The 57,671-nt window shown below is 42.1% G+C and carries 47 protein-coding genes and 1 other annotated feature (2 of these 48 only partly in view); of the genes, 43 read left to right on the top strand and 4 right to left on the bottom strand.

Annotated features, from left to right (window positions below; all coding sequences use genetic code 11):
• The 16 genes from FAY33_RS06525 to FAY33_RS06450 form a co-directional block, all read left to right on the top strand.
• Positions 1 to 148, top strand: the 3' portion of a protein-coding gene (locus tag FAY33_RS06525; RefSeq protein ID WP_143319991.1) for an ATP-dependent RecD-like DNA helicase. It extends 2,084 nt beyond the left edge of the window; the window shows 148 of its 2,232 coding nt (coding positions 2,085–2,232); the start codon falls outside the window, past its left edge; its stop codon occupies positions 146 to 148.
• Positions 149 to 218: 70 nt separating this feature from the next.
• Complete coding sequence (locus FAY33_RS06520) at positions 219 to 941, top strand: ComF family protein (protein ID WP_143319989.1); 723 nt, start codon at positions 219 to 221, stop codon at positions 939 to 941.
• A 42-nt stretch (positions 942 to 983) separates the two neighbouring features.
• Positions 984 to 1,475 carry a GNAT family N-acetyltransferase gene (locus FAY33_RS06515; protein ID WP_143319987.1) on the top strand — a complete coding sequence of 164 codons (492 nt, stop codon included), beginning with the start codon at positions 984 to 986 and terminating at the stop codon, positions 1,473 to 1,475.
• Between the two features lie 16 nt (positions 1,476 to 1,491).
• Positions 1,492 to 2,682, top strand: a complete 1,191-nt coding sequence (locus tag FAY33_RS06510; protein ID WP_143319986.1) for a MerR family transcriptional regulator — start codon at positions 1,492 to 1,494, stop codon at positions 2,680 to 2,682.
• Positions 2,683 to 2,795: 113 nt separating this feature from the next.
• Entirely contained in the window at positions 2,796 to 3,686 is an 891-nt protein-coding gene (rfbA, locus tag FAY33_RS06505) for a glucose-1-phosphate thymidylyltransferase RfbA (protein WP_143319984.1), read from the top strand.
• Positions 3,687 to 3,707: 21 nt separating this feature from the next.
• Positions 3,708 to 4,730, top strand: a complete 1,023-nt coding sequence (gene rfbB, locus FAY33_RS06500) for a dTDP-glucose 4,6-dehydratase (protein WP_143319983.1) — start codon at positions 3,708 to 3,710, stop codon at positions 4,728 to 4,730.
• Between the two features lie 25 nt (positions 4,731 to 4,755).
• Positions 4,756 to 5,601 (top strand): dTDP-4-dehydrorhamnose reductase, encoded by an 846-nt coding sequence (gene rfbD, locus FAY33_RS06495; protein WP_143319982.1) that lies wholly within the window; start codon positions 4,756 to 4,758, stop codon positions 5,599 to 5,601.
• Positions 5,602 to 5,828: 227 nt separating this feature from the next.
• Positions 5,829 to 5,978, top strand: a complete 150-nt coding sequence (gene rpmG, locus FAY33_RS06490; protein WP_013271142.1) for a 50S ribosomal protein L33 — start codon at positions 5,829 to 5,831, stop codon at positions 5,976 to 5,978.
• Between the two features lie 24 nt (positions 5,979 to 6,002).
• Positions 6,003 to 6,206: a preprotein translocase subunit SecE gene (gene secE, locus FAY33_RS06485; RefSeq protein ID WP_143319981.1), complete on the top strand. Its 204-nt coding sequence runs from the start codon at positions 6,003 to 6,005 to the stop codon at positions 6,204 to 6,206.
• Positions 6,207 to 6,229: 23 nt separating this feature from the next.
• Positions 6,230 to 6,745, top strand: a complete 516-nt coding sequence (nusG, locus tag FAY33_RS06480; RefSeq protein WP_143319980.1) for a transcription termination/antitermination protein NusG — start codon at positions 6,230 to 6,232, stop codon at positions 6,743 to 6,745.
• Between the two features lie 84 nt (positions 6,746 to 6,829).
• Positions 6,830 to 7,255: a 50S ribosomal protein L11 gene (rplK, locus tag FAY33_RS06475; RefSeq protein ID WP_143319979.1), complete on the top strand. Its 426-nt coding sequence runs from the start codon at positions 6,830 to 6,832 to the stop codon at positions 7,253 to 7,255.
• A 156-nt stretch (positions 7,256 to 7,411) separates the two neighbouring features.
• Positions 7,412 to 8,107 (top strand): 50S ribosomal protein L1, encoded by a 696-nt coding sequence (gene rplA / locus FAY33_RS06470; RefSeq protein WP_143319978.1) that lies wholly within the window; start codon positions 7,412 to 7,414, stop codon positions 8,105 to 8,107.
• A 40-nt stretch (positions 8,108 to 8,147) separates the two neighbouring features.
• Positions 8,148 to 8,291 (top strand) — a sequence feature (ribosomal protein L10 leader region).
• Between the two features lie 60 nt (positions 8,292 to 8,351).
• Positions 8,352 to 8,846, top strand: coding sequence for a 50S ribosomal protein L10 (gene rplJ, locus FAY33_RS06465; protein ID WP_143319976.1), 495 nt, complete (start codon positions 8,352 to 8,354; stop codon positions 8,844 to 8,846).
• A gap of 138 nt (positions 8,847 to 8,984) precedes the next feature.
• Positions 8,985 to 9,356 (top strand): 50S ribosomal protein L7/L12, encoded by a 372-nt coding sequence (gene rplL / locus FAY33_RS06460; RefSeq protein ID WP_026893227.1) that lies wholly within the window; start codon positions 8,985 to 8,987, stop codon positions 9,354 to 9,356.
• 239 nt (positions 9,357 to 9,595) lie between these two features.
• Positions 9,596 to 9,799 (top strand): cold shock domain-containing protein, encoded by a 204-nt coding sequence (locus FAY33_RS06455; RefSeq protein ID WP_143319975.1) that lies wholly within the window; start codon positions 9,596 to 9,598, stop codon positions 9,797 to 9,799.
• 253 nt (positions 9,800 to 10,052) lie between these two features.
• A complete protein-coding gene (locus FAY33_RS06450; RefSeq protein WP_143319974.1) occupies positions 10,053 to 10,772 on the top strand; it encodes a polysaccharide deacetylase family protein in 720 nt (239 codons plus the stop codon).
• A 102-nt stretch (positions 10,773 to 10,874) separates the two neighbouring features.
• Here FAY33_RS06450 and FAY33_RS19320 read toward each other — a convergent pair whose 3' ends face one another.
• Positions 10,875 to 11,915 (bottom strand): collagen-like protein, encoded by a 1,041-nt coding sequence (locus FAY33_RS19320; protein WP_185967516.1) that lies wholly within the window; start codon positions 11,913 to 11,915, stop codon positions 10,875 to 10,877.
• Positions 11,916 to 12,554: 639 nt separating this feature from the next.
• Between FAY33_RS19320 and FAY33_RS06440 the strand changes: the two genes are divergently transcribed.
• From FAY33_RS06440 to FAY33_RS06400, 9 genes are all read left to right on the top strand, one after another.
• Positions 12,555 to 13,874, top strand: a complete 1,320-nt coding sequence (locus tag FAY33_RS06440; RefSeq protein ID WP_143319972.1) for a replication-associated recombination protein A — start codon at positions 12,555 to 12,557, stop codon at positions 13,872 to 13,874.
• 165 nt (positions 13,875 to 14,039) lie between these two features.
• A complete protein-coding gene (rho, locus tag FAY33_RS06435; protein ID WP_143319971.1) occupies positions 14,040 to 15,629 on the top strand; it encodes a transcription termination factor Rho in 1,590 nt (529 codons plus the stop codon).
• A gap of 131 nt (positions 15,630 to 15,760) precedes the next feature.
• Entirely contained in the window at positions 15,761 to 15,967 is a 207-nt protein-coding gene (rpmE, locus tag FAY33_RS06430; protein ID WP_143319970.1) for a 50S ribosomal protein L31, read from the top strand.
• 110 nt (positions 15,968 to 16,077) lie between these two features.
• Positions 16,078 to 17,022: a DUF1385 domain-containing protein gene (locus FAY33_RS06425; protein ID WP_143319968.1), complete on the top strand. Its 945-nt coding sequence runs from the start codon at positions 16,078 to 16,080 to the stop codon at positions 17,020 to 17,022.
• Entirely contained in the window at positions 17,019 to 17,873 is an 855-nt protein-coding gene (gene prmC, locus FAY33_RS06420) for a peptide chain release factor N(5)-glutamine methyltransferase (protein WP_143319967.1), read from the top strand. The genes FAY33_RS06425 and prmC overlap by 4 nt, the downstream gene beginning before the upstream one ends.
• A 40-nt stretch (positions 17,874 to 17,913) precedes the next feature.
• A complete protein-coding gene (prfA, locus tag FAY33_RS06415; RefSeq protein ID WP_143319965.1) occupies positions 17,914 to 18,987 on the top strand; it encodes a peptide chain release factor 1 in 1,074 nt (357 codons plus the stop codon).
• 780 nt (positions 18,988 to 19,767) lie between these two features.
• Positions 19,768 to 20,727 (top strand): hypothetical protein, encoded by a 960-nt coding sequence (locus tag FAY33_RS06410; RefSeq protein ID WP_143319963.1) that lies wholly within the window; start codon positions 19,768 to 19,770, stop codon positions 20,725 to 20,727.
• Positions 20,728 to 20,733: 6 nt separating this feature from the next.
• A complete protein-coding gene (locus FAY33_RS06405; RefSeq protein WP_143319962.1) occupies positions 20,734 to 22,914 on the top strand; it encodes a DUF6273 domain-containing protein in 2,181 nt (726 codons plus the stop codon).
• Positions 22,915 to 22,970: 56 nt separating this feature from the next.
• On the top strand, positions 22,971 to 26,675 hold the full coding sequence (locus FAY33_RS06400; protein WP_143319960.1) for a hypothetical protein: 3,705 nt from the start codon (positions 22,971 to 22,973) through the stop codon (positions 26,673 to 26,675).
• Positions 26,676 to 26,765: 90 nt separating this feature from the next.
• Here FAY33_RS06400 and FAY33_RS06395 read toward each other — a convergent pair whose 3' ends face one another.
• Complete coding sequence (locus tag FAY33_RS06395) at positions 26,766 to 26,972, bottom strand: helix-turn-helix domain-containing protein (protein WP_143319958.1); 207 nt, start codon at positions 26,970 to 26,972, stop codon at positions 26,766 to 26,768.
• A gap of 159 nt (positions 26,973 to 27,131) precedes the next feature.
• On the opposite strand from FAY33_RS06395, the gene FAY33_RS06390 reads away from it, so the two are divergent.
• The 9 genes from FAY33_RS06390 to FAY33_RS06350 all read left to right on the top strand — a co-directional run bounded on the left by FAY33_RS06390 (position 27,132) and on the right by FAY33_RS06350 (position 45,020).
• Positions 27,132 to 27,491, top strand: a complete 360-nt coding sequence (locus tag FAY33_RS06390; protein ID WP_143319956.1) for a hypothetical protein — start codon at positions 27,132 to 27,134, stop codon at positions 27,489 to 27,491.
• Positions 27,492 to 27,563: 72 nt separating this feature from the next.
• Positions 27,564 to 28,052 (top strand): hypothetical protein, encoded by a 489-nt coding sequence (locus FAY33_RS06385; RefSeq protein ID WP_143319955.1) that lies wholly within the window; start codon positions 27,564 to 27,566, stop codon positions 28,050 to 28,052.
• A 23-nt stretch (positions 28,053 to 28,075) separates the two neighbouring features.
• On the top strand, positions 28,076 to 28,279 hold the full coding sequence (locus FAY33_RS06380; RefSeq protein ID WP_143319953.1) for a hypothetical protein: 204 nt from the start codon (positions 28,076 to 28,078) through the stop codon (positions 28,277 to 28,279).
• A 1-nt stretch (position 28,280) separates the two neighbouring features.
• Entirely contained in the window at positions 28,281 to 28,601 is a 321-nt protein-coding gene (locus FAY33_RS06375; RefSeq protein WP_143319952.1) for a hypothetical protein, read from the top strand.
• A 15-nt stretch (positions 28,602 to 28,616) separates the two neighbouring features.
• The gene (locus tag FAY33_RS06370; protein WP_143319950.1) at positions 28,617 to 28,799 is read left to right on the top strand and encodes a hypothetical protein; all 183 of its coding nucleotides are present in this window, start codon (positions 28,617 to 28,619) and stop codon (positions 28,797 to 28,799) included.
• A gap of 108 nt (positions 28,800 to 28,907) precedes the next feature.
• Positions 28,908 to 29,744, top strand: coding sequence for a hypothetical protein (locus FAY33_RS06365; RefSeq protein ID WP_143319948.1), 837 nt, complete (start codon positions 28,908 to 28,910; stop codon positions 29,742 to 29,744).
• Between the two features lie 100 nt (positions 29,745 to 29,844).
• On the top strand, positions 29,845 to 43,131 hold the full coding sequence (locus tag FAY33_RS06360) for a SpaA isopeptide-forming pilin-related protein (protein WP_185967514.1): 13,287 nt from the start codon (positions 29,845 to 29,847) through the stop codon (positions 43,129 to 43,131).
• Between the two features lie 106 nt (positions 43,132 to 43,237).
• Positions 43,238 to 44,011, top strand: coding sequence for a class B sortase (locus FAY33_RS19315; RefSeq protein ID WP_143319947.1), 774 nt, complete (start codon positions 43,238 to 43,240; stop codon positions 44,009 to 44,011).
• 28 nt (positions 44,012 to 44,039) lie between these two features.
• Positions 44,040 to 45,020, top strand: coding sequence for a Gfo/Idh/MocA family oxidoreductase (locus FAY33_RS06350; protein ID WP_347562662.1), 981 nt, complete (start codon positions 44,040 to 44,042; stop codon positions 45,018 to 45,020).
• Positions 45,021 to 45,167: 147 nt separating this feature from the next.
• Here FAY33_RS06350 and FAY33_RS06345 read toward each other — a convergent pair whose 3' ends face one another.
• The gene (locus FAY33_RS06345) at positions 45,168 to 45,710 is read right to left on the bottom strand and encodes a glucan-binding protein (RefSeq protein WP_243126620.1); all 543 of its coding nucleotides are present in this window, start codon (positions 45,708 to 45,710) and stop codon (positions 45,168 to 45,170) included.
• A gap of 226 nt (positions 45,711 to 45,936) precedes the next feature.
• Here FAY33_RS06345 and clpB point away from each other — a divergent pair, with 226 nt between their 5' ends.
• Positions 45,937 to 48,525 (top strand): ATP-dependent chaperone ClpB, encoded by a 2,589-nt coding sequence (clpB, locus tag FAY33_RS06340; protein WP_143319945.1) that lies wholly within the window; start codon positions 45,937 to 45,939, stop codon positions 48,523 to 48,525.
• A gap of 63 nt (positions 48,526 to 48,588) precedes the next feature.
• Here the strand turns inward: clpB and FAY33_RS06335 are convergent, their stop codons facing one another.
• Positions 48,589 to 49,593 carry an asparaginase gene (locus tag FAY33_RS06335; RefSeq protein ID WP_143319943.1) on the bottom strand — a complete coding sequence of 335 codons (1,005 nt, stop codon included), beginning with the start codon at positions 49,591 to 49,593 and terminating at the stop codon, positions 48,589 to 48,591.
• A 129-nt stretch (positions 49,594 to 49,722) separates the two neighbouring features.
• Between FAY33_RS06335 and FAY33_RS06330 the strand changes: the two genes are divergently transcribed.
• The 8 genes from FAY33_RS06330 to FAY33_RS06295 all read left to right on the top strand — a co-directional run.
• On the top strand, positions 49,723 to 49,902 hold the full coding sequence (locus FAY33_RS06330; protein WP_143319942.1) for a DUF4250 domain-containing protein: 180 nt from the start codon (positions 49,723 to 49,725) through the stop codon (positions 49,900 to 49,902).
• Positions 49,903 to 49,993: 91 nt separating this feature from the next.
• The gene (gene cls / locus FAY33_RS06325; RefSeq protein WP_143319940.1) at positions 49,994 to 51,505 is read left to right on the top strand and encodes a cardiolipin synthase; all 1,512 of its coding nucleotides are present in this window, start codon (positions 49,994 to 49,996) and stop codon (positions 51,503 to 51,505) included.
• Positions 51,506 to 51,596: 91 nt separating this feature from the next.
• On the top strand, positions 51,597 to 52,019 hold the full coding sequence (locus FAY33_RS06320) for a putative ABC transporter permease (protein WP_243126618.1): 423 nt from the start codon (positions 51,597 to 51,599) through the stop codon (positions 52,017 to 52,019).
• Between the two features lie 54 nt (positions 52,020 to 52,073).
• A complete protein-coding gene (locus FAY33_RS06315) occupies positions 52,074 to 52,826 on the top strand; it encodes a lysophospholipid acyltransferase family protein (protein WP_143319937.1) in 753 nt (250 codons plus the stop codon).
• A gap of 31 nt (positions 52,827 to 52,857) precedes the next feature.
• On the top strand, positions 52,858 to 53,994 hold the full coding sequence (gene pheA / locus FAY33_RS06310) for a prephenate dehydratase (protein WP_143319936.1): 1,137 nt from the start codon (positions 52,858 to 52,860) through the stop codon (positions 53,992 to 53,994).
• A 60-nt stretch (positions 53,995 to 54,054) separates the two neighbouring features.
• On the top strand, positions 54,055 to 55,344 hold the full coding sequence (locus FAY33_RS06305; protein ID WP_143319934.1) for an ATP-binding protein: 1,290 nt from the start codon (positions 54,055 to 54,057) through the stop codon (positions 55,342 to 55,344).
• Positions 55,345 to 55,443: 99 nt separating this feature from the next.
• Positions 55,444 to 57,009, top strand: a complete 1,566-nt coding sequence (locus FAY33_RS06300) for an exopolyphosphatase (protein WP_143319933.1) — start codon at positions 55,444 to 55,446, stop codon at positions 57,007 to 57,009.
• Positions 57,009 to 57,671, top strand: the 5' portion of a protein-coding gene (locus FAY33_RS06295) for an RNA degradosome polyphosphate kinase (RefSeq protein WP_143319932.1). Its footprint extends 1,479 nt past the window's final position; 663 of the gene's 2,142 nt are visible here — the first part of the coding sequence; it begins with the start codon at positions 57,009 to 57,011; the stop codon falls past the right edge of the window. Before FAY33_RS06300 ends, FAY33_RS06295 begins: the two co-directional genes overlap by 1 nt.

Here is a 57,671-nt window from a genome sequence, read left to right as displayed (position 1 = left end):
GATCTATACTGCCGTTACCCGTGCAAGAGCCTGCGTCTGTCTCGTAGGAGTCCCTGAGGTCTTTCAGGATATGGTCAATAACGAAACCGAACAACGAAGATATTCCGGGTTAAAAGACCGGATTAGTGAAATAAACCAGCTTTCATAATATTCTTTTGGCAGGGAGGTTTTTCCTTCCTGCTATCTCATCATTCTTATATTCAGGAGACTCCTTTCATATGAATTTTTCTCTTTTTATAAATGCTTTTATTGATTTGTTATTTCCCAGGCGGTGCCCTGTGTGCGACGGAATTGTCATGCCAAAGGGGAGACTGATCTGCCCGGAATGTTTTACCAGACTGTCTTTTGTAAAAAATCCATTCTGCAAAAAATGCGGCAAAGAGGTTCTGAACGAAGAGGCGGAATATTGCTTTGACTGCACAAAACACAAAAGAAGCTTTGAATATGGTCTGGCTTTGCTGAACTATGACAAAAGAGCAAGAAAGTCCATGTCTAAAATTAAATACAGAAACAGAAGAGAGTACATAGAATTTTACGGACAAGCCATTGCATTCCGCTATAAAAAGATGATTGGGCGAATGAAAGCGGAGATTCTGGTACCTGTACCCGTCCACCCATCGAGGAAAAGAAAACGTGGGTTTAACCAGGCGGAACTTCTGGCTGATTGTATTGGGACGTATTTGTCCATTCCCGTTTCTTCCGGAGGACTATTACGCAACAAAAACACCATGCCCCAAAAGGGACTGAATCCTGCAGCAAGACTTAAAAATCTGGAGGAAGCATTTGTGGCGGGAAAAGAGATAAAAGGAATAGAAAGCGTTATCCTGGTTGATGATATTTACACAACCGGAAGTACCATAGAGGCCTGTACCAGAGTGTTGAAAAAAGCTGGGGTAAAGAGAGTTTATTTTCTTGCAATTTGTATTGGACGGGGATATTAGAATGAGGTATGATTAAGAATAATTACATACAGGAGGAGTACCATGATCATTCGGATTGCAGAAGAAAAGGATATGCCCGAGTTATTGGATATTTATAATTATGAAATAAAATATGGAGTTGCGACTTTTGATTTAAATCCTAAAACCATGGAGGAACGGATGATATGGTTTCGGGAGCACAATGTAGAGAATCATCCGCTGATTGTGGCAGAAGAGGAAGGGAAAGTGGCAGGTTATGCCAGTCTTTCTCCTTACCGGTCAAAAGAGGCATATAAAAGTACGGTTGAGTTATCGGTTTATATCCATAAAGATTACCGGCGCAGAGGAATCGCCGGAAGACTAACGAAACATATTATCCAGATAGCAAAGGAGAGGGAGGATATTCATACGGTGATCTCTGTGATTACCGGCGAAAATGAGGCAAGTGTTTCCTTTCACCAACGTCTGGGGTTTACATATTGCGGGACCATGAAAGAGGTGGGTACCAAATTTGGAAGAATGCTTGATATTGTTAATTATCAGTTGATGGTGTAGAAAGGAAGGACAGGATATGAGTCAGACGGAAGGATTTTATACTTCGGGGCAGTTTGCAAAAAAGGCCAATGTTTCTATAAGGACGATCCGCTACTACGATAAACAGGGACTGTTGAAACCAGCGGGAATCAGTGAAAATGGATACCGTCTGTATACAGACTCAGATTTTGCAAAACTCCAGAAGATTCTTTCTCTCAAATATCTGGGGTTTTCCCTTGATGAAATCCGCTCGATTACCATCAACGACGATGATAACGATTATGTGGGAGAGTCCCTTCGGCTTCAGTTGAATCTGATACGGAAGCGGATTGAACATTTAAAGCTGGTGGAGCAGACGCTTCTGGAGACTTCCAGGCTGGTAAAAGACAATCAGACTGCAGACTGGAACAGGATTCTTCATTTAATCCATATTACCAATATGGAAAAGACTCTTGTGGAACAATATAAAGATGCGGCAAATATCAGCATCCGTATAGGACTTCATAAGAAATACAGCAAGAATCCACTTGGCTGGTATCAGTGGCTGTATGATTTTATGGAACCATTGGAAAAAAAGGAGGTTCTGGAACTGGGATGCGGAAATGGAGAGTTATGGATTGCCAATCAGACCCGCATTCCCCTGACTGCAAGAATCTGTCTCTCTGATGTGTCCAAAGGTATGGTGCGTGATGTGGAAGAAAATTTAAAACATGTACCAGGAGATTTTACTTTTGAAATCTTTGACTGCCGCTCCATTCCAAAACCTGAAAACAGCTTTGACCTTGTGGCTGCCAATCATGTATTGTTTTATGTATCCAATCTTGATACTGTGTTTCATCAGGTCAGGCAGATCCTGAAACCAGATGGTGTTTTTTGCTGCAGTACTTATGGACCTTTACATATGAAGGAGATTGCCCAGTTGGTCAAAGAATTTGATTCCAGGATTACACTTTCAGAGGTTAATTTATATGATGTGTTTGGACTTGATAATGGGGAAGAATTGTTGCATGGTCATTTTTCTTCTGTTGAAAAGAAGGTATATGACGATTATCTGGAAGTCACTGATGCAAGAGCTCTTATGGAATATATCTTATCCTGTCATGGCAACCAGCAGGAATATTTAAGCGACAGGTATGAAGAATTCCGCAGTTTTCTGGAAAAGAAAATGGAGAAAAAAGGATACATTCATATTACCAAACAGGCAGGTGTTTTCCTCTGCAAAAAGTAGAATCTGAATAGAAAAGTCAGAATCTTACGAAAAAAGTAATAGAAAAACACTTGACCATTACCTAACGTCACCCTTTATGATAGCAATATGAATGAATATGGAGGAGCAACACAATGAAGGGAATTATTCTTGCCGGAGGTTCTGGCACCAGACTTTACCCGCTTACCATGGTAACTTCCAAGCAGTTACTGCCAATTTATGATAAACCAATGATTTATTATCCATTATCAGTATTGATGAATGCAGGAATCCGGGATATTCTTATTATTTCAACGCCGGATGATACGCCGAGGTTTGAAGCGCTGTTAGGTGATGGTGCCCAGTTTGGAATCCAGTTATCCTATGCAGTCCAGCCATCTCCGGACGGTTTGGCACAGGCATTTATTATTGGAGAAGAGTTTATTGGTGATGACAGCGTTGCAATGATTTTGGGAGATAATATTTTTGCAGGTCATGGACTGACCAAACGGCTGTTAAACGCTGCCAATAAAAAAGATGGAGCTACGGTATTCGGCTATTATGTTGACGATCCGGAGCGGTTTGGTATTGTAGAATTTAATTCGGATGGAAAGGCTGTTTCTATCGAAGAAAAACCAGAGCACCCAAAGAGTAATTATTGTGTGACAGGGCTTTATTTCTATGATAATAAGGTTGTAGAGTATGCAAAGAATTTAAAACCATCTGCAAGGGGAGAACTGGAGATTACGGATTTAAACCGCATTTATCTGGAAAAAGGGAATCTGGATGTGGAACTGTTAGGGCAGGGATTTACCTGGCTTGATACCGGAACTCATGAGTCTTTGGTGGATGCGACAAACTTTGTCCGCACCATGGAGACCCATCAGCACAGAAAGGTTGCCTGTCTGGAGGAGATTGCATATTTGAATCACTGGATCACCAAAGACCAGTTATTAGCCAGCATTGAACCATTGAAAAAGAATCAGTACGGACAGTATTTAATGGATGTTCTTGCTGGAAAATACATTGACAAACTGAACGGTTAAAAATAACAGGAGGAACCAGCCATGAAAATTATTGTTACCGGAGGAGCCGGTTTTATCGGCGGGAATTTCGTACACCATATGGTAAATAAATACCCGGACTATCAGATCATCAATTTAGATCTTTTAACTTATGCAGGAAATTTAGAGACATTAAAGCCTGTAGAAAATAAGCCTAATTACCGCTTTGTAAAGGGTGATATTGCGGACAGAAGTTTTGTGTTTGATTTATTTGAAAAGGAAAAACCGGATGTTGTGGTTAACTTTGCAGCAGAAAGTCATGTAGACCGTTCTATTACAGACCCGGAAAGCTTTGTAAGAACCAATGTGATGGGAACAACAACGCTTCTGGATGCCTGCCGCACTTACGGCATTAAACGCTATCATCAGGTTTCTACCGATGAAGTATACGGCGATCTTCCTTTAGACCGGCCGGACTTATTCTTCACGGAAGAAACTCCTCTTCACACTTCAAGTCCATATTCCTCCTCTAAGGCAAGTGCAGATCTTTTTGTGCTGTCTTATCAGAGAACCTTTGGGCTTCCCGTGACGATTTCCAGATGTTCCAATAACTACGGTCCGTATCATTTCCCGGAAAAGCTGATTCCTCTGATCATCAGCCGTGCTCTTGCAGATGAAGAATTACCTGTTTATGGAACGGGTGAGAACGTAAGGGACTGGCTTCATGTTTCCGACCACTGTGAAGCCATTGATCTGATTATTCATAAAGGAAAAGTGGGAGAGGTTTACAACGTAGGCGGACATAATGAGCGCACCAATCTGGAAGTGGTAAAAACCATTTTAAAGGCACTGGATAAACCGGAGAGCTTAATCAAGTTCGTGACAGACCGTCCAGGTCATGACAGACGATATGCCATTGATCCTGCAAAGCTTGAAAAAGAACTTGGCTGGAAGCCCCAATATAATTTTGATACTGGAATCCGTCAGACGATCCAGTGGTATCTGGATAATGAAGATTGGTGGAAACACATTATCAGCGGAGAATATCAGGGCTATTTTGACAGCATGTACGGAAACCGTTTATAAATTCCATTGGTAAAGTGAGGCAGCGATGAAAATATTTGTTACTGGCGCAAAAGGCCAGCTTGGATTTGATGTGGTAAATGAACTGACAAAACGGGGACATGAGGCAATCGGTGTTGGCATTGAAGAGATGGATATTACCGATGAGACAAGTGTTGAACGTGTAATAAAGTCAGCTTCTCCTGATGCAGTGATCCACTGTGCCGCTTATACTGCGGTTGATGCTGCAGAGGAGAATGAAGAGGTATGCCGCAGGGTCAATGCAGACGGCACCCGTTTTATTGCAAAAGTATGCCGGGAACTGGATATTAAAATGATGTATATCAGTACGGATTATGTATTTAATGGTCAGGGAACACAGCCGTGGGAACCAGATGACAAGAGAGAGCCTTTGAATGTTTACGGTCAGACGAAATATGAAGGAGAGCTTGCAATAGAAGAACTTCTTGAGAAATATTTTACTGTGCGTATCGCATGGGTATTTGGTGTAAATGGAAAGAACTTCATAAAGACCATGTTAAATCTGGGGAAAACCAGGGATAAACTGACGGTGGTTGCAGACCAGATCGGTTCCCCTACTTACACTTATGATCTTGCCCGGCTTCTGGTGGATATGATTGAGACAGATCAATACGGCCGTTACCATGCCACCAATGAGGGCTTGTGCAGCTGGTATGAATTTGCCTGTGAGATTTTTAAACAGGCAGGGCTTCAAGTGGCTGTTGAGCCGGTAACTTCTGATCAGTTCCCCACAAAAGCAAAACGTCCGATGAACAGCCGGATGAGCAAGGACAAATTAAAAGCAAACGGTTTTGCAGAACTTCCTTCCTGGCAGGATGCACTGGCAAGATACTTAAAGGAGATACAGTATTAAAAACATACACGGGAAACTTCCACTTGCTTTTTAGGATTTCCCGTGTTATAATGTCAGAACATTGTAATTATAGAGGTTATTGTAAAAAAAGATTGACGAATCCTGCACCATATGTTATAGTAATTGGGCGAATGGAAGAGCTTAGGTCTTTTTTTTATGCTCAAAAATGTTTACAGCGGAAAAAGGACTGAAACACAACAACGAAAATTTAAGTGGAGGTGGAAGTCGTGCGCACAAAAATCACACTGGCATGTACTGAATGCAAACAGCGTAACTACAACATGACCAAGGATAAGAAGACTCATCCTGACAGAATGGAAACCAAAAAGTATTGCAGATTCTGTAAGAGCCATACAATGCACAAGGAAACAAAGTAATCAGCTTGTAAAGGATGTGAAATTATGGGAGATACAGTGAACAACGAGAGCGCTCGGAAGAAGAACTTTTTTAAAGGTCTGAAGTCTGAGTTTGCCAAAATCGTTTGGCCTGACAAAGATACCGTAACGAAACAGACGATCGCTGTCGTATCAGCATCGGTTGCTTTAGGACTGATTATTGCGATTATTGATCTGATCATCAAGTTTGGTCTCAGTTTTATCTTATAATTCGTAAGGGTTAAGGTGAGTTTATGTCAGAAGCAAATTGGTATGTAGTCCATACCTATTCAGGTTATGAGAACAAAGTAAAAGTCGATATTGAAAAAACAATCGAAAACAGAAACCTGCAGGATCAGATTCTGGAAGTATCGGTTCCACTTGAAGCCGTCATTGAGATTAAGAATGGCGTTGAAAAAAAGGCCGATAAAAAGATGTTTCCCGGCTACGTGCTGATTCACATGGTCATGAATGATGATACATGGTATGTAGTGCGTAATACCCGAGGCGTGACAGGCTTTGTAGGTCCTGGATCAAAACCGGTTCCTCTGACAGAAGCAGAGATGGAGAAACTTGGGTTCAAGAACGAAGAGTTTATTGTTGGCTTTGAAGAGGGAGATACCGTTGTGGTAACTTCCGGTGCATGGAAAGATACTGTTGGTGCCATCAAGTCCATCAACGAAGGTAAGAAGACCATCACCATCAATGTTGAGATGTTTGGCCGGGAAACTCCGGTAGAACTGAATTTCAGCGAAATCAAGAAGATGTAACAAGTAAAAGCGGCTTATATGAACGTATAGGCTCGTGGGAGGGAAATCCCCGACAATACCACATTATTTAGGAGGTGCCTCATTATGGCAAAGAAAGTAACAGGATATATCAAATTGCAGATTCCAGCAGGGAAGGCTACACCAGCTCCTCCTGTAGGTCCGGCTCTTGGACAGCATGGTGTAAACATTGTACAGTTTACAAAGGAATTTAACGCAAGAACAGCAGATCAGGGAGATTTAATTATTCCGGTTGTTATCACTGTTTATGCTGACAGAAGTTTTAGTTTCATTACAAAGACTCCTCCAGCGGCTGTATTGTTAAAGAAAGCTTGCAAGCTTAAATCCGGATCTGCAACTCCAAATAAGACAAAAGTTGCTACGATTTCGAAAGATGAATTACAGAAGATTGCTGAACTTAAGATGCCAGATTTAAATGCTGCATCTGTTGAGACAGCTATGAGCATGATTGCTGGTACCGCAAGAAGTATGGGTATCACTGTTGAGGCTTAATTTTCTTAACGAAGTCAGGCGCAGCGTTGGCTGAGTTTAAAAAATCAGACGTTCGGCAAGCTCTTTGGCCGGCCGGACTATCTTTACCGCAGTCGGCGAAGTTTTAAGAACGTGGGAGGGAAAATCCCCGACAATACCACTAGGAGGTTATTTAGAATGAAAAGAGGAAAAAGATACGCAGAGGCAGCTAAGACAGTAGATCGTTCTGTTCTCTACGATGCACCAGTAGCACTCTCTTTAGTTAAAACAAATGCAAGTGCTAAATTTGATGAAACCATTGAAGCTCATATCAGAACCGGTTGTGATGGACGTCACGCAGACCAGCAGATCCGTGGTGCCGTTGTACTTCCACACGGTACAGGTAAGACTGTTCGTATCTTAGTTTTCGCTAAGGGACCTAAGGCTGATGAAGCTTTAGCAGCAGGCGCAGACTTTGTTGGAGCTGAGGAATTAATTCCTAAGATCCAGAACGAAGGCTGGTTAGATTTTGATGTAGTTGTTGCAACTCCAGACATGATGGGTGTTGTTGGTCGTTTAGGACGTGTTCTTGGACCAAAAGGCTTAATGCCAAACCCAAAAGCTGGAACTGTTACCATGGATGTAAGCAAGGCAATCAACGATATCAAAGCTGGTAAGGTTGAGTATAGACTTGATAAAACAAATATTATCCACGTGCCAGTTGGAAAAGCTTCTTTTACAGAAGAACAGTTAGCGGACAACTTCCAGACGCTTGTTGATGCAATTGTAAAAGCAAAACCAAGTTCTCTTAAAGGTGCTTATTTAAAGAGCGTAACACTGACTTCCACTATGGGACCAGGCGTGAAGCTTAACGTAGCAAAGTTAATGAACTAATTTTGTTTTGTGATTGACATCAATTATAAATAATGTTATACTAACTTAGTATTGACTGCCGAAGACAGCAGGTGCCGCAAGGCATAAGGTGTAAACGCCTGCCGAGGAACATACAAGAATCATTTTATTTAAATGAATTGTAGACCTCTCTGTCCTTGTGGCGGAGAGGTTTTTCTTTGCGGTTTATACGAGCGGGTCTTACGGACAACCCGTATGGCTCAGACTAAACAGGAGGTAAACCATAATGGCAAAAGTTGAATTAAAAAAGCCAATCGTAGACGAGATCAAGGAATTGCTGGATGGTGCTGAGACTGCAGTCGTTGTTGACTACCGTGGAATCACCGTTGCACAGGATACCGAGCTTCGTAAGAAATTAAGAGAGGCTGGTGTTTCTTATAAGGTATATAAGAACACCATGATCCGTTTTGCAGCTAAGGGTACCGCTTTTGAAGCACTGGACCCAAATCTGGAAGGACCTACAGCAATCGCTGTATCCAAGACAGATGCAACAGCTCCAGCAAGAATTCTTGCTGAATTTGCTAAAACAGCTCCAGCATTAGAGATTAAGGGTGGCGTTGTTGAAGGCATTTACTATGATACAAAAGGTATGGAGAAGATCGCCAGCATTCCTTCAAGAGAAATTCTTCTTGGAAAACTGCTTGGAAGCATTCAGTCTCCTATTACAAACTTTGCTCGTGTTCTCAAGCAGATTGCAGACGGACAGAGCGCAGAAGCATAATTTTCTTAATAAAAGCCAGCTAAGTGCTGCTTGAATTTTACCCGAAAGGGTAATTGGAAAATTAGTTGTTCGATGAGCAGATAGCAAGTCGGACGTCCATTAAAAAAACAATTACATTAATTACGGAGGTATATTATCATGGCAAAGTTAACAACAGCTGAATTTATCGAAGCAATCAAAGAGTTATCTGTATTAGAATTAAACGAATTAGTAAAGGCATGTGAGGAAGAATTTGGTGTATCTGCAGCAGCAGGTGTTGTTGTAGCAGCAGCAGGCGGCGCAGCAGAAGCAGAAGAGAAGACTGAATTTGATGTAGAATTAACAGAAGTTGGTCCTAACAAGGTTAAAGTTATCAAAGTTGTACGTGAAGCTACTGGCTTAGGCTTAAAAGAAGCAAAAGATGTAGTTGATGGTGCTCCTAAGGTATTAAAGGCTGGCGCTTCCAAGGAAGAGGCTGAGCAGATCAAGACTTCTTTAGAAGCAGAAGGCGCAAAAGTTACTTTAAAGTAATTGCCTTTCCATTCTATGAAAGACAGAGTGAAAACTCTGTTTTTCATAGGATAAAATGATAGAATAGTCTTGACATTTTATGAATTTCGGGTTAGAATGATGATGTATTATCGAATGGAGTTATGATTTCACATATTTTTGTAAGTCATTATTTTCGGATGATGATTTACAAAAATATGTGATTTTTTGTTTCAGACGATATCACAATAAATTTTTATTTTTTATAGGAGGTACGCGTTATGAACAACGGTACAGTAAAATGGTTTAATGGTGCTAAGGGATACGGTTTCATCGTAAATGATTCAACAGGTGAGGAAGTTTTCGTTCATTTCTCCGGTATTGTTTCTGATGGTTACAAGACTTTAGAAGAAGGTCAGAAAGTAACTTATGAAACAACAGAAGGAAACCGTGGTCTGCAGGCAGTTAACGTTTGCATGGCTTAATGAAAGCTTCTGTTTTATAGTGAGCTTTGAGGATTGTTCCTCCATCTTGATGGGGGAACAATCCTTTTTTTTCGGAAAACTTCTATAAATGTCGGGGAAATAAAAAGCACGCTGCACAGGTTTTATGACATTTTATGCTGAAATATTCCTGCTTTTTAAGGATATCTATTATGTAAAAAAAGGTTTCGGTTTTATTTTCTAATCAATGCCCATAGATTTAATAATAATAGCAGAAGGCTGGGCTGATGAGATTATGAAAATAAAATGGAAAGTGGTTTGTTTTTTGACCATTCTTATACTGGATGTTGCATGTGGAAAAGTATTGTATGATTCTTATTCAAAAACAAAGGACACTCTGTTTCTTCCTGCAGATGCGGGAGGAGAGGCAAGGGATGAAGTGAGAAAGCAATTTTCCGGAAGCAGGCAGATTGCTTTGACTTTTGATGATGGTCCCCACTCTGTTTACACTCAAAAGCTTCTTGACGGACTTCGTCAAAGAGGGGTCCATGCTACCTTCTTTCTTCTGGGAGAAAGCATTGATGGTAAAGAAGCAATTGTAAAACAAATGCAGGCAGATGGACACCTGATTGGAAATCATGGCTACAGCCATGTACAGATGAGTAAAGAGTCTGTGAAAACTGCATGTGAACAAATAGAGGAAAACAACCAGAAAATAGAAAAAATCACAGGAGTAAGACCTCAATATCTTCGTCCGCCTTATGGGGCGTGGAATGAGGAGCTGCAGTGTACAACGAACATGTCGGTTGTTTTGTGGGATGTTGATCCTCTTGATTGGAAGAGTCAGAATACGAAAAAAGTAGTACGGCATATTATCAAACATGTGGAACCAGGGGATATAATACTTCTCCATGATGTATATTCCACTTCTGTCGAGGCTGCATTGGAAGTGATAGACACACTTACAAAGGAAGGGTATTCGTTTGTAACGGTGGATGAATTACTGATTGATTAGAGATTTTACATAGAAATGGGTGATTTGGTTTCATGCGTTGTTTGTTATAGGCAGAGATAGTAAAACAGGAGGGAATGAATTGTTTTCCCTCCTGTTTTGCTGCTAGGATACTCTAAAAATGGACCAGACTATTCCGGCAGAATTGTTGCCACCAAGAGCCAGACTCAATGATAGACCATCAGAATCATAGAACAGACCAACAATGTCACCAGACTCCAATTGGACTTCGCCTGTCAGTACAACATTACCGCTTCCAAGCACTGCTCTTATTGTGATGACGATTGTAAAGGCATTAAAAATTGGCAGAAGACCACTTATTAGATCCTGAGTTGTTGGTGATATCTTTCTTAAAATAAAGGAAGGATTCTGATTACCAATTGACTCAGTTGTTGCAGCCGTTGTTGAGTAATTAACAGTGGCAGTCATTAAATATCTGCCTGTAGCAGGTGCTGTAAAATTGCCGCTTGTAACGTCGAAAGCTGGATTTCCAAAAAACGGGGGATCAATAGACCAGTCTGTAATTTGCGTGCTTTGTGTGGTTGTAATTGATGGAACAAAGGCTGAAAAACTGATTTCTGCAAAGTTGGGACCAGTAGGACCGATATCGCCAGTGGGACCAGTATAGCCAGTAGGACCGATGTCGCCAGTAGGACCAGTACTGCCAGTAGGACCGGTATCACCAGCAGGTCCTGTATCTCCAGTAGGTCCAGTAGGTCCAGTAGGTCCAGTAGCTCCCTCCAAATCATCCTTGGTAATAATTAAACTTCCCTTAAGCGGAACATGCGTTGAAAAAAAGGCAATGTCTGTGCAAATGTTGATTAAAGACAGTTGTACAGGAGGAGAAGATATTTCTATTAAGCCAAAACCAGATACTTCTGCAGTCTTTGCAGGAGAATTTCCTGCAAAAAATTGTCCTTGGGAAGTAGATAGTGCAAATGATATACCATTGGTTGATTGGGAAGATTGTATTGCAAGCCACCAGCTTATCGTATAGCGTCCGGATTCCAGAATGGTTATTTCCCCAGTGGTTGCATGATAGGTAATATTTCCGGAGGAGTACACAACGGAATCAAATAAAACGGAATCTCCAATGTTTACACTTAGTGGTAATTGAAGTTCCAGTTGCATTGCAATGTTATTCATTAAAATGCTCCTTTCATAATATATAAAATGGTTACATAAGGATTTCGTCAGTAGATTTTACTGCATTTATTTCAGATGGAAATCAGTAGCAATTCATGTTTATGTGAAAAAACATATAATCCATCCTTAATTAAAACATCTGGTATGGATTATGTAGAAGGGCGATGAGGTCAGGATCTTAAAATAAATGTCTTTTATTGATAATATATGAAGGAAAGAATAATTATTGATTGTATGGAGAAATCATAAAAATGTTTTAATTTAGAAAGTTTTCTGTATTTTCCAAATAAAAGATTTGGAGTATCATTTAAATCAGCGAACTATTCTTGACAAAAGATGGAATACTGCCCATAATGGTTATAGTGAGATTAATAAAAATGTTGCTTTTAAGAAATTAAATAAGATAATATTTAAATTTGATTTATATCTGAACAGCTTATGTTTCTAATTTGTAAGCTTTGGCTCACTCCAGATCAATTTACATTATAGTTTTTTCTGAAATAAATAGATTGATAAGTTAGGTGCAGCTTAAAACAGCCAATGTTTGAATATGCCCTGATGAATTTATAAAATAAATTGACAGATATTTTTGAATATTTTACAGGTATTAATCGTGTGATAGCACATAGGAGAATAAGAATGGATTTGTTTGATTACATGCGGGAGAATACAATGAAAAATGAGTCTCCCCTTGCCTCCAGGCTTCGCCCGTCAACGCTTGATGAGGTGGTGGGGCAGCAGCATATTATTGGTAAAGATAAACTGCTTTACCGGGCAATTAAGGCAGACAAGCTGGGATCTGTCATCTTTTATGGACCTCCGGGTACCGGCAAGACTACACTGGCAAGAGTGATAGCGAATACGACCAGTGCTGACTTCAAACAGTTAAATGCGACTGTGGCTGGAAAGAAAGATATGGAAGAGATCGTAAAAGAAGCAAAAGACGGACTTGGAATGTATGGGAAAAAGACGATTTTGTTTGTAGACGAGATCCATCGTTTTAATAAAAGTCAGCAGGATTATCTGCTTCCCTTTGTGGAAGATGGTACTTTGATTCTGATTGGCGCAACCACTGAGAATCCGTATTTTGAAGTGAACGGAGCCCTTCTTTCCAGATCAAGAGTGTTTGAGTTAAAATCGTTGGAGAGAGAAGATATTAAAGAACTGATCCAGCGTGCAGTATATGACCGTGATAAGGGCATGGGTGCTTATAATGCTGTGATAGATGAAGAAGCGTTGGAGTTTCTTGCAGATGTATCCAACGGAGATGCCAGAGCGGCTCTAAATGCAGTGGAACTGGGGATTATGACTACAGAACGTGATGCTTCCGATGGGAAGATCCATATTGACCTGGAAGTGGCTCAGGAATGTATTCAGAAGAGAGTGGTCCGTTATGATAAAACGGGAGATAATCATTATGATACCATATCTGCATTTATTAAGAGTATGAGGGGATCAGACCCGGATGCTGCTGTGTATTATCTGGCTCGTATGCTTTATGCTGGAGAAGATTTGATGTTTATTGCCAGACGGATCATGATTTGCGCAGCAGAAGATGTGGGGAATGCGGACCCTCAGGCACTTGTTGTAGCAGTGTCTGCGGCTCAGGCGGCAGAGAGAATCGGACTTCCGGAGGCACAGATTATATTGTCGCAGGCAGTCACTTATGTGGCTTCTGCACCCAAGAGCAATGCTTCCTGTAATGCGGTTTTTGAAGCGCTCGAAGCAGTAAAGAGTCAAAAGACTATGCCTGTGCCGGTTCATTTACAGGATTCTCATTATAAAGGAGCGGCAAAGCTGGGACATGGGAAGGGATACCTTTATGCCCATGATTACCCCAATCACTATGTAAAACAGCAATATCTTCCTGATGGGATGGAAGATAGTCAATTCTACCGGCCGACAGAAAATGGATATGAGAAGAAAATCAAAGAGCATTTAGGGTTTCTGAAAAAATGACTTTTCTTTTTTTTAGTTAAGGTATATAATAGGCATATTGTACGACCTAATTTTGATTGATTTGGGCCAGAAGTGTACTTCCGGTCATCTGTTTGCGATATTCTATCGTGAATCATTCCCAAGATTACGAAACAAGCGTTATAAGGAATCATGAAGGAGAATAATATGCGTGAAAAATTACAGACACTGCCGTTATCGGAATTAAAAGAGCTTGCTAAAGCCAAGGGCATCAAAGGATGCAGTTCCATGCGAAAAGCCGAAATTATAGATTCACTCTGTGAGAAGGAAACGGAAAGTTCTCCGCTCCATGTTCCGGACGGGAATGTTTCAAAGGAAGAAAAAGAGGCAGAGCCAGAAGACATAAAGGTTCCGGTTTCAGCTTCGCAGCCGGCGGGGCAGAGTCAGATGATGGTGGATCAGCAGGGGCTTTCGGCTGGAAATGGTCAAAAAAAGACTGTGGTACGATCTTATCGCGGAGATGGAGCACAGAGAACTTCAGGTTATCGTCCTGTACCTGCAGGCAATGGAGAGACTCCATTCAGAAATGAGGTGCGCCAGGATCATGCGTCAGAAGAACAAAAGCCGGAATTTCAGCCAAGTCCGGAGTTGCAGGAACTGGATAGTGGAATTGATGCACATGGAATTCTGGAGGTTATGCCGGATGGATTTGGATTTATCCGGTGTGAGAATTATCTTCCCGGAGAGAATGACGTTTATGTGGCACCTTCACAGATCCGCCGTTTTAATATGAAGACAGGTGATATTATTCATGGCAGCCGGAGGGTGAAATCTGCTACAGAGAAGTTTGCGGCGCTTTTGTATGTTAAGAAGATTAATGGTTACCCTGCTGGTGTTGCAGAGCGACGGCCTAATTTTGAGAATATGACTCCGATTTTCCCGGACAAGAGGCTTCATATGGAGACCCAGGGAGGAAAGAATACGACTGCAATGCGTGTCCTTGATCTGCTGGCTCCCATAGGAAAAGGTCAGAGGGGAATGATTGTCTCTCCTCCCAAAGCAGGTAAAACTACCTTGCTTAAGCAGGTGGCAAAGGCAATTACTGTGAATCATCCGGAGATTCATCTGATGATTCTTTTGATTGATGAAAGACCGGAGGAGGTTACGGATATTAAGGAATCCATTGTAGGTGAGAATGTGGAAGTCCTCTATTCTACCTTTGATGAGCTTCCTGAGCGCCATAAAAGGGTATCAGAGATGGTTGTGGAGCGTGCCAAGAGACTTGTGGAGCATGGTCGTGATGTGGTGATTCTTTTAGACAGTATTACACGTCTGGCAAGAGCTTATAACCTGACTGTTGCGCCAAGCGGAAGGACGTTATCCGGAGGACTTGATCCGGCAGCCCTTCATATGCCAAAACGTTTTTTCGGTGCGGCGAGAAATATGCGGGAGGGTGGAAGCCTTACTGTTTTAGCCACCGCTCTTGTGGATACTGGAAGCCGTATGGATGACGTAATTTATGAGGAATTTAAGGGAACCGGTAATATGGAACTGGTTCTTGACCGGAAGCTTTCGGAAAAAAGAGTATTTCCTGCCATTGATATCTTAAAATCCGGAACCAGAAGAGATGACCTTTTACTGACCAGAGAAGAAGCCGAAGCAGTGGATAATATCAGAAAGGCAACGAATACCCTGAAGCCGGAAGATGCAGTAGAGAAAGTTCTTGATTTATTTTCCAAGACAAAGACTAACCGTGAATTCGTGGAAACATCCAAAAAAATCCGCTTTTACCAGTAGATTCGAGTTTTATATAAATAAAAGCTTGCATTAAAAAAAAAATCATGTTATACTATACAAGCTGTTTATTAGACAAAGTCGGTTTTATGGACCGCGATTTAATAGAAATCAAAGTATGCGAGGTGAAAATCATGAGAGAAGGAATCCATCCAAATTACTATCAGGCAAAGGTTGTTTGCAACTGTGGTAATGAATTCGTAACTGGTTCTACAAAGGAAGACATCCATGTAGAAGTTTGTTCTAAATGCCATTCATTCTACACCGGCCAGCAGAAAGCTGCTTCCGCTCGTGGACGTATTGATAAATTCAATCGTAAATATGGCGTTAAGGCAGAATAAGTTTGGAGCAAAGAAAAGGTTGAGTTTAGTGGAAACACTTTAGCTCAGCCTTTTTTGAAATTTACTAAAATGAAAAAGGCTTTCGTTTGAAATAGAAAGGTGGTTGGCGTATGAAGTATTCAGGTATTGGCGGCCAGGCCGTCATTGAAGGCGTTATGATGAAGAACGGGGATGAGTATGCCACAGCAGTCCGCAAACCGGACGGAGCCATTGAAGTGAAAAAAGATTCTTATGTCAGTATGGGAACAAAGGTGAAGCTGTGTTCTCTTCCTCTTATTAGGGGAGTGTTTGGTTTTGTTGATTCTATGGTTCTTGGAATGAAAGCACTGACATTTTCGGCAAGCTTTTTTGAAGACGATGAAGAAGACGTGGAACCTGGGAAAATAGAGAAGTTTCTGGAGCGGTTATTTGGAGAAAAAACAGAAAAGGCACTTATGAGTATGATCATGGTTTTTTCTGTGATTGTGGCTATCTGCATTTTTATGGTGGTTCCTATGCTTCTTGCTAATATATTCCAGTATTTTATAAAATCCCACACTGTGATGGCCATTTTGGAAGGATTTATCCGGATTGGAATATTTATTGCTTATATTAAGCTGGTTTCACGGATGGAGGATATTAAGAGAACCTTTATGTATCATGGTGCAGAGCACAAATGTATTAACTGTCTGGAGCATGGTCTGGACCTTACCGTTGAAAATGTGAGGAAAAGTTCTAAAGAGCATAAGCGTTGCGGAACCAGTTTCCTTCTTATCGTTATGGTCATCAGTATTCTTTTTTTCATGGTATTTCAGGTGAATACTCTTCCGTTACGGATTCTGAGCAGGGTTATTCTAATTCCGGTGATTGCTGGAGTTTCTTATGAATTTCTCCGGCTTGCCGGACGCAGCGATTCAAAGTTGGTGGATCTGTTAAGCCGTCCAGGTATGTGGATGCAGGGGCTGACAACAACAGAACCTGATGATTCCATGATAGAGGTGGGAATCGCTTCTGTTGAGGCTGTGTTTGACTGGAAGAAATTTTTAAACGAGAATTTTCCGGAGAAGCAGTCATGAGTCTTTCGATGCAGTCTTTACTGGAAGAGGGGACAGAGGCATTGGAAAAAGCAGGTGTGGAAGAAGCATCCCTGGATGCAAAATACCTGCTTTTTGAAGCGTTTCAAACGGATATGACTCATTTCCTGCTGGACAGAAACCAGACTCAAGTGCAAGAAGAGGCTGTTTCAAAATACAGATCTATGGTTCAACTTCGCTCTAAGAGAATTCCGTTACAGCAGATTATAGGGCGCTGTGAGTTTATGGGATTGGAATTTTATATCAATGAGCATGTGCTGATTCCCAGACAGGACACAGAAACCCTGGTAGAGTTAATATTAAAAGACTATAAGGGAAAGCAGCCAGAAGTTCTTGATATGTGTACGGGAAGCGGTTGTATTGCCATAAGTTTATCACGTCTTGGAACGTTTGATCATGTTACTGCTGTGGATATTTCCAAAGATGCTTTAGAAGTTGCAAAAAAGAATGCAGAAGTTCTGGTAGGACCAGGTCAGATTCGTTTTATAGAAAGTGATTTATTCTCCTCATTTGAGAAAGAAATGAAATTTGATATTATTGTGTCCAATCCACCATATATTCCTACACAAGTGATTTCAGGGCTCCAGCCAGAAGTGAAGGATTATGAACCAATGCTGGCTCTTGATGGAATGGAAGATGGTCTTTATTTTTACAGACATCTTATTGTAGGAGCAAAGGCATTTTTAAAGCATGGAGGAGCGGTGTATTTTGAAATCGGGTATGATCAGGCAGAATCGGTAAAAAGTTTGTTCTGTGATGCGGGATTTAAGGAGTTACGGGTAGTAAGGGATGCGGCAGGGCTGAATCGTGTGGTGTGTGCCGTATTCAAATAAGTGTGGGCAAGGCCCATTTTATAGATTCAGGAGGTTACCTATGTTTGACAGGTTAGATGATATTTTAATTCACTATGAAGAATTGATGCAGGAGCTTAATAATCCGTCTGTTGCAGAAGATCAGAACCGTTTTCGTAAATTAATGAAGGAGCAGGCAGATCTGGCGGATCTGGTTGAAGCTTATACACAGTATAAGAAGGCAAAACAGGCGGTTGAAGACAGCCTCTCTCTTCTTGAAGAAGAAAGCGATGAAGAGATGCGGGAGATGGCAAAGGAAGAATTATCCGATGCAAAGAAGAAAATCGAGGAACTGGAACAGGAACTTAAGATTCTTCTGTTGCCGAAAGATCCCAATGATGATAAGAATATTATTCTTGAAATCCGGGCAGGGGCAGGCGGCGATGAAGCTGCTTTGTTTGCATCACAGCTTTACCGTATGTATGTAAACTATGCAGAAAGCCAGCGCTGGAAGGTTGAGTTAATTAGTGTAAATGAAAGTGGAATTGGCGGATTCAAAGAAGTTGTAGCCATGATTACCGGAAAAGGTGCATATTCTAAGATGAAGTATGAAAGTGGTGTTCATCGTGTTCAAAGGGTTCCTGAGACGGAGAGCGGAGGAAGAATCCATACATCGACTGCTACGGTTGCTGTTATGCCAGAGGCAGAAGAGTTTGATGTTGTAATTGAGGATAAGGATATCAGAATTGATGTCATGCGTGCATCAGGAAATGGCGGTCAGTGTGTAAATACTACGGATTCCGCTGTTCGTCTGACCCATAACCCAACTGGAATCGTTATTTATAGCCAGACTGAGAAGTCACAGCTTCAAAATAAGGAAAAGGCATTTCGTCTGCTCCGCTCCAAACTTTATGATTTGGAATTGGAAAAGAGACAGAATTCAGAGGCTGAAGAAAGGCGAAGCCAGATCGGAACAGGTGATCGTTCTGAAAAAATCCGTACTTATAATTTCCCTCAGGGACGGGTGACAGATCACCGGATTAAATTAACCTTGTACAAGATTGACGCAATCATGAACGGGGATATTTATGAATTACTGGATTCTCTGATTGCAGCAGATCAGGCAGAAAAGCTTGCAAGACTGAATGAAAATTAAAAAAGTTTGAATTTTTTGAAAAAAATGCATGTACTTGTAATATTTTAAATGGTTTTTATAATATACTTAAAAGAGGCAATCGCCACAGGGTGGTTGACCGTTTGATGTTCTAAGAAACCTTCCCTACCGGCCAAAGTACAGGGGAGGTTTTTTTCATTATTGACATTTCATGAAAATGAATGTCAGTAGTGCTAAGATGAACGTACCAAAAGACATCAGGTCTTTAAAGTCAAAATTCTTCATAAGCAACCCCTCCATTCTATGTAGAATAGAAGTCAACTGCCCCATACACGATTGCCTTGCAGATATTATCTGCTAATATGATTATATGCAGGAAATGTTCAGAATACTAATCATTTATAAATTGTAACGAAAAAGTAAGGGGATACTATGTAAATTTATGCAAATTTAATAATTTGCAAATGGAGGTATAGTTTAAAAAAGGTGATTGATTATTTTTGAGTTTTGGTTTATACTCTATACATATCTTTGTATCAGTCTTTTTTCTTTTTATTTATACAAATTCTGTTTCATCATTTTATTTTGTCTTTTGATTATTATCTCAATATGATTTTTTGCAGTTCGTTTTTATTTTAGTTAAGAGTTGTTTTTTAATGGTACATTTATTAAGTGTTAAGTTCATATATTTAAGTTTTGGTTGTGATTTATATTTCTGATTTAAATGATTCTTTAATTCTAATTCTATTTTATCAGGTTGTTCAGACCTTTCGTTATTTTACCCATTTTATAAAATTAAAAAATGTTACAGGAGGAAATTGATTGTTTACAGGAAAAAGGACAATGATTTTATTTGTCGTTATTTTTACTGTTTTTAAAGGAGGAATGTGGGAGAGCTGTGCTTGGGCATTGGAGAACAGTGAGATAAAAAAAGAGACACATCCCAGAGAAATTGTAATAAAGACCGAGATTTCAGAAGATGAGAAGGAGACGTATTTACCCGAGACAAGTTATGTAGACCAATATGGAAATCAATTCAGGCTAAAGAGATGGAATTTTGAACCTTATCCGATTCAGAAACGGATAGAACATGTAAAAGAAACGGTTTTGTATGAGAAGGTGGAAGGGCTGGAACAGATTCCTAAGCGGCTTTCTATTACCACAAAGGATGAGAGAACAGGTCAAAATATAGAAGCGGATTATCCGATTTTGACGGTCCAGTTGAATAAGGAACAGTGGACCTCCGATTTTTCATTTTTAGCAATGTTCCATTCTTATGATGCAGATTATTACCAGTTAGGTGATAAAGTGATTTCATCTAATCATGAAAAACCCGAGTTTGAAGGCTGTGAAACGGAACTTCTGAAAGAAATCGGGGTTACACCAGATCGTTATGAGATTACTGATGCTGTGTGGAATGGACCACCTTATATGGACAAGCGTGGTGTGATTTGTAGAAAGGCTGTGGTTACAGGAAGAAAAAAAGTTGGGGATTATCGTGTTACTTATGGAGGAAATGCAGTCTTTCCCAAAAAGCAAGGGTATTTGTGTGTATCGTTCTACGAGGGGTTTGATTCTGCTACAGATGGATGGAAAGAGGTACAGGAGCAAGATAGAGAGATGTTCCGTCTGGGGGAAGAAAGTGAGCGAGAGAAAGGAAAATGGCTGATATTTAGTAAGACTGTGGTGGTAACCTTATCGCTTCTGGTTGTTGTCGTTGTGTTTGGTTTTGTGATTTATCTAATAAAATGGTTGAAATTTCGCAGAAAGAAGAGGGAATAGGATCATATGAAGAGATATGGAAATTTTGTTTTGGTCATTATTGCAATTTTATGGTATTCAATAACCGCAGAAGCAAGCATGGAGCAAAGGCAGGAAAGAGATGGCTGGCAGCAGGTGGGAGAAGAGTGGTATTTCTATGAGAATGGAGGAAATGCTGCTGTGGGCTGGCGGTTGATTGATGAGAGGTGGTACTTTTTAACCCCGGAACCTAATGGGCCTATAGGAAGGATGATAACCGGCTGGCAATGGATTCATGGGCGGTGTTATTATCTGTCTCCAAAAGCAGAGAAAGAATATCCACAGGGATCAATGTATGCAAATACAATTACTCCAGATGGATACTGGGTGGATGTTTCTGGTGCATGGATTCAGGGAGGGAAAGTTATTGAGATTCCGGGAAAGGGAATAGAGACAGTGAAAGAAAAAGTGGTTTCCAGCAGAAAAAAGAAAAGTTCTTCTTCAGGCAAAGGAAAGAGAGGTACTGTTGATAAAAATTCTAAGGTTAGAAAGTCCCGGGATAATGTCACAGATAAAAAGAGGGAGGAGGCGGTTCCTTATAAGCAGTGTCATTATGTCTTGCAGTATATGGATATTGATGACAGGACGATTCTTCAAATTATAAATGGAACTGGAAAAACAGGTGAAACTATAAAACTAAAATTTCCTGATATAGCCGGTTACAGTATTTGCAATGGACAGAATGATAATTTGAAACTGACGGGAGATCTGGCTGCATTGACCATTTATTATAGGAAGAAATTATCAGCAACTCCTTCAGAGGCGAGAACAGTTAAGTGGAATATAAAATTTGTAGAAAAGGGAAATCCACATAAGGAAATTTTAAAGGCTCAAGAAGGAAGGACAAAAGAGGGAAGAAGTTTATCTGTTGATTTTCCAGAAATCGTTATGGGAAAAGATCAGTATTATTATCACGCTCTCACATCAAGTCCATGGAGTGTTGTTGTAAATGGCACTGGAGTTCAGAAATACTATATTGAGTTTCAAAAAGGAGAATATGTCCCGGAGATATCAGACTTGGATGCAGAAGGAAAGGAGCGGCTGAATAAATGGCTGGATGTTGTGAAAGAATCCGACCGGTCTATTACAGGAGAAGAACCAGGCAGCCAGGGGGTTATAACAAATAATCGGGAGGAAGGAAATGAAAGACTTTTTAATCTGATATCCAGGGCAGATGGAACAGAAAGAAAGGAGGTGTATTTAATTGGTGCAGGGTATGTGCCGGACGCATCATTGGTTGGTCAAAGATTTTCAAATGTAATCAATATCTCAAGCCTGATTGTGGATGAATTTAAAATATTGGATGTTGCCTACACGGTGTTGAGGGTGGGATTTGTAAAAACATTTGAAGAAAATAAATGCAGCCATGATTACCAGATTATTGATAGAAAGGCAGCTACGTGTACCGGTAATGGATACCTGACAATCCAGTGCAGGAAATGTGGAAAAAAAGAGTCCGCTCAGATAACTGCGGCAGGGCATATAGACAGGGATGGAACTGGTATCTGTGATATATGTCAGGAGCCAGCAGATCAGGAACCTGACAGGGTTCATTACAGCATTGGGGATGTGCAGGTTAGAAAAATTGGTGGTAAGGATTATCTGTTTCGTTGCATTGATGATGACTACGAAGATGCCATGGGAAATGAGCAGAGACTTGCCCTGTTTCTTTGTGACCAGGTAATCAGATCTGACGTTTTAGGGAAAACAGGGAGATGGCATTTCGGAAGCAGCAATAATTATAAGTATTCCCTAATACGAAACTGGCTTCTTGAAAATTCAGAGGATGATCATATTTTTGAAACTTTTATTGGAACAGCAGAGTCCTATTTGGGGGCAACAGATCTGAGAACATACGAGCAATTTTCAGTGGAACAATTACAAAGGCAAGTAAATGGGTTTCAACAATTACAGGATCGGGTATTTATTCTCTCTGTGGATGAAGTTATTAGATATAGAAAGTACTTGTGGAAATTTAATGGGAGCGAGGAAAACAATCCCCAGTCTCAGATATCTGCTTATTCAAAAGGGTACTATTTACGGACTCCTCAGACCAATGGACCAGGTATTTATGTGATAAACCTTGCAGAGGGCAACATTTGTCCGGTAAAAATAACAGACTCCAGTATAGGGATTCGTCCGGTTATGGCTTTATTGCAAGGGGAGTAAACGAAAGGTTTCTGCTTATTTATATGTTACATAAAACGAAAAGGAGTGATGGTAAGATGGCAGAAAGAAAATGTTTTATAAGAGGGGTAAGATATATAGGGTGTGTTGCAATGGTATTAATGATTTTTCCCATAGGAATGGTACATGCGAATACGAGCGGATTAATTGAAGGAGAAGAAAAGGTTCCGGTTAGCACCCCTTCTCAGACACAAAAACCACCTTTGCATTTCATTGAGTTGCCTTCTCCTGCATTAATCAAGGGGAATAAAATAACTGCAATCAGCTCTCTTGGGGATATATGGGATGACTGGACAGGGAAAACCAGTTTTGAATTTTTAAATGGGAAACAAGGCGATGGAACAGAGAAAAGACCATATTTGATCAAGAATCGGGAACAGCTTATGGGGGTGTCTGAACTGACAGCCATGGGAATGCTGGTGCCGGAAGCAGAAGGCGTCAAGTATGCAGGTGATTATTCTGGCTGTTATTTTGCACTGGGAAATGATATTGACCTGCAGGGAGTGAGTTGGATTCCCATCGGATTTTACAGAGATTCATCAGAAGTTAATGGAGAGGTTCCATATCCGTTTATGGGTCATTTTGATGGAAATGGGAAAAGGATTAAAAACTTTAAGTTAGATTCTTTTCCAAATACTAACAATGTTGGTTTGTTTGGTGCGATAGCAGATTCTTCCATTGAAAATTTAACAATTCTTCCGGAGAAAGGCAGTTTCGTAAAGGGAAATGAACGAACGGGCATTGTTGTGGGGTATGCACAAAATAGCCGGATACGCAATGTTACTGTAAAAAATGCAGCAATCAGTTCCACTGGAATTACTGGTGGAATTGCCGGGGAGATCAGTGAAAGTATTATTGAGAATGCAACGTGTGATAAAGTGGCAATTGATGCCAAAGATGGAACAGAAACCATCTATGCGGGCGGAATTGCAGGTGTTGCCTCTTCCTCAACCATCATGGACTGTACGGTATTTACTGGCAACAACAGCACTGGAAGAATTCAAGGAACCGGATATGTGGGAGGAATCGTTGGATACCAGAATGCGTCCAACATTTTCAACACCTATGTAAGCGGAACCATTGGAGGGAATCATTCCACTGCCATTGGCGGTATTACAGGAGAATATGGTGCAGGAAAGCTAAAGGTAGCACGTTTTGCCGGAACCATTGGAAATTCCAATCTTGGCTCTTTGGCAAGGGAAGGAACCTTTCTAGGTACCAGAGCAGGTGTTACAAACAACTTTAATTACATAGAAGATGTGGCTTACCTGTTTGCAGATACAGAGAGTAAAATCAGTGCCAGTGTGTGTGGATCAGAAATTGATGATGATAATGATTATACCTATGATGCCCATGTTGGTTACTGGCATACCGGGGATAATTATTATACCTTGGTCCAGGGAGGAGTAAAGAAATCGGTATCCAGTCAGTATTTTTATGAAGAACTGGAAAACGGGATTCTAACCATACTGGATGAAGAATCAGGAGATGATACCCTGGACCATTTTGCACCGGATTCTATGGGAAAGCCCGTAAGAGGGTATCTGATTAATGTCAATCAGATTGATACCATAGCAAATGGTCAGAACTTTTATGATGTAGCGTCCCTGGAAGTAAGGGGAAGTTCCCAATACTCCAAGCCCATTGATAAGGAACACCGGGGAGCCATTGCACCGGACACATCTGTGATTGTAACAACAGCAGCCCAAAATACGGATACAGAAAAGTACCAGATGGAAGGTTCTCCTTTCTATATGAATGAAAAGGGCAAAAAGAGCAGTACCGCTTATTCTGAAAGCAGCCATGCCTATGGATTTACGATGCCAGAGGAGAATATCTCCGTATCTGCAACTTATAAAAAGGTAGCAGTGGACTTAAAGGTAAATCCAGAAAGTTATACCTTTGCAGTGACACAAACCAGAACAGGAAACCGCAAGAATCCAGTAAAGACAACGGAAATCAAGAATAAGGAAGGAAAGCTGATTGCCCGGTATATCAACGGAGTTCTGGACAGAGGAACCCAGGTGCAGCCAGTCCATATCCAGGCAGTGATTGATGCCAACAACGATGTGGCAGATAACCGGATAAAATGGAGCATTGATGATCCGGAGCTGATTACTCTGGAGCAGAATGGCGATGAGGAAGCGGACGGTTATACAGAAAAGTCTGCCAGTCTTTCCGTCAATCTCGGAGCTACATTTTTTCAGTCGATTATAGAAGAAGCGGAACGGAAACAGGCGGAGGGAAGTTACCAGAATAAGATTCCTCAAACCATTTACGGGGCAGGACATCAAAGCGGTGGGATAGCAGTGCTGACGGCACAGACCAGACCGTCCACTTCTTTTGAAGGAAAGCCCTGTACCGCCAACAGCCGGATCAATGTTACGTTCCAGATCCTGGATCAGACACTTGTAGCAACGGAAGGGGCAGTCCTTGATAAACAGGCTCTTACCTATACCGTAAAGAGAACTCTGACCGGAGACCGGAGGGCACCAGAGGAACGGATCACGGTAACCGCTCCCCAATCATTAACTGCAACGTTTACCCCGGATTTCTTTTCCAGAGAAGAAGTAAACTGGACAAGTTCGGACGATGCTGTGATCCGGGTGGTGCAGGATCAGGGAGCATACCGGGAAGCTTCTATTTTGGCGGTAAGCGATTCGGCATGGATCAGAAATATCATGGCAACCGATGATGGAATCCGAAGCAATGATCCCTATGCCAGCGTATCGGGCAGTGGAAGCCGGGAAACGGTGGTTACCGTAAACGGAAGAGACCGGCTTGGAAACCAGGCTTCTGCTTCCTGCCAGGTAACGATCCACTTTGTAACGGATGACCAGACAAGAGTAGTACCGGAGGGGATTTCTTTGAACCAAAGGGAAGTATCCTATTTGTTGATTTACCAGATGGCAGGAGATATTGATTCCCGGATAACCGAAAAGAAAGGATTTGAAGAAAAGAAACTTTCAGCGGTGGTTTTTCCCACTCTTACGAATTCCATGGAACACAGACCATACGATCAGACCGTTTTGTGGACTTCCTCGGACCCGGATGCCTTATCCGTTGATTCCCAGGGAAGGATTCTTCCCGTAGATGGTGGGGCATGGATCAAGGAAGCCATGAAAAAAGCTCCGTATAAATCGGAAAAGGTTGTGAAGATTACTGCCACTGCCAGAGATGGAGGAAAAGCGGCTGAATGCCTGGTGACATTAACCTTTCAGGCAAATGCAACGGAACACAGCCGGAGAAGTTCCGGAGGCGGATCTTCCGGAGGCGGAGGAGGAAGCCGTTCTGTAGGAGTGACAAAGGCTGGAAATACCCAGGGACCAGCGGCACCGGCAGGAGCCGTAACAGGAACCTGGACACAGACAGCAAATGGAAAATGGATCTTTGCTTCCAACCGTACGTTTGCCAATGAGTGGGCTTATATCAGCAATCCTTACGCAACGGCAGCACAGGAGAAGGCTTCCTGGTTCCGGTTTGATGCCGATGGATTTATGGTAACAGGCTGGTATACAGATGTCGATGGAAACAGTTATTACCTAAAAGCAATGTCCGATGGAACCCAGGGGCAGATGCTTACAGGATGGCAGGTTGTTGAAAATGCCTGGTATTATTTTAATCCTGTCTCTGATGGAACAAGGGGAAAATTGATTAAAAAAATTGTAATAGATGGAAAATATCAAGTAAATGAGAGTGGTCAGTGGATTAAAGATGGAAAAGTAGTTACTACAATGCAGTAATCCTCTTGTCCGGATCAATGGATACAGCACATTGAAAATCGAATATAGTTAACCGATAGAAAAAATGACCTTATAAAAAAGAGATTCCATTCAAGAATCTCTTTCATCAATATATTCCATGATTTCACCTGGCTGCAAATCAAGATAGGCACAGATTTTACAAAGCGTATCTGTTGTTATGGTTTTACCGTCAGAAAGTTTGGCAAGTGTTGGACTGGAAATTATACTCAATAGATCGGTCTTTTTAATCCCTCTGCGGTTAAGTTGATCAAATAACTTGTAATACTTCATTCCCATTGTGTGACCTCCTTTTTTATTAGTATAGACGAATATATCGTAAACGTCAATTAAAAAATGTTAGCGAAAGATAATAAAAGTATAGACAAAACATTTAATTAATGCTAATATAATATTAATGATAGATAACAAATGCTAACGAAAGGTAAAGAACGGTACATGAAAGCTAAAATAGACAACAAGGTTTTGGAAGTAGAAGTTATAAAGATGGACTATAACGAGGAATCAGCAGAAGTTGTTATTCGAGAGGGGAATCACAACGGGTGCTATACCATTGTGAGACATAAGGACCTGATCAAAGAAGCAGCCATAGCTCCTTATGAGAGAAAGTTGAAGTTTGATGATTGTGAAATTGATTATCGTCAAACTACCAATATGTTTATGGGAGAATATACATACGGTTGGAAAGCGGTGTATGGAGGTTGTCTGCTGGCGAGTGAGCGGACAAAGACAGAATGTAGAAAAAAAGCCAGGAAGATATTTAGCAGCCTTGTGAAACAGGGAAAAATCAGGAGGTAAGACCGTAGGGATACGGTCTTCTCCAAGATGAAGGGAAAGGAATTATATCAGATGATTCATATAAGGACAAAAATGAGTTTAGAAGAAGCAGAAGAGTTATTACAAAGTAATATAAGAACATATAGAAAGAAAAGAAGGATTTACCTCTATGGAGTATTGGGCGGATTATTATGTTATGGAGTAATGCTTTTTGCATTGATTCGTCTCCCGGAAGCTTTTTTACCAGAGGTGAATGGTGTTATGAAATATTTGATTCCGGCATTTATAATAGGCATGATTGTATTACTTTTAAAGGACCGCTTTTTTAAAAGGAAACCTTTACCGCCAGATAAAAGATATGTTACACGAGTGGAACTATTAAAAATAGTACCTCAAATACAGGAAGCCCTGGCTATCCGGTATTTGTGCTGTTTTAGCTTGGAGTACACGTTAAAGGACGATCCGAACAAGATAGTGGAGTGCTTCCGGTTAGATGGGTATTCCTATAAGCAGAGCAGAGAGGTAGAAAGAGTAACCGTAGATGTGGATAATTTCCTCATATTGGAACCATGGACGGAATGATAATAAAGGAAGGATAGGAATTTATGGAGGGCATAGGAACGGAAGAAGCTCTTGATTATTTTACAGAACGGTTTAATGCAGAATGTAATGATTTGAATGACTTTGAACAGACCTGTTATCTTCAGGCACTGATTGTGCTTGAAAAGGAACTGATGTATGAACATAGATGGTCCCAACTATGCAAAGGGACAGATGGAATACATGGTATTATGGAAGGTGAGGATTAGAATGACAATAAACGTGGGAGGAAGTATTGCTTCTGTCCTTATTGTGGTAGTTATTTTCTATGTTTTAAAGATGGAAAAAAAGTATTCACACATGAAAAGAGAAGCTATACTGGAATACTTTCCAGATGCAGCGAAAGGGTATCGTCTGATTGTGGGGCAGGGAAGCCGGGAGTATATTTATGTAGATGATAAATGTTACTCCATTGTATTTTCGGGAAATGCTCCTTATAAGATTGTGTTTTCAGAGGAACTGGATCATACGAAGATAGGTTATATGGAAAAGAAGTGTGGTGATAGATACCGTAAATACAGACGTTTATGATACAAAGGAGAAAAAATGAAATTAACAGAACGGGAAGTAAATAAGGATGTGCCAGTGATGGTATTTAACGGAGATATGATCCAATATGGGGTCATTATTGGATCAAGTGATAATTTAATCGGAATACTTTTAAATACAGGAGACTACATAGATGCTCCAGCAAATAAAGTAAGAAAACTACACAAATTCAGCAAGTGAGAATTTGTTATAATAGATAGATGATAACAGATATTAGTACATTTGGTAATATCTTGATAAGTGTATTAATATATGTTATCATCATAAGATAATACAGGAGGGTAAAGTATGAAAAAGAACGTAGTTATGGCAGCAATGTCAGTAATGATTATGATAGGAACAACGATAACGTCGTTTGCAGATACAGCATATGATCCACAATATCCCCTAAAGGGTTATATGGAGCCATGGTTTATAAATAGTCCGGTGACTGGTACAACAGCTTGGAAGAGTGATCCTGATAATTTTATTTATGAGGCGAATAATCACAGGGAGTACGCATTTAACCTAGTAGTCCAAAATCAAGATCCTCTGTCTCTTAGTTATTTTGGTGGAATAGAACTCGCTGCTATAGCCGAGTTAACAGGTTATCAAACCACTGGATTAAGTCCGGAACAAGAAAGGCTTAATCGTTTGACTGCAGAGTTGAGAAACTTTTTGAACAGCTTTGACTGGCGGAATGCTTCGGACTATGAAAAGGCAGTGCAGATTGCAAAGAGAATTACAAAAGCAGATTATGTAGATCAGGAAGGTACTCAGTATCCTTATAGTTGCCTTGTAGAAGGAAAGGCTAGTTGTAATGGATATGCTTGGTCGGCAAGGTTACTTGGAGCATGTGTTGGATTGCCTGTAGAAGAGTTAGGTTCTGTAAGTCATACTTATCCTGCCTTTTTAGTGGATGGTGTATGGTTAGCTTATGAACCTACCACGAAGGACGATTATTTTAACGTTGCGCAGGTATATACTCCAGCATATTATCTGGCAGGTGAGGCTTATTTAACACCATTAGGAAAATATTGTAAAGCCACTGGTTATCAGATACCGGAGAGTGTGGAAGGAAAGTTCCCCAACATCTCTTATGGGTACATTTACGGAGAGCGTGCACCTTTTATAAAATTCAACTAAATTAAATATTATATTCATTAGAAAGAAAGCTATCGGTTAATTATAATCGGTAGCTTTTTTGTGTTTAAAAATAATGGAAATAGAGAAATAAGGAGAATAAATGATTACATACTGGAAGAAAGGTACAAAACTAAATCAGAAAATTGCTGGATTGCTTGCATTGGTATTATTGCTGACTCCTATATTTACTTACTTACCACCTGGCATATTTGATTCCTGGGGGTTTGGGTTAAAGTTTGTTAGTTCTGGACAGGCAGGGCATCCTTATTTACAGGGAAAGGCTCCTGGTGATGATGAAAATAAATGGTTTTTGTGCATGAATCAGGGGGCTTCTGCCCGTAGCAATTATGATTATTATAAAGTGAATGCAGACATTGATTACAACAATGGAACCATTGAACAGAAACGAATGTTTTGGGCTTATATTGGTGCTTTCAGAAGTTATGATAATGACATAACAATGGATCGATTAGGAGCATGTACCAAAGATGAGGCAAGAGAAGTTGCCTGGACCAAAGGGAAAAGCAACGGTGGTTCTGCCTGGATTGAAAACATGGCTAACGATGGCTTCATGTCCTTAGACAACGTACCGGAAGGCTGTAAAAGCCCCAAAGAAATCCTGGATCTGATCAGCAAGTTCAACAAAGAAGGAAAAGCCATGTACATCAATGAGCTTCGGAGCGGTCCGGGACAGATTGATACAAAAAAGCTTTATGAGTTAACGGGACTGAAAGATTGGGAAACTTTTTTGAGGTATTGCAAAATCACACCGGTAACCCCAGGAATGGTCATTAACACGGAAGGTCAGAATCTTTCCTGGAGCTTTCCCAATGCGCCGGCTGGACAGAAACCAACCGAAGCGGTGATGAAGATCAGCTATGATCCTACGGTGTTTAAAGTGTTGGAGGTAACCGGAAGCCTGGAGTATTTCCAGTGCAGCGTGCCAGGGTCTCAGCAGCTATACCGGGCGAAAGGAAATGTGAAGCAGATTGATTGTGAATTCTTCCTCACCACAAAGTACAACGCAAGTTCTCCTACCACCGGAGACAGTGATGCTTCCTTAAAGATTTATGAGCATAACGAAACCTTTGAATCCAACTATAAGGTGGAGCTGGAAAAAAAGGACTATGAAACAGGCAATCCCTTACAGGGTTCCACCTGGCAGGTGTTAGAGCGGTTCGATAAAAGCCAGTTAAGTGACGATGAGTCCGATGGTGGAATCATTGAAGACAACATGAGGGAAGATCCCACAAGCTGGGAGGACTTCCTGGTGTTTGATGATGATCTGGTGACGGATCAGAAGGGACGGATTACTTATCAGGATACCCGTTATTATGATTTCGGACATGCCTACTGCAACGGGCATCCCCTTCCCCCGGAACCGGAGGAGCCGGAAGGCGGAGATGGAGAAGAGGGAGACGAAGGCAGCGAGGAAGACGATGAAGCACAGGAAGAATACGAGCGGTTAATGGAGGAGTGGCAGGAATCCGTGGACGCCTGTGAAGAACGTGCGGCTGCCAGCGGAGGAACCTTCCATCACTGGTTATGTGACAGCGAGGAAGAACCGTCCGAGGAGGAAGCCTTTGAAGCGTCTGGCTGTAAGGAAGCAAGAGATGCTGCATACGAAACCTTTATTCATCTTGAGTATGATTACACCTTCCGGGAGACAAAGTCAAGGGACGGCTACATTCTTCATGATCCAGGACATCCAGATGATGTTCCGGTTGAAATCATTACAACACCAGCTTCGGAAGCTGAAAGATCCAAGCAGTGGACCAGTTCCAGTAACCGGGATATCAAAGTCAGCGGATATGCCCGTAACAGGACAAAAGAAAAACCGGAAAGAAACCGTTTCAATGGAGTGTCCATAGAATCTTTATCAGACTTTGAAGGAGAAGACACTACTCTGATCAGCGACCGTAAGACAGTCCGCTCCGGCAACGGAAAAGAGGTTGCAAGTGCTTCCAATGGTTTGGAGGATCAGGAAGAAAGCGGAACTTTGATTTTAAAGGAAACCTATGATCTTCCCTTTGGGAAAAAGGTAGTCAACCAACTCCTTAAATTTGTAGGACTTTCCACTGCTTTTGCAGAAGAAAAGGAAATTACAGTCAAGTTTACGGCAAAGGATGACCAGGAGTTTGTGGACATGGATCTGGAGGAGGTGTTTCCGGGTGATCTGGAAGAAGAGTTCCCAGGGGACCTGGAAGAGGAAGAAGAGGATGAGGAAGCCACTCCTTCCCAGGCAAAGCACTGGTTTGAGAGCAGCCTGTTAAGGAAAGACCGGTTCACCGCTACGGATTCCGAAGCGATATCAGCAAAAAAGGCAAAGAGGAAGATGAAATTAAAAAGTATCCGTCTCCTTGCAGAGGATCGGAACGAAGAGGCGGTTACAACCACAATGCTTTCTTCTATGAAGTCTGATCAGGATTATGCCGGAGGAGAACAGGACAGCCAGCCGGAGGTGGAAACCGGACCGGCAGACCGGACCGCCCATACCTTCCAGGTATACGATCACCGGATACCCGGTCAGGTGCATTTCAATAAAAGGGATATGCAGTTAAAAGCAGGAGAATCAAAGAATTATGATTCTTATGGTGATACACAGGGAGATGGGACCTTAGAAGGTGCCGTATACGGCTTGTTTGCGGCAGATCCCATTTATGGACCGGATACACAAAGAGATGAGAATGGCAATGAAATCTCCGGGATCGGTGTGGTATTTGATGCCAATGATCTGGTTGCCGTTGCTTCTACAGATAAAAACGGGGATGGCTCCTTTTTAACCATAACGGAACGCCCCCATAGTATTTACAATTACAGCACCGGAGCCATTGAATATACCGGAAAGAGTTATCCAAAAAATTTATACATCAAAGACGGATATGAAAAGGCACAGCCCCAGGAAGAGAAAGGGCGCATTTATCAAAACAACCAGTTGATGAACGGAGACTGCTGGATTGGAAGACCGTTGCTTCTTGGAAACTATTACATCAAGGAACTTTCCAGATCCGAGGGATACGAGCTTTCCATTACCGGGAAAGATATGGAACTTACCAATGCAGAGGAAAACACCAGAAACTCCTATGGAGAGACGGCAGATGCAAAGACAAGCCCCGTAGGATCTGTCTGGATTACCAGGCAGCTATCCCATGCGGTTACATTCCCGGAGGGAAATGCCGCTTATGGGAATAAGGAAAATCTTCTTTTACTTGAAACAAAATCAAAAGATGCCACAAAGGGCTATAACGTTGTTCTTGACGGTGTACCGGAAGGAGCAGACATTTATCTGAATGATGTGACATTGAAGCCGGTTGTGATTCAACAGGCAGATGGCGGAACCTGGGTCGATGCCAAGGAAGCACCTCTTTACCAGATGGCAGAATCCGATGCCATATATAAGCGTGACATCAATGGAAACATGATTGAAAAGCCAGGGGTTTCTGCCACCATAAAGGTTCCTTATGAAGTCGTTGGTTCGGAGGCGGACAAACTTCCGGAGGAAGGAACGGCAGTGGCTGCTGATCCTGCCAGGTTCTCCAGTTCCTTCACCGCTTCTGACAGCAATCTCCGGTACCTAAAATCAGAGCTGGAGCAGATGATGCGAGAAGCACTGCATATGGAAACTCCGAAAGAGGGGGATTATTCCACAGTAGAGGAACCAGTGTATGATGAGAAACGGACCGTAAATGGAAAAACGGTCTATGGGAAACCGGAAGTAGTTCTTGAGATTGAAAACGTTACCACCAATCAGTCTGTGATTGAAGCAATCCTGCATTACTACATGAATGAAAAAGTATATACCTATGGAGGGCTTCAGCGCATCGAGTACCGCAATGGAACCGTGTTTGCAACGGTTGTTGTAGGTATGAATCCAGGAAAGACACTGCTGTATCAGACCAATGATGGTGGAGATATCATTGCCGCTTACTTAACCAGGCTGAATCCGACCTATGGAAGATATGTTATAAGAAAATATACGGGAAAGGAACTGAATGCCGCCGAAGTATCGGATACGGGCAGACATATCATTCAGGTGACACCAGACTTTGAAGTCAATGAGGAGGGAATCCCAACGGATAAAACCATGTATCCCTCAGACAGCGAACGGTATCTTTCCTATAAAGCCGGGGAAATCCTTTATGATTACTGGTATTTGAAAGATGGGGAATATGCAGGTCATGCTCCGGTAACCAGAAAAGTATGGCAGCCAACTTACAAAGAGGTCACAGTTCATGAAGAAAATGTAAGCTCTTCAAAGATTCCCAGGGTAAATGCTATGGAGGAAGTGGCAGACCGGGAGGGCAGTACTTATTACTACTATGACAAGGCAGCCAAACAGTACACCATTCATGTTGGTTCTAAAGATGTGGATCTGACTGGGGTGAAAACAGGAAACTTTACCATTGCCCTGAAAAACGGGAAGACCACAGTTACAACGGAAGATATAAAACGGATCGGTTCCAACAACGTGTGGGGCTATACGGCAGGAAGCAGCATTTCCAATGGGGAATATGTGATTCGTGTTTCCGGAGCCGGAGCCGGGGCATTTACTTCTGCAGACTTTGACACGCAGAAAACGTTTCTTAAAAACCTGCGTCTCCTGCCTCATGGGTATCAGGATCTGGCAGAGGATGGCAATACGGCAGAGACACCGGCTTTGGTAGAGGAGCGGAGCATCGGGCAGAAGATAAAGGTAACAAAAACCATTGAGAAAGACTCTTATGGAGATGGAAATGCCTATGCAGAAATCCATGAGGACTGGTTTACAAGAACATTCGGCGGACATTTTGGAAGAGAGAAAGCCGCCGCCAAGATGGACAACTTCCGCTTCAAGGTGTATTTAAAGTCCAATCTGGAGCATTTGTACCGGGATAACGATGGAGCGGTGGTATGGCAGGACCGCCTGGGAAATGAGATTCAAGCACTGGAGCAAAAGGAGAAGTTTCCGGCATTGGTAAATAAGATCTACACAAAGGCGGAGCACAGAACCGATCCCATCTACAAAGATTCCAACGATGCGGTTATCCGCAACGATACTCTGTATGGACATACGGATGGTTTGATCAATGACAGTCCAAACAGCGGTTATACTTCGGTGTTAGAAACCATTCCAGTTTCAACGGATGAGGGAAAAAGGACGGTTTCGGTTTATAACTATGAAAAGTTCTTTGATGCTTTATCTGTGGCAAACGAGGATCAGTGGGAGGGGACAGAGAAGAAAAACACTTCTTTCAAACCCTTTGCTGCGATAAAGCAGTTTTTACCAGAGATCAGAAACGAAATCAATACGTCAGAGACAGCAACAGAGAATGCCCAGCGTTCGGACCAGGTTCGCCAGTTTGCCATTACCTGGTACCTGGATGAGGAAGTAGCCAAGCTGGTGAAGAATAATCCAGGCGGGGAGATGGAAGGAGCGGCAGGAAACCAGACGTATTCCGATGAGATTTATGATAAGGCACTGTCAGAAGCAATAAAGAAGGCGGAAAACTATTTAAAGCCGTTCTTTGCCTATGATCTTGACCGGATTTATTCCATTGAATGGGACAGTGCGAAGGACGGTGGGTCCGATCAGGACCGGACCACTCTTTCTGCCAACACGTTATATGGCAGCACCGAAGGAAACAGTGACGGGTATTACTTTGCCACCTCACAGTATCTTCCTTACGGAACGTATATCGTGGCAGAGCAGCAACCAGGAAAAGCAAGCCTGGGAGATTTGAAAAACAAGCATTATCAGATTGATCAGCCAAGGGAAGTAACGCTTCCGTCTGTCTATGCAGACTATGAAAGCTCCCAGGCTTCTCCGGAGGTGATGAATGATTATTACAACTATAATGCTGCAATGACATTGCCTGAAATGGAGCGCAGATATAAGATCCGCTTCCAGGAGGAACACGTAAATGTAATCAGAGGCAGAAATGCCCAGGGCGATTTTGAGGTTTATAAGTATGGAATGGACCTGGCTCACATCAAAAACGGGACACAGGGAGCTGGAGAAGAGAACTATTTTGCCCTGAGTCAGAGTCCATGGAAACCTGGCAAGAATTATTACAATGAGCAGGACAACAGACAAACGGGTGAGGTTCCCTATTACCTGTCACAGGGATTAAGCGGACGGGAAGCTGTTTCAACGTATTACCGGTACAGTTCGGTATCCGAACGAAAAGGACGAGCAGACGATGTGCCTTATCCGTTCGCCGGTACACAAAAAAAGGAGCCAGGCATTCGCTATCAGGACAACGTAACCATGATGCAGGGAGAACAGACGGCATATGACGGGAAGTATGCCTCCATGCTGGTGCCCTGGACCGTAAAAGCTTCGGACAATGCAGGAACGGAAGTGACGGATGTGCGTCCTCTTGAAACCGGGGAAAGTTCCTATAAAGGGTTTGGGTATACCAAGTTTCAGAACCGGTTTTATCAAACAAAGCTGAGAATCGAAAAGCTGGATTCCGAAACCGGAGAGAACATTTTACATGACGGAGCCTTGTTTGCCCTCTATGCTGCTTCCAGAGAAGAGGGAGAAGATACGGATGGGCTGGTGAAGTTTTATGAAACAGATACAACCATCAAAGTTTCCAAAGAATTTTTAGAAGCCATGGGAGCCAGGGAGATCAGCCAGTCCGGAGATCAATGGAAAGGAACGGTCCCGGCAGGAACCCTGATCTGCAAGGAACAGGAACAGATCATTCTGACGGATCTGGAAGGAAGAAAAACCGGGCAGTTTGAAGCCTTTACTACAACCAGAGATGGAAGCCAGGCAAAGGAGGAGAATGTAACAAAAACCTCCGATCAGGATCAGAACACTGGATATCTGGTGACCCCTCAGCCCCTTGGAGCAGGAACCTATGTCCTGGTTGAAATCAAACCTCCAGCCGGCTATGTAAGAACGAAGCCGGTTGCCATTGAGATCTATTCTGATCAGACCACTTATTACCGGAACGGAAACCGGGATGACCGGGTCGCTGCAGCCATCTATGAGGATACTGGAACGGATGGGGCTGGAAAGGAAGATACCGCAAGAATCTATGTAGCAAACACTCCGGTCCGGCTGGAAGTGTCCAAAATCAAGGATTCCGCCAAAACCGTTACCTATCAGACCAACACCAGAGTGGAAGGAACGGAACTGGAATTAAAGAAGAAGTACGGAACCGAAAATCTGGAGTTCGCCTATAAAAATGGGAACTATCTTGGTTATGCCTGGTATAAGGGAACCATGGAATGGCTCCAGTCCCGAAAGGATGCCGGAGAAGAGGTAGAACTGGTTTACCTGGATGGGGTATTTGCAGGCTACGGGTTCATAACCAGACCTCTGGATACGGCAAAGGACCAGAACCGCTACGTTGCCGGGGCAACCATGGCACTTTATGATGCCATAGAGATTCGAAGAAGCGGAGACAGCGGAGATTACGGCTACGATGGAGTGAAGGTGACCAGGGACCGGAATAACAATGTCCAGTCCATCCAGGTATTAAAAGGGTATGCCGGAAATACTGTAGCGTTTATCCGAACGGAAGACCCGGAGGGAAGCCTTTCCGGAAAACCTGGGGAAGGCACCTGGACTTATGAAACAATAGACCGGGAGGATACGGATCTTTTGTTTTACTCCCTTGGAAATTTAAAGGCAACTGAAAAGGGAGCCGATGGGAAGCTTTATGGTTATGACCGGGACGGAAGGAAGGTGCAGGTAAAAAACCGGGACTCCATTTATGTGTTGAAATCCGGTCAGCCAGTGTTTGAGCTTGCCGGAGGAGATTTAACACAAGTAACCTATTCCTCCCTGGATAAAGTCTTTTCCCTTCCCTCCAATACGGTCCTGTATCATCTGGACGGAGAAGGAAACCGGGATGCCTATGTGGACCCGAAAACCGGAATGGCTTATACCATGGGAAATGATGAAGAAACGCTTCTGGTCTGGTCCGTAAAGCTGTCCCGGACCAAACAGGGAGCAGCGATTGCCAGGGAGAAAATCAAAACCTGGCGGATTGCTTCCATCAACGAGGATACCGATCAGGAATACATCACAGGAACCTATGATGGAAACAGCCTGGTTAAAAGCATGAATCCGGTCTTAAATGACCATGGCTTACCGGAGTATTATCAGAAATCCAATGAAACCTATCAGAAAGGGGCTCCGGTCTATGACATTGACGGAGATTATGTACGGTATCAATATCAGGATCTTTTAGACGCATACAATGATGCTTCCTACCGGATCAATGAAAAAAGTGAGAAAGAGGATATCGGGGAGGAAGAGGACGAAACCGATGATAAGAAACTTTATCACCGCCAGGGCGAGTCCTGGATCATGGAAAACACCTGGATTAGTGGGGAAACGTATCCCAATGATCCATGGAGAGAGGACAGAACGGCAGGACAGGCAGATATGCTGAAACGGGTGATTCCAGGAACTTATATCATGGAGGAAGTCAAAGCACCAGCCGGGTATGCAAAGGGCTTGCCGGAAGGGCTTACCGTTACTGAGACGGCAGAAGTCCAGAAGTCTGGTATGGAAGATGAAAAGATCAAGGTGGAGATTGTAAAAACCGATGCCCCTGATCAGTACCGACTGGATATTAACAGTGATTTTAACCAGGGATCTGGACACCAGGAAGGACTTACGGTTACAGAACCAAAAGGAGCCTACCGTTACAAGCAGGTATCCGGTGCGCATCTGGTCCTTTATCGAGCAAAACGGGTTTCCTCCACGGATAGTGAAACCTATCCCAAAGGCTATTACCTGGTCAAGGCAGAAAACAAACCGGCTGAGTGGACCGTAGAAAGCACCGCAGATAATGCACCGGTGCGGATTGTAGCTGACTGGATTACCGATGGAAAAGCCAAGTACTTTGAGGGAATCCCGGCTGGAGACTATATCCTGGAGGAACTGGAAGCCCCAGGCGGCTATGTCCGCAATTCCATGGAGCTTACCATCAAACCAACCGGAGATGTGCAGACCATCAACTTAAAGAATGACCACACCAAGCTGGAGGTTTATAAATACTACAAAAACAGCAAGGGAAACATGGTGCCGCTTCCGAACGATCATGCAGCCGTTTTATCCCTTTATGAAGCAAAGACGGATGAGAACGGAACGATTTTGACGGAAGGAGGAATTCCTTTATACGATGAGACAAGGAAAGTCCATACATGGACCACAGATGATTTAGAGGAATATACCAGTCTTACGGAACGAAGCAGGAAGCTTGGAGACCGGATCAAAGATTTCTTTGGGCTTGCAGAGAATCAGTCCAGTTTTATCACCGATTTTGAAGCCGCTTATGAAAGAGAAGGGCAGGAGCTTACCGCTCTTACCTGGTACACCAAAGATGGAGAACGAAGAGCAGAACGAACCGAATCAACGGTTTCTGGAAAAGGAGAGGGCATTGTCCAGTCCTGGCTTACGGATTCTGGAACAACCATACGGATTACCATTTACCGGAATGTAACAAACGGTTCTCTGGACCAAAAGGGCAGGCTGCCTTTGAATTATGAATACCAGTTTCATTACCAAGAGGAGAATGGGATAAAAACCTATGATACCTTAGAGGGAATGCACCGGATGGATTATCTGCCATTTCATGGTGAAAAGGACAGGAAAAAGGTAGGAAACTACGTTCTGGTGGAAGAGAATGTACCGGAAGGGTTTGAAACATCAGCTCCGAAAGCCATTGTTCTTACAGAGACTGGAGCGATCCAGAGAATCGGTTATGAGAATGAAGAAAAGTACATCAATGTCTTAAAAGTGGTTACGGATGGAACAAACCAGTATGGGGCAGAGGGTGCAGAGTTAGCCTTATACCGGGCGGACGAAAGCGGAGACTTTGCTGCCGATGACAGCCATCTGGTAGAAACATGGATCTCCGGATCAGACGGACGCTACACCAGAGAGGATCAGTTTGAGGGCAGAATCCTGCCGGGCTTTCAGGCAGGTGATATCAAGCCTCACCGGATCAGCAAGACCGCCTATGGAACGTATTACCTTGCCGAACTGACGCCGCCGCCTTACATGCAGAAAGCAGATCCGGTAAAGATTGAAGTAGGGGCTGAAAAAGTACCGGTTTACCGTTTTACCAATATCCCTACCGCTGGAGCATTGGAATTGCATAAAAAAGCTTCTGATACTGATGAGGGATTAGAAAATGCCCGGTTTAAAGTAACCAACACAGATACGGGAAATATCTGGTACATGACAACCGGCACGAAAGGGAGTGCTGTTTTAAAAGGTCTTCCAGTGGGAGAGGTTCAGACAGATGGCATAATAAAAGCTTATACCTACACCGTGAAAGAAATTTCTCCTCCTGATTTTTATCAGATTACCGGAAAAATGAAAAAGTTTCAGTTTGATGGGGCTGAGAGTGGGGCAGAAGTGAAATATGTTTATGAAGTTCTAAATGACCCTACAGAGATCCATTTCCGGAAGACGGACTTTAATACTGGTATGGCGGTAAAAGGGGCTGAAATCGCCGTTTATGAAGCGGCAGTGGTTGATGGGGAATATCAAAAGAATGGAGGCGCTATAGCAACCACCCTTTCAGGGGAAGACGGCTTTATTCTAAAGAAAAAACTAAAAGCAAGCCAGGTCTACATCATGGAGGAAATAAAGGCACCAGCCGGATATGCTTTATCAAAACCAGTCATTTTTACAGTAAATAAAGCAGGAACCGGAATTCAGAACGTATCCAATGATTTTGCAGTCTTGAAGCTGGCGAGTGATCAGGGAACCATTGAAGCCCTTACCATAACAGGGAGGGTTCCAGTAAAGGTCTATACGGTTTTAAAGGATCTGGAAACTGGACGGGAACTTCCAGAACGGGTTGGGACGGGAGACAATCAAAGAGTAACTGCCAAAGATGGGATTATCGAAGGGCATTTGTATGAGATTGGCGAGTATACCAGGTATTCCGATGGAAGAACGGAGAAAACCCATAAGGAAACCAGAAGGTTGTATTTTGATGAATCAGGAGCCTACCAGCTTTCTTCCCGTACCTATCTGGGAACCAGACAGCAGCTCACTGACAGGAAAGGAAATGTCCTGGCAAGCTGGGCAGTGCAGGAAGAAAATCACGATTACACCATAAAGAATCCGGTTGTAAAGGAAGTATCCATAGCCAAAGTAACAAGCAGCGTGGGAGAGGAATACCAGGCAGTCAAGCAGGGAAGTGTCATGAAGTATTCCATTTCCTACACCAATCCCTACAGTTACCCGGCGGATATCCGGGTCAAGGCAGTTCTTACCGATGGATTGGACTACATGAGAGCAACAACGTATGGAACAGAACAAAACGGAATCATTACCTGGAACCTGGTTGATGTAAAAGCCAAGGAAAGCGGAACCGTAGAAGTTGTGGCAGTGGTAAACGGAGACACCGGAACCCAGGCAAAGGCATGGTTTGAAACACAGGTAAATGACGTCTCCAAGCGGAACGTTCTTGCCAATCCCATTGTGCCGGATGGATCAGTTACCATCATCAATAAACGGACTGGCACTGGAGTAACCGGAAGTACAGGACATGGGGAAGGACAAAACGAGTCATTTATTTACCATGTAAAACTGATGGATCAAACGGGAGCTGCCTTAACCGGGTACCAGGCATACAGCGGTTCTGTAGAGGGGCGGATCAAAGGAGAGGGAACCATTTCTCTTTCCGGAGATGGATTCATTACCTTCAAAGGTCTTCCATACGGAACCAGATATGAAATCAGCCAGGAACCGGCAGACAGCTATGAGGGAAATGAAGCCGTGAAAACCGGAGAGATACAGAAAGCGTTGCAGAGTGCTGTATTTATAAACAACCGGAACGATAACACCATTCGGGAGGTGTTAACAGCCGGAGGAAGTTACAGGCTGACAGAGACCACCATTTACAGTGACCAGAGCCAGGTGGAAACGGGAGTATACCGTTTCATCATCAACGAAGCAGGAATGATGGATCATGTGGATATGGAAGATAAACCGGTGAATGTGACCTTTGTTAAGGTAGACAAAGAAACCAATGAGACACTTTCCGGTGGGTATTACTGCCTGATTGACGAAGAAACCGGAGATATTTTATATGAATTTACTGTAGAAGATGGAAGACTGGTTCTGGTCCCATCAAAGCTTATGATACCGGGACACAGTTACCGATTCCAGGAGAAGCTTTCCCCTGATGGATATGGCTATGCGCCCGACCTTGTTTTTACAGTGGATGAAAGCGGCATTCCGGAAACCATTGTCATGGAAGATCAGCAGACAGAAGTCTGTATAGAAAAGGTGGATGCAGATACCGGGAAGTACTTAACCGGGGGAAGCTTTACCATTCGGGAAAAGGAAACGGGCACTGAGATAGAAACCTTTTCCCCAGCCGGAAAACCTTACCGGATCAAAGGAGTCCTCATCGCAGGAAAGACCTATGAGCTGGTGGAAGAGGAACCTCCGGCCGGATATGCGTTTGCGGAACGAATCGAATTTACGGTTCCAAAGGAACCACGGCTTATTATTTTAAACATGAGAGATCAGAAAACTTCTGTGCTCATAAAGAAATCCGGTGTGGAACTGGAGGGGGCAACCCCGTCAGAGGCAAAGAAACAGCTTCCAGGCAATATCCTTCAGATATTACGGGAAGATAAAACTCCTGCAAAAGCCATAAGAAATACAAAGAATTTTAAGGAAGGAAAAGATCTGATCTTTACTACCACCACGCAGGCGGAAGAGATCCGGGGACAGTTGATAGCAGGAGAACATTACTGGCTTCATGAAGTACAGCCGGCAAAAGGTTATTCCTATGCAGAAGACGTACCGTTTGTTGTAAGTACCAATGGAAATGTTGATATTATAGAAATGGAAAATGAACCAACTATCATAACCATAAATAAGGTGGGTTCAGACGGAAATGGTGTAACAGGGGCCATTCTAAGAATTATTGATCAAAAAGGCAGCTTGCTGGTGGAAGATTTTGAAACAAATGGAACCTCCATTGCCATAGAAGGAGTTTTGGAAGCTGGAAAAAGCTATATTCTTCATGAAGTAAAAGCACCGGAAGGATATTTTTCAGCAGAAGATGTGGAATTTATAATACCATCAAAAACAGGGAAAATAGATGTTTTTATGATAGATATAAAAAGGAATCATAAAAGAAGTAATGATCCTGAACCAGTACCAGAATTTCCGCCCCAGGATTCAGATGATTTTCCCAAGGTTGGAAAAATCACTGCCATGTATCAGAAAAAACCGTTGAAGTCCCCAAGGTTAGAATTAGTTTATGGGAAATCTGGTAAAATAAGAGGGGAGAAGACTGGAGATAATGCGCCAATTGAACTTTTACTTCTGGGATTCCTTATCTGTACTTCTGGCTTCCTTCTTTTGGTAAGAAAAAGTCGCAGAATTAAATCGAAAGAGCCATAATCTCCATATGTTTTATTGGTTTTCAGGTAACTTCAACCATAATAAGTAATTTAAAGATAAAGAGAAACTACTTAAAGAAAGAATGTTTTATTAGAGTACACTCGGAATTAAAAGAGAGAAGGAGGAAAGATATCAAATAAAAAACACGACAAGAAAACAGGGCTTCACTTTTATTCTGGCAGCAATATTCTTTACAGGTATACTCTATTTTAGTTTTCAACTCCTATTTCATTATAAAAACTACGTTGGAGCCAGGCGGGAGTATGTAAGATTAAAAGAGAATATACAAAAGGAAATAACTCGAAAACAAGAAAAAGAGGTACAATTAAAACAAATTAACCCGGATTACTTATTCTGGCTGTCCGTTCCCCAGACTTCGATATCTTATCCAGTAGTGAAAAATCCCAAGCCAGGCTATTATCTGAATCACACGTTTGAAAAAACAGTCAATCCAGCAGGCTGTCTTTTTGTACAGGAACATCCAGAAGCAGTTGAATGGGGCAATGTGGTTGTTTTCGGACACAGCATGAAAGACGGCAGCATGTTTGCAGATTTAAATAAATTTAGAAATGAGGAATATTATAACCGCCATCGGACTATTCAATTATGTTATCAAGGCAATTGGTACAATGGGTTGATATTTTCGGTTCAGGTAAGAGATGAATCTGACCTGACATGTTATAAAACACAATTTGAGTGGACCGCTGAGAAGAAGGAATTTATAGATGAGATGATGGACGCGTCCCTGTATTCAGGAGATGATGTTCCCTCTGTAGAAAATACCATTCTCACGATGTCTACCTGCCATGGATCAGGGGAGAGAACGATTGTACAGGCAGTACTCCTATGTTATACTGGAATTAACAAAAAGTATAAGTAAATGAAGTGAAAATAAGGAGGTTTAAGCTATGACATCAATGAAAATAGGAATTATGGGAGCGGGCAGGATTGCAGCGACTCTGGCTGACACAATGGTTAAGATGCCAGACGTAGAACTTGTAGGAATTGCTTCCAGAAGTCTTGATAAGGCCAGTGAGTTTGCATCACGTTTTTCTATTCAAAAAGCTTATGGTTCTTACGAAGATCTGGTAAAAGACCCTGAGATTCAATTGGTTTATATTGCAACCCCTCACTCAGAGCATTGTAAAAATGCAAAATTATGTCTGGAGCATGGAAAGCATGTGCTTTGCGAGAAGTCTTTTGCAGCAAACCATTCCCAGGCGGAGGAAATGATAACACTGGCAAAAGAGAAGAATCTTTTGATTACTGAAGCCATGTGGGTAAGGTATATGCCCATGGCACAGACCATAAGAGAGGTCCTGGCTTCCGGGATCATTGGAGACGCCATGACACTCACAGCAAATCTTTGTTATCTGGTATCCCAGAAACCAAGGCTTATCCAGCCGGAACTTGCAGGAGGAGCCCTTCTTGATGTAGGTGTGTATACCATTAATTTTGCATCTCTTGTATTTGGCGATGAGATAACAGATATTCAGTCCAGCGTAATAAAGACGGACACAGGAGTGGATGCCCAAAACAGCATCACGCTCTCATACCCAGAAGGGAAGATGGCGATTCTTAACAGTTCTCTCCAGGTGCTTTCAGACCGTCAGGGAATTATCTATGGAACAAAAGGATTTATGGTTATCGAAAATATTAATAATTTTGAATCCATAAAAATCTATGATACAAACCGTAAACTGGTTAAAACCTATGAAAGACCTGAGCAGATATCAGGATATGAATACCAGATTGAAGCCAGCACCAAAGCCATTGAACAGGGACTTTTGGAATGTCCGGAGATGCCTCATGAAACTACTTTAAAGATTATGAAGGTTATGGATGAGTTACGAAGACAGTGGGGAATAAAGTATCCATTTGAAGGGTAGAAAAACATCGGGACAATAAAACACCTCTATATAGAGCCTTGAATCATCTCGTTCTATATAGAGGTATTTTATACGGTCTGCTGATTTACAAAAATATAATTGAATCAGAGGGAGAGTGAGATTGGCAGAGAAAAACAGCAGATGAGCTTACCGCGGCTCTGCCATGCGTCCGCTGGAATCCACATAGGATCCATCTATCATTTTACTTGTTGCCATCAGTCCGTGTACATTTTTCTGATCCTGGTTAAAATAGTACCAGGAACCATCAATTTTGTGCCAGCCGGTTGCCATAATTCCCTGTTCGCTGGTGTAAAACCAGCCATTATAATCTGGATCATGAATCCAGCCGGTTACCATGGAACCTTCTTGTTTTCCCACGGCAGGGTTAAAATAGTACCAGTGATCATTTATATATTTCCAGCCGGTCGCCATATATCCATTATCCATAAAATAATAGGAATTTCCCTGATGTTCGCCCCAGGTGCCTGCTGGAGAAGAGGAGTTCCACTGGTTAAAGAACCTCCAGCCAGCCTCATCTTCTACCCAATTACCCGACATGTAAATGGATTCGTCCTTTGTATGGGCGAAACTGTTCATGTGCCAGGGACCTGCTTCCAGAGAGAGAATAAAAACTGCCAGTGCCACAACTGTGCGCACAGAGAAAAAACAATGGGAGTGAAGGATATTCATAAAAGTGACCACCTCCTTCTATAAGAATTCATTTTATGGAATATCTGTTTTGATTATAAGGGATGGACCTTTAAAATTCAACGGAGGAAAGAGAACTGTAAGGTTTTTGACTTAAATCTGTATAAAATTTCAGGAAAATATCTTGACACCTGATGAATGGTTTGTTATATTACATATAGAACAAAAGAAGTGCTTCTATATCGCCATTAAAAAGGAGGAAGCGATTATGAATATTAATAAATTTACGCAAAAATCAATGGAAGCTGTCCAGAATTGTGAAAAGCTTGCGTATGAATATGGCAATCAGCAAATCGAACAGGAACATTTGCTTTACAGTCTTCTTACGATTGAAGACAGTCTGATTTTAAAACTGATTACCAAGATGAATATACAAAAAGAGCAATTTTTAAACGAGACCGTACAGGCGATTCAGAAATTGCCGAAAGTAAGTGGTGGTCAGCTCTATATCAGCAATCATCTAAATAAAGTTTTAATCAGTGCAGAGGATGAAGCCAAGGGAATGGGAGACGAATATGTTTCTGTGGAACATCTTTTTCTGGCAATTCTCAAACAGCCCTCCAGTTCCGTTAAGGAGTTATTGCGCACTTACGGGATTACAAGGGAGAATTTTCTCATGGCACTCTCAACGGTAAGAGGGAATCAAAGGGTGGTAACGGATAATCCGGAGGCAACTTATGATACCTTGAATAAATATGGTTACGACATGGTGGAACGGGCAAGAGATCAGAAGCTTGACCCGGTGATTGGAAGAGACAGTGAGATTCGTAATGTGGTCCGCATTCTTTCCAGAAAAACCAAGAATAATCCGGTTCTTATCGGCGAACCAGGTGTAGGTAAAACAGCAGTTGTGGAGGGGCTTGCCCAGAGAATTGTCCGCGGCGATGTACCGGAAGGATTAAAAGATAAAAAGTTATTTGCCCTTGACATGGGAGCACTTTTGGCAGGTGCCAAATACAGGGGAGAATTTGAAGAACGTTTGAAAGCGGTTCTTGATGAAGTGAAGAAGAGTGATGGTCAGATTGTACTTTTTATTGATGAGCTTCACACCATTGTAGGCGCTGGTAAGACAGAAGGTTCCATGGATGCAGGAAATATGTTAAAACCAATGCTGGCACGAGGAGAACTTCACTGCATTGGTGCAACAACTCTTGATGAATACCGTCAGTATGTGGAAAAAGATCCTGCTTTGGAGAGAAGATTCCAGCCGGTCATGGTAGAGGAACCTACAGTGGAAGATACCATCTCTATTTTAAGAGGTTTAAAGGAGAGGTATGAAGTGTATCACGGTGTAAAGATTACTGACTCAGCCCTGGTGTCAGCGGCAACACTTTCTGACCGTTATATCAGTGAACGTTTTTTACCGGATAAAGCCATTGATCTGGTAGATGAAGCCTGTGCCATGATTAAGACAGAATTAGATTCCATGCCGGCAGAACTGGATGAGCTGTCAAGAAGAATTATGCAGATGGAGATAGAAGAAGCAGCCCTTAAAAAAGAAACAGACCATTTAAGTCAGGAGCGTCTTGCAGAACTGCAGAAGGAACTGGCAGAGCTTCATGATGAATTTGCTGGTCAGAAAGCCCAGTGGGAGAATGAAAAGGCATCGGTAGACCGGCTGTCCTCTTTGAGAGAAGAGATTGAAAGTTTAAACCGGGAAATTCAGGATGCACAGCAGAAATATGATTTAAACCGGGCAGCAGAACTGCAGTATGGAAGACTGCCGCAGCTTCAGAGAGAACTGGCTGAGGAAGAAGAACGGGTGAAGAATCAGGATTTAAGTCTGGTTCATGAAAGTGTAACAGAAGAAGAAATTTCAAGGATTGTTTCCAAATGGACTGGAATTCCTGTGTCCAGACTGACAGAAAGTGAACGTAATAAAACTCTTCATCTGGATGAAGAACTCCACAAACGGGTGATCGGTCAGGAAGAGGCGGTTATAAAAGTAACAGAAGCCATTATCCGTTCCAAAGCGGGCATAAAAGATCCTACCAAACCCATTGGCTCGTTCCTGTTTTTGGGACCAACCGGTGTGGGAAAGACAGAGCTTGCAAAGACATTAGCGGAAAATTTGTTTGATGATGAGAATAATATTGTCAGAATAGATATGAGTGAGTACATGGAGAAGCATTCCGTTTCCCGCCTCATTGGAGCACCTCCTGGATATGTTGGTTACGATGAGGGTGGTCAGCTTACGGAAGCAGTCAGAAGAAAACCTTACTCGGTAGTTCTGTTTGATGAGGTAGAAAAAGCTCATCCAGATGTGTTTAATGTGCTTCTGCAAGTGCTTGATGATGGACGAATTACAGACTCGACAGGAAAAACCGTTGATTTTAAGAACACAATTATTATCATGACTTCGAATATAGGTTCCCAGTATCTTTTAACAGGAATAGACGAGAATGGGGAGATACGCAAAGATTCAGAGACCATGGTAATGAATGATTTGCGGAATCATTTCCGCCCAGAATTTTTGAACCGGTTGGATGAAATCATTCTGTTTAAGCCTTTAAGTAAGAATAATATCAGAGAGATTATTGATTTACTGGTTAACGATCTCAACAGAAGAATGCAGGATCGGGAGATTAAGATTGAATTAACCGATGCTGCAAAAGATATGGTGACAGATCAGGGATACGATCCCGCATATGGAGCAAGACCATTAAAACGGTATCTCCAAAAGCATGTGGAGACTCTGGCTGCCAAAATTATACTGGGAGATCAGCTCCGCTCAGGAGAACACATCGTGATTGATGTTTCCGAAGATGGACAAAAGATGATTGCCTACCCAGAATAAAAAAGCCCCTGGCAGCTTTCTGTCTCTTAAAAGGAAAGCTGTCAGGGTTTTTTGAATGAGTTTTTAAGTTCTAAAAAGAATATCCCTGTTAATGGTTTTGTAAAACAGATCCCGGATGGCTTTTGGTTCTTTTGTCTGCCCAAGAATCCACATCAGCTTTGTAACAGTAGCTTCTAAGGTCATGTCATAAGCTTCTAAAAGTCCGAATTCCTTTTTTATGGATTGTCCCACTTCATATACAGACATGTTGCTTCCCTCGTTGGTTACCTGGGTTGTCATAACCACTGTTTTTCCAAGAGAAATCCATTTCTCAATGGCATTATAAAAATCTCCGGTATCATAGGAAGGAAGTCCTCCCACACCAAAAGACTCGATAATCACAGCATCGTAATGTTCTGCCATATAATCAAGCACATCCGCCCCCATGGAAGGAATCAGTTTTAAAAGTGCCACCTGTGAATTGATATCATGAAAAAACGTTACATTGCAGGAGTATGTTTTTTTATCATCAAGGTAAAATAGAATATGTCCATCCTGAATGGTCGCAATGTATGGAAAGTTAATACTGGAAAATGCGTTGTAGCTTTTTGTCCGCATCTTTTTTCCTCTTGTTCCGGCTATGGCCTTTCCATCAAATACAATGGTGACTCCGTGGGAACGGTCATCGCTGGCAAAGCACAGGCTGTCAAAAAGGTTGGTTCTTGCATCGGTATTTTCCATATCAATAGGTTTTTGCGCGCCGGTTATCACAATGGGTTTTGGGGAATCCTGAATCAGATAGGATAGTGCAGCAGCCGTATAAGCCATAGTATCCGTTCCATGACAGAGAACAAACCCATCATATTCCCTGTAATGTTCTTCAATGGCTTTTGCAATGGCAAGCCAGTGCTTTGGCTGCATATTGGTGCTGTCAATGTTGAGAATCTGAAGACTGTCTGCTTTACAGAATTTTTTCGCATCTGGGACATAGGAGAGAAGTTCATTGGAGGTTAAGAGTGGTTTTAATCCAGCATCACTTCTCTTGCAGGCAATGGTTCCGCCCGTACCAAGCATTAGTATTTTTTTCATATGAAATTACCTCCTGGAGAATTCTGAATCTGATTGTAGCATTTCTTTTTTCATTCGTACAGGGGATTTATTGAAAACTGAGGATAACTGTGTTAAAATCATATATATTTAGAAACAGGAGAGCAAAAGATGACTCATATACCCAAGGAACCGGTGATGTTATTAAGTTATATAAATACACAACTGAGAGATTTTTATTCTTCACTGGAGGAATGTTGTCTCAGTCTTGGAATCGAAAAACAACAGATTGTTTCAACCCTGGCTGCCATAGATTATCACTATGACGAAGATAAGAATCAATTTATATAAACAGGGACATTCCCTGTAAGGGAAAGGCAGAGGGGCGCCGCTTATGCGGTGGCCCCTTTTGCCAAAATGAAAAATGACAGGAGGGAGTCTCATGCAAACGGTTTGGACACAGACAGTGGAGGTGTGGAGATGGTTAATGACACATCTCATCTATATTAATCTGATTCTTTCCATTATTATTGTTTTCTTTCAGCGGAGGGACCCGAAGGCTGTCTGGACCTGGCTGCTGGCATTATATTTTATTCCGGTTTTTGGAATCCTGTTTTATCTGCTTTTGGGGCAGGATATGCGAAAAAATAAGATGTTCCGGGTAAAAGAAATAGAAGACCGGATGCGCTATTCGGCAAAAAACCAGGAAGAATTCTTGAAAAATAACGATATTAGCCTGGTGTCTTCCCTGTCAAGAGATTATGGGGATCTGGTTCTTTATAATCTGGAGACATCAGGAGCAGTTCTGACCGTTGATAATGATGTGACTATTTTTACCGATGGAGAGGAAAAATTCCAGGATTTGAGGGAAGAACTGGCAAAAGCTGTTCACTTTATCCATTTCCAGTATTACATTATAAAAGATGATGAGCTTTTTGAATCCATCATTCCCATTCTCACGGAACGGTCAAAGGCAGGAGTGGAAGTAAGAATTCTCTGCGATGGTATGGGCGGGCGTTTTATGCCGAAAGCAAAATGGAAAAAGTTAAAACAAAGTGGTGTAAAGGTTGGAATCTTTTTTCCACCCATTTTAGGCCGTCTTCAGCTTCGGGTGAATTACAGAAATCACAGAAAGCTGGTAATTATTGATAACCGGGTCGGTTATGTGGGCGGTTTTAATATCGGAAGAGAGTATATATCAAAAGATTCCAAGTTCGGTTATTGGAGAGATACTCATTTAAAACTTACCGGAGGGTCTGTATTAAGCCTTCAGATCCGTTTTGCGCTGGACTGGAATTATGCCACCGGAGAGAATTTATTCAAGCATATGAGATACTTCTGTGAAAATGATGACGGAACCTGTCTGGAATCCATGGGTGTGGTTGATATGACAAAAGAGGAGAAAAAGCTGGGAATCCAGATCATTGCGAGCGGACCGGATGCGGCGAGCAGACAGATCCGGGATAATTATATCCGCCTGTTTTCCAAGGCAAAGCACCATATTTATATTCAGACACCTTATTTTGTTCCCGATGATGCGGTGCTGACTACGCTGCAGGTTGCAGCCCGTTCCGGAGTGGATGTGAGACTTATGATTCCATGTAAACCGGATCATCCCTTTGTTTACTGGGCATCTTATTCCTATGTAGGGGATCTGCTTTTGGCAGGAGCCAGATGTTATACCTATGAGAACGGCTTCCTTCATGCAAAAGGGGTTATGACAGATGGAAGGGTCAGCTCTTATGGAACTGCCAATATGGATATCCGCAGTTTTGAACTGAATTTTGAAGTAAATGCAGTCATTTATGATGAAGAAACAACAGAGAAGCTAGAGGAGCTGTTCTTAAAAGACCTGGAGTTGTGCAAAGAGATTACTCCCGAAATTTATGCAGCCAGAAGCATCTTCATCCGGATAAAAGAACAAGGAAGCAGACTGCTTTCACCTCTTTTATAGAATTCTCAAGAGCAGAACATAATTTGTAAAGATCCGGCACATAATGAATCTTATGAAGACACTATCACATTTAAATTTAAAAGATTTACCGATGAATTTCTGCAGATGCGGAATAACCGGCTGGTGCCTCGAAGTGATTTTTACCTCTACAGAGTCTATTTTGCGTCATGACTGGAGATTAATGGGACAAACCTCTCTTTTGATGTTTCCAATCTATGGGTGCGGGGCACTCCTTGGACCCATTGGGAATCTGATTGATCAATGGCTGAATCCGGGACAGTTAATGCGGACAAGGCCGGCAGACCTTGCCATACGGCATGGTTTTATATATATGGTACTTATTTTTGTGGCGGAATATTTATTTGGGACAATATTAAATATTACTGGAATATGTCCCTGGGATTATACCGGACGCAGTACCAATATTAATGGCCTGATCCGTCTGGATTTTGCACCTCTTTGGTTTGCGACAGGACTGTTGTTTGAACAAATTACGAAAAAGAGAGGAAGGTAGTATTGTAATTAAACGAACCATTTTATATAATAGGTAAAATGGAGGGCGAAAGCAATGATACGTTTTATTCTAGTGGCAGCAACAGTCATATTATTTTTGATTTTCAGTATTCCGGTCATGCTCTATCAAGGGGCTGTAGGAAAGAAAAACCGTGGCCAGCGGGACAGACAGAGCCTTGCTGTGGTAAAGGGCGTTTTCCGGCTAGTGCTTTTTCTGGCAGGGGTTAAGATTACAGTTAAGGGGAAAGAGAATATTCCAACGGATTGTGCTGTTCTCTATGTTGGGAATCACAGAAGTTACTTTGACATTTTAGTAGGCTATACCACAGTACCGGCACCTATGGGATTCGTGGCAAAAAAAGAGATGGAGAAAGTTCCTCTCCTTTCTACCTGGATGAAGTATGTCAACTGCCTGTTTTTAGACAGAAAGAATCTAAAAGAGGGGTTAAAGACCATTCTTACTGGGATCGAGCAGGTGAAAAGCGGAGTATCTGTCTGGATTTTTCCAGAAGGAACCCGAAATAAGAATGAAGATCTGACAGAACTTCTTCCATTTAAAGAAGGAAGCCTTAAAATTGCAGAAAAAAGTGGTTGTCCGGTAGTTCCGGTAGCCATCACAGGAACTGCGGAGGTATTTGAAAAGCATCTTCCGTTTATGCGTCCCTCTCATGTAACAATCGAATATGGAACTCCTTTCTACATCAAGGAATTAGACCCCCAATTGCGTAAATTTCCGGGTGCATATGTAGAAAACCAGATTAAAACCATGCTGAGAGAACAGGCTGAAACTAAAAAAGACCAGGCATAATCATACAATAGATAAAGGGAAGATAAGAATTATGAAGACATTGGACTTACAGGAAATCAGAAAGCAGCTTGATGGGATTGACCGTGATATTGTGAATCTTTTTGAAAAGCGGATGAACTTATGCCGTGATGTGGCAGAATATAAAATCAGTACAGGTAAGCCGGTTTATGATGGTGAAAGAGAGCAGCAGAAAATTGAAGCTGTGACAGGAATGGTGGAAGGAGAATTTTTAAAACAGTCTGTAAAAGAACTGTTTACCCAGATGATGACCATCAGCCGGATGTACCAGTACCGGCAGCTATCAGAATCCGGAATCCAGACAGAGCAGACATTTCATTCTGTCAAGAACCACAATACGAAAGGTGTGAAAATTGTATACCAGGGGGTGGAAGGTGCTTACAGCCATGAAGCGACTTTAAGGTATTTTGGAAAGGATTCCAATGCCTATCATGTATCAAGCTGGGATGATGCCATGAAGGACGTGGAGGAGGGAAGGGCGGATTATGCAGTGCTTCCTATTGAGAATTCTTCCGCAGGTGCTGTAACCGATAACTATGATCTTTTAATGAAATATCATAATTACATTGTAGCAGAAGTTTTTCTCCCTGTAAGCCATGCGCTTCTCGGCATTCAAAAGGGACAGATAGAAGAAATAGAGACGGTGTTTTCTCATCCCCAGGCACTGATGCAGTGTTCCGAATTTTTAAATGCCAATCGCCAATGGAAACAGATCAGCGTGGAGAATACAGCAGTAGCTGCAAAAAAAATATTGGAAGACGGCGATCCCACACAGGCGGCAGTTGCCAGTGAGGTGGCAGGACAGCTTTATGGGCTTAAAGTATTAAAGTCTTCCATTAATCATAATAAAAACAATACCACCCGTTTTATGATTCTTTCCAAAGAAGCATGTTACAGGGAAGATGCAGGAAAGATCAGTCTGAGCTTTGAACTTCCCCATAAGAGCGGTTCTCTCTATAATATATTAAGTAATTTTATTTATAATGGAGTTAACATGTTCATGATCGAGTCAAGACCTATTCCAGGAAGAAACTGGGAATACCGCTTTTTTGTAGATATTGAAGGAAATTTAAGTCAGGGCTCCATTCAGAATGCCTTAAAAGGTATTTCAGAGGAAAGCCGCAACATGCGGGTTTTAGGAAATTATTAAGGATTTATTTAAGTTCGGTCTGTTTTGGACCGGACTTAAACTTTACACAAGGAGGAAATTATGAAATCTCAGGAACTGATACTTTACCGCAGCTTAGAATACCGGGAATTATTTGACCGGATTGCAGAACTTTTTACATTTACACCAGAAGAACGAAAGGAAGCAATGCCGGATTCCTGTTCCTGCGCCAGTGAGCTGATTGACCTGGCTTCCACGTATGGCTTGGAAGGGAATCTCTGGCATTGCTTTTTGGCATTATGTCTGGCAGACAACGAAAATGCCTACAGCACGTCCTGTGAGATTGTAGGTCCTGTGACGGGAACCATTAATGAGCTGGCGGCTCATGATTTTCATATATTTAAAGAACTGTTTTGCTATGATATCAAGACCCTGGATGCCCTTGGCTCTTCTGGAATCTGGTCCTCTCTCGAACACTATCAGGCACCTGATGAAAGCAGCAAGGTGTATAACAAGCGGATCAGGGATCAGATTCTGACCCTGGCAAAGACTTTGGCAAAGGCAGAAGATGCCAGGAAGTTTCAGGCAGAGGTAACGGAATTTTACCGCAGGTTCGGAGTAGGAAAATTTGGTTTAAATAAGGCATTTCGTGTGGAAGAGGAAGGCAGGGACCCCAAGATTGTGCCTATAACCAATATCGAGCCTGTCCGTTTTTCTGATATTGTAGGTTATGAACGTCAAAAGCAGAAACTGAAAGAGAATACAGAGGCATTTTTGGAAGGAAAGGCGGCTAATAATGTTCTGCTTTTCGGAGACAGCGGTACGGGGAAATCTTCAAGTATCAAAGCCGTTCTCAATGAATATTATGACAAAGGGCTGCGGATTATTGAAGTTTATAAACACCAGTTTCAGGTGCTTTCAAAGGTTCAGGAGCAGTTGAAGGACAGGAATTATAAATTTATCATATATATGGATGATCTCTCTTTTGAAGATTCGGAATTGGAGTATAAATATTTAAAGGCAATCATTGAAGGCGGTCTTGGAATTAAACCAGGAAATGTGCTGATCTATGCAACTTCCAACAGACGTCATTTGATCCGTGAAAAATTCAGTGATAAACGGGAACTGGATGATGAGTTACATAATAACGATACCGTCCAGGAAAAACTTTCTCTTGTCGCCCGTTTTGGTGTTACGATTTATTATGGTTCTCCAGATAAAGCAGAGTTTTTAAACATTGTGAAGGAACTTGCCAGCCGATATGAGATTCGCATTCCTTTAGAAGAACTTTATGCGAAGGCGAATATCTGGGAATTACAGCATGGTGGTCTTTCCGGAAGAACCGCAAGTCAATTTATGACTTATATTTTGGGGACAATGGAAGAAAAATAGGAGATTGTGTAATGTTTTACCTGGACCTGACACAAAACTTACATTCATAGAGTAAAATAGAAACAAAAGCCCGTTCTATGGGCAGTAAGGAGGACAGGTATGGCAATCAGATTATTTGCAGCCATTGATGTAGGCTCATTTGAATTAGAACTTGGTATTTATGAAATATCTGTTAAAACCGGAATCAGAAAGATTGATCATGTCCGCCATGTCATTGCCCTTGGAAGGGATACTTATAACAATGGAAAGATCAGTTATGAGCTGGTGGAAGAGATGTGCGGCGTGATCAAAGATTTTGCAGATATTATGCAGTCTTATAAAGTAATCGGATACCGTGCCTATGCCACCAGCGCTTTGCGGGAGGCGAAGAATAACCAGATCGTTTTGGATCAGATCAGGGTGAGAACAGGTATTGAGGTACAGATTATAAGTAATTCTGAACAACGGTTTATCAGCTATAAAGCCATTGCTTCCCAGGATGATGTGTTCAGCCGGTTTATTGAAAAAGGTACTTCCATTGTGGATGTGGGATTTGGAAGTATGCAGGTCTCCCTGTTTGATAAAGATGCCTTGATTTCCACCCAGAACTTAGTGCTTGGAGTTTTGAGAATCCGTGAGATGATGGGGGAAGTCTATGATACAAAGAAGCAAAATACGATGATTGAGGAAATGGTAGATAATGAACTTTATACCTTTCGCAAAGTGTATCTAAAAGACAGGCAGATTAAGAATCTGATTGGAATCGGGGAGTGTATCCTTTATCTGTCCCGGGGCAGCAATGGAGGGAAGGCTGTGGAATGGATTACCGCAGAGGAGTTTGCCAGATTTTATGAAAAACTGTTAAATATGTCTGACGATCAGATTCAGGACCGATTTGGAGTCAGTGCAGAATACGGTGCTCTTCTTGTTCCGGCAGCGATTATCTATAAGCGTATACTGGAACTGACGGGAGCAGAGATGTTCTGGATTCCTGGAATCCGTCTCTGTGACAGCATCGCAGCAGAGTATGCGGAAGAGGTAAACGCAGTTAAATTTCGCCATGATTTTTCCGAGGATATTCTTGCTGCTTCCAGGAATATGGCAAAGCGCTACAAGTGCCACGTTCCCCACATTGCAGTTATGGAGCGGTATGTGCTGGATATCTTTGATGGTATGAAAAAATATCACGGAATGGGAAAGAGAGAGCGGCTGTTGCTTCAGATTGCCTCCATTCTTCATGCCTGCGGAAAATTTATTACCATGAGAAAACCAAGTGAATCCGCTTATCATATTATTATGTCAACAGAGATTATTGGATTATCTCATATAGAACGGGAAATCATAGCCAATGTGGTTCGTTATAACGGTGTGGAGTTTGATTACAGCCGGATGAGTCTCAACGAAGAATCATTCCGCAATACCAAAGGCGTCCTGGCAAAGGCAGATATTACCATACTAATCGCAAAGCTGACTGCCATTTTAAGACTGTCTAATTCCATGGATCGCAGCCACAGACAAAAACTTTCTGATTGCCGGATGAATGTGAAAAATGGTCAGCTTCTTGTCACAACCTCTTATGAAGGCGATATAACGCTGGAATCCATTGCATTTGAACAAAAAGCGGATTTCTTTGAAGAGATTTTTGGAATCAGACCTGTATTAAGACAGAAGAGGAGGTTGACTTAATGACAGATGTGAATGAGATCTATCACAACCCGGAAAATTATGTTAACCGGGAAATTAGCTGGATTGAATTTGATTATCGTGTTCTCAGTGAGGCGAGAGATAAGAGCATTCCTTTATTTGAACGGTTGAAATTTTTAAGTATTACTGCTTCCAATCTGGATGAATTTTATATGGTCCGTGTGGCGTCCTTAAAAGACATGGTGCATGCCAAGTACACCAAACCAGACATTGCAGGATTAAAACCATCTGAACAGTTGGAGAAAATCGGTGAAAAGACCCATGAGCTGGTGTCTGTCCAATATTCTACTTATAACCGTTCCATTTTACCTGCGTTAAAACAAAACGGACTTCATATGATTTCCACTCACGAAGATTTAAACAGGGAAGAGGGAGCATTTGCAGACGAATATTTTAAGCGCAATATATATCCGGTACTGACGCCTATGGCTGTGGATTCCTCCCGTCCATTTCCGCTGATTCGCAATAAATCCTTAAACATCGCTGCCCTTCTCCAGAAAAAGAGCGGGGAAGACGAACTGGAATTTGCAATGGTCCAGGTTCCCAGTGTTTTGCCGAGAATCGTCAAGCTTCCGGAAGAAAAAAAGGGAGAGCAGAAAGTTATTTTATTGGAACAGATTATAGAACGGAACATGGAAGCTCTG

Source organism: Clostridium sp. HBUAS56010, from assembly GCF_007115105.1.
Lineage (GTDB): Bacteria > Bacillota > Clostridia > Lachnospirales > Lachnospiraceae > Lacrimispora.
Note: the sequence above shows the minus strand (reverse complement) of the source record. Positions and strands in the feature narration are given on the sequence as shown.

Coding starts and splice junctions, on each gene's coding strand:
- rplA (WP_143319978.1), top strand. CDS start 7,412: ATGAAAAGAGGAAAAAGATACGCAGAGGCAGCTAAGACAGTAGATCGT.
- FAY33_RS06385 (WP_143319955.1), top strand. CDS start 27,564: ATGAGTTTAGAAGAAGCAGAAGAGTTATTACAAAGTAATATAAGAACA.
- FAY33_RS06330 (WP_143319942.1), top strand. CDS start 49,723: ATGACTCATATACCCAAGGAACCGGTGATGTTATTAAGTTATATAAAT.
- FAY33_RS06350 (WP_347562662.1), top strand. CDS start 44,040: ATGACATCAATGAAAATAGGAATTATGGGAGCGGGCAGGATTGCAGCG.
- rplJ (WP_143319976.1), top strand. CDS start 8,352: ATGGCAAAAGTTGAATTAAAAAAGCCAATCGTAGACGAGATCAAGGAA.
- FAY33_RS06315 (WP_143319937.1), top strand. CDS start 52,074: ATGATACGTTTTATTCTAGTGGCAGCAACAGTCATATTATTTTTGATT.
- rfbB (WP_143319983.1), top strand. CDS start 3,708: ATGAAAATTATTGTTACCGGAGGAGCCGGTTTTATCGGCGGGAATTTC.
- FAY33_RS06390 (WP_143319956.1), top strand. CDS start 27,132: ATGAAAGCTAAAATAGACAACAAGGTTTTGGAAGTAGAAGTTATAAAG.
- rplK (WP_143319979.1), top strand. CDS start 6,830: ATGGCAAAGAAAGTAACAGGATATATCAAATTGCAGATTCCAGCAGGG.
- FAY33_RS06510 (WP_143319986.1), top strand. CDS start 1,492: ATGAGTCAGACGGAAGGATTTTATACTTCGGGGCAGTTTGCAAAAAAG.
- rho (WP_143319971.1), top strand. CDS start 14,040: ATGCGTGAAAAATTACAGACACTGCCGTTATCGGAATTAAAAGAGCTT.
- FAY33_RS06370 (WP_143319950.1), top strand. CDS start 28,617: ATGAAATTAACAGAACGGGAAGTAAATAAGGATGTGCCAGTGATGGTA.
- FAY33_RS06450 (WP_143319974.1), top strand. CDS start 10,053: ATGAAAATAAAATGGAAAGTGGTTTGTTTTTTGACCATTCTTATACTG.
- FAY33_RS06425 (WP_143319968.1), top strand. CDS start 16,078: ATGAAGTATTCAGGTATTGGCGGCCAGGCCGTCATTGAAGGCGTTATG.
- cls (WP_143319940.1), top strand. CDS start 49,994: ATGCAAACGGTTTGGACACAGACAGTGGAGGTGTGGAGATGGTTAATG.
- rplL (WP_026893227.1), top strand. CDS start 8,985: ATGGCAAAGTTAACAACAGCTGAATTTATCGAAGCAATCAAAGAGTTA.
- FAY33_RS06440 (WP_143319972.1), top strand. CDS start 12,555: ATGGATTTGTTTGATTACATGCGGGAGAATACAATGAAAAATGAGTCT.
- FAY33_RS06365 (WP_143319948.1), top strand. CDS start 28,908: ATGAAAAAGAACGTAGTTATGGCAGCAATGTCAGTAATGATTATGATA.
- FAY33_RS06520 (WP_143319989.1), top strand. CDS start 219: ATGAATTTTTCTCTTTTTATAAATGCTTTTATTGATTTGTTATTTCCC.
- rfbD (WP_143319982.1), top strand. CDS start 4,756: ATGAAAATATTTGTTACTGGCGCAAAAGGCCAGCTTGGATTTGATGTG.
- FAY33_RS06395 (WP_143319958.1), bottom strand. CDS start 26,972: ATGGGAATGAAGTATTACAAGTTATTTGATCAACTTAACCGCAGAGGG.
- FAY33_RS06380 (WP_143319953.1), top strand. CDS start 28,076: ATGGAGGGCATAGGAACGGAAGAAGCTCTTGATTATTTTACAGAACGG.
- FAY33_RS06335 (WP_143319943.1), bottom strand. CDS start 49,593: ATGAAAAAAATACTAATGCTTGGTACGGGCGGAACCATTGCCTGCAAG.
- FAY33_RS06305 (WP_143319934.1), top strand. CDS start 54,055: ATGAAATCTCAGGAACTGATACTTTACCGCAGCTTAGAATACCGGGAA.
- prfA (WP_143319965.1), top strand. CDS start 17,914: ATGTTTGACAGGTTAGATGATATTTTAATTCACTATGAAGAATTGATG.
- nusG (WP_143319980.1), top strand. CDS start 6,230: ATGTCAGAAGCAAATTGGTATGTAGTCCATACCTATTCAGGTTATGAG.
- FAY33_RS06400 (WP_143319960.1), top strand. CDS start 22,971: ATGGCAGAAAGAAAATGTTTTATAAGAGGGGTAAGATATATAGGGTGT.
- FAY33_RS06300 (WP_143319933.1), top strand. CDS start 55,444: ATGGCAATCAGATTATTTGCAGCCATTGATGTAGGCTCATTTGAATTA.
- clpB (WP_143319945.1), top strand. CDS start 45,937: ATGAATATTAATAAATTTACGCAAAAATCAATGGAAGCTGTCCAGAAT.
- FAY33_RS06360 (WP_185967514.1), top strand. CDS start 29,845: ATGATTACATACTGGAAGAAAGGTACAAAACTAAATCAGAAAATTGCT.
- FAY33_RS06405 (WP_143319962.1), top strand. CDS start 20,734: ATGAAGAGATATGGAAATTTTGTTTTGGTCATTATTGCAATTTTATGG.
- secE (WP_143319981.1), top strand. CDS start 6,003: ATGGGAGATACAGTGAACAACGAGAGCGCTCGGAAGAAGAACTTTTTT.
- rpmE (WP_143319970.1), top strand. CDS start 15,761: ATGAGAGAAGGAATCCATCCAAATTACTATCAGGCAAAGGTTGTTTGC.
- FAY33_RS06455 (WP_143319975.1), top strand. CDS start 9,596: ATGAACAACGGTACAGTAAAATGGTTTAATGGTGCTAAGGGATACGGT.
- FAY33_RS06375 (WP_143319952.1), top strand. CDS start 28,281: ATGACAATAAACGTGGGAGGAAGTATTGCTTCTGTCCTTATTGTGGTA.
- rfbA (WP_143319984.1), top strand. CDS start 2,796: ATGAAGGGAATTATTCTTGCCGGAGGTTCTGGCACCAGACTTTACCCG.
- prmC (WP_143319967.1), top strand. CDS start 17,019: ATGAGTCTTTCGATGCAGTCTTTACTGGAAGAGGGGACAGAGGCATTG.
- pheA (WP_143319936.1), top strand. CDS start 52,858: ATGAAGACATTGGACTTACAGGAAATCAGAAAGCAGCTTGATGGGATT.
- FAY33_RS19320 (WP_185967516.1), bottom strand. CDS start 11,915: ATGAATAACATTGCAATGCAACTGGAACTTCAATTACCACTAAGTGTA.
- FAY33_RS06345 (WP_243126620.1), bottom strand. CDS start 45,710: ATGAATATCCTTCACTCCCATTGTTTTTTCTCTGTGCGCACAGTTGTG.
- FAY33_RS06320 (WP_243126618.1), top strand. CDS start 51,597: ATGAATTTCTGCAGATGCGGAATAACCGGCTGGTGCCTCGAAGTGATT.
- FAY33_RS06515 (WP_143319987.1), top strand. CDS start 984: ATGATCATTCGGATTGCAGAAGAAAAGGATATGCCCGAGTTATTGGAT.